This is a genomic window from Nodularia sp. LEGE 04288, assembly GCF_963896525.1.
Lineage (GTDB): Bacteria > Cyanobacteriota > Cyanobacteriia > Cyanobacteriales > Nostocaceae > Nodularia.
On the sequence record NZ_CAWQOY010000112.1, the window covers coordinates 1 to 56,020 of the forward strand.

The 56,020-nt window shown below is 42.0% G+C and carries 48 protein-coding genes and 1 tRNA gene; 20 read left to right on the forward strand and 29 right to left on the reverse strand.

Annotated features, from left to right (window positions below; translation table 11 throughout):
* Window positions 1-347 precede the first annotated feature (347 nt).
* Together AACX33_RS13030 and AACX33_RS13035 are read left to right on the forward strand one after the other, a co-directional pair.
* Window positions 348-2,006: a Ppx/GppA phosphatase family protein gene (locus tag AACX33_RS13030; RefSeq protein ID WP_193998610.1), complete on the forward strand. Its 1,659-nt coding sequence runs from the start codon at window positions 348-350 to the stop codon at window positions 2,004-2,006.
* A 494-nt stretch (window positions 2,007-2,500) separates the two neighbouring features.
* Window positions 2,501-2,704: a hypothetical protein gene (locus AACX33_RS13035; RefSeq protein ID WP_193998609.1), complete on the forward strand. Its 204-nt coding sequence runs from the start codon at window positions 2,501-2,503 to the stop codon at window positions 2,702-2,704.
* A gap of 190 nt (window positions 2,705-2,894) precedes the next feature.
* Here the strand turns inward: AACX33_RS13035 and AACX33_RS13040 are convergent, their stop codons facing one another.
* The gene (locus AACX33_RS13040; RefSeq protein ID WP_193998608.1) at window positions 2,895-4,109 is read right to left on the reverse strand and encodes an RNA-guided endonuclease TnpB family protein; all 1,215 of its coding nucleotides are present in this window, start codon (window positions 4,107-4,109) and stop codon (window positions 2,895-2,897) included.
* A 178-nt stretch (window positions 4,110-4,287) separates the two neighbouring features.
* On the opposite strand from AACX33_RS13040, the gene AACX33_RS13045 reads away from it, so the two are divergent.
* Both AACX33_RS13045 and AACX33_RS13050 read left to right on the forward strand, forming a co-directional pair.
* Window positions 4,288-5,304: a DMT family transporter gene (locus AACX33_RS13045; protein WP_193998607.1), complete on the forward strand. Its 1,017-nt coding sequence runs from the start codon at window positions 4,288-4,290 to the stop codon at window positions 5,302-5,304.
* Window positions 5,305-5,414: 110 nt separating this feature from the next.
* Window positions 5,415-6,614: a peptidoglycan-binding protein gene (locus AACX33_RS13050; protein ID WP_193998606.1), complete on the forward strand. Its 1,200-nt coding sequence runs from the start codon at window positions 5,415-5,417 to the stop codon at window positions 6,612-6,614.
* Here the strand turns inward: AACX33_RS13050 and AACX33_RS13055 are convergent.
* Together AACX33_RS13055 and AACX33_RS13060 are read right to left on the reverse strand one after the other, a co-directional pair.
* A complete protein-coding gene (locus tag AACX33_RS13055; protein WP_193998605.1) occupies window positions 6,609-7,064 on the reverse strand; it encodes a DUF2141 domain-containing protein in 456 nt (151 codons plus the stop codon). The genes AACX33_RS13050 and AACX33_RS13055 overlap by 6 nt on opposite strands.
* 221 nt (window positions 7,065-7,285) lie before the next feature.
* On the reverse strand, window positions 7,286-8,647 hold the full coding sequence (locus AACX33_RS13060; protein ID WP_193998604.1) for a sensor histidine kinase: 1,362 nt from the start codon (window positions 8,645-8,647) through the stop codon (window positions 7,286-7,288).
* Window positions 8,648-9,026: 379 nt separating this feature from the next.
* Here AACX33_RS13060 and AACX33_RS13065 point away from each other — a divergent pair, with 379 nt between their 5' ends.
* On the forward strand, window positions 9,027-9,926 hold the full coding sequence (locus tag AACX33_RS13065; protein ID WP_193998603.1) for a S66 peptidase family protein: 900 nt from the start codon (window positions 9,027-9,029) through the stop codon (window positions 9,924-9,926).
* A gap of 76 nt (window positions 9,927-10,002) precedes the next feature.
* Here the strand turns inward: AACX33_RS13065 and AACX33_RS13070 are convergent, their stop codons facing one another.
* The 5 genes from AACX33_RS13070 to AACX33_RS13090 form a co-directional block, all read right to left on the reverse strand.
* Complete coding sequence (locus AACX33_RS13070; RefSeq protein ID WP_193998602.1) at window positions 10,003-11,598, reverse strand: Hsp70 family protein; 1,596 nt, start codon at window positions 11,596-11,598, stop codon at window positions 10,003-10,005.
* 57 nt (window positions 11,599-11,655) lie between these two features.
* The gene (gene uvsE / locus AACX33_RS13075) at window positions 11,656-12,603 is read right to left on the reverse strand and encodes a UV DNA damage repair endonuclease UvsE (protein ID WP_193998601.1); all 948 of its coding nucleotides are present in this window, start codon (window positions 12,601-12,603) and stop codon (window positions 11,656-11,658) included.
* 223 nt (window positions 12,604-12,826) lie between these two features.
* Window positions 12,827-13,552, reverse strand: coding sequence for a Uma2 family endonuclease (locus AACX33_RS13080; protein ID WP_193998600.1), 726 nt, complete (start codon window positions 13,550-13,552; stop codon window positions 12,827-12,829).
* A gap of 86 nt (window positions 13,553-13,638) precedes the next feature.
* Window positions 13,639-13,893: a FitA-like ribbon-helix-helix domain-containing protein gene (locus tag AACX33_RS13085; protein ID WP_193998599.1), complete on the reverse strand. Its 255-nt coding sequence runs from the start codon at window positions 13,891-13,893 to the stop codon at window positions 13,639-13,641.
* Window positions 13,894-14,151: 258 nt separating this feature from the next.
* Window positions 14,152-16,920 (reverse strand): GUN4 domain-containing protein, encoded by a 2,769-nt coding sequence (locus AACX33_RS13090; RefSeq protein WP_193998598.1) that lies wholly within the window; start codon window positions 16,918-16,920, stop codon window positions 14,152-14,154.
* 375 nt (window positions 16,921-17,295) lie between these two features.
* Between AACX33_RS13090 and AACX33_RS13095 the strand changes: the two genes are divergently transcribed.
* From AACX33_RS13095 to glf, 3 genes are all read left to right on the forward strand, one after another.
* Window positions 17,296-17,511 (forward strand): hypothetical protein, encoded by a 216-nt coding sequence (locus AACX33_RS13095; RefSeq protein ID WP_193998597.1) that lies wholly within the window; start codon window positions 17,296-17,298, stop codon window positions 17,509-17,511.
* A 641-nt stretch (window positions 17,512-18,152) separates the two neighbouring features.
* Entirely contained in the window at window positions 18,153-18,983 is an 831-nt protein-coding gene (locus tag AACX33_RS13100; RefSeq protein WP_193998596.1) for a glycosyltransferase, read from the forward strand.
* Between the two features lie 210 nt (window positions 18,984-19,193).
* Entirely contained in the window at window positions 19,194-21,008 is a 1,815-nt protein-coding gene (glf, locus tag AACX33_RS13105) for a UDP-galactopyranose mutase (protein WP_193998595.1), read from the forward strand.
* Between the two features lie 272 nt (window positions 21,009-21,280).
* On the opposite strand, the gene AACX33_RS13110 is transcribed toward glf, so the two are convergent.
* Both AACX33_RS13110 and AACX33_RS13115 read right to left on the reverse strand, forming a co-directional pair.
* Complete coding sequence (locus AACX33_RS13110) at window positions 21,281-22,123, reverse strand: Rpn family recombination-promoting nuclease/putative transposase (protein WP_193998594.1); 843 nt, start codon at window positions 22,121-22,123, stop codon at window positions 21,281-21,283.
* Window positions 22,124-22,148: 25 nt separating this feature from the next.
* Complete coding sequence (locus AACX33_RS13115) at window positions 22,149-23,777, reverse strand: adenylate/guanylate cyclase domain-containing protein (protein WP_193998593.1); 1,629 nt, start codon at window positions 23,775-23,777, stop codon at window positions 22,149-22,151.
* 445 nt (window positions 23,778-24,222) lie between these two features.
* Between AACX33_RS13115 and AACX33_RS13120 the strand changes: the two genes are divergently transcribed.
* Window positions 24,223-24,483, forward strand: a complete 261-nt coding sequence (locus AACX33_RS13120) for an AbrB/MazE/SpoVT family DNA-binding domain-containing protein (protein ID WP_193998592.1) — start codon at window positions 24,223-24,225, stop codon at window positions 24,481-24,483.
* Window positions 24,477-24,800 carry a type II toxin-antitoxin system PemK/MazF family toxin gene (locus AACX33_RS13125; RefSeq protein WP_227789077.1) on the forward strand — a complete coding sequence of 108 codons (324 nt, stop codon included), beginning with the start codon at window positions 24,477-24,479 and terminating at the stop codon, window positions 24,798-24,800. The genes AACX33_RS13120 and AACX33_RS13125 overlap by 7 nt, the downstream gene beginning before the upstream one ends.
* A gap of 80 nt (window positions 24,801-24,880) precedes the next feature.
* Here AACX33_RS13125 and secA read toward each other — a convergent pair whose 3' ends face one another.
* The 7 genes from secA to surE form a co-directional block, all read right to left on the reverse strand.
* Entirely contained in the window at window positions 24,881-27,673 is a 2,793-nt protein-coding gene (secA, locus tag AACX33_RS13130) for a preprotein translocase subunit SecA (RefSeq protein WP_193998590.1), read from the reverse strand.
* 340 nt (window positions 27,674-28,013) lie between these two features.
* Window positions 28,014-28,583, reverse strand: coding sequence for a diheme cytochrome c (locus tag AACX33_RS13135; RefSeq protein WP_193998589.1), 570 nt, complete (start codon window positions 28,581-28,583; stop codon window positions 28,014-28,016).
* Window positions 28,584-29,057: 474 nt separating this feature from the next.
* A complete protein-coding gene (locus AACX33_RS13145) occupies window positions 29,058-29,315 on the reverse strand; it encodes a type II toxin-antitoxin system RelN family antitoxin (RefSeq protein ID WP_193998588.1) in 258 nt (85 codons plus the stop codon).
* Window positions 29,316-29,376: 61 nt separating this feature from the next.
* On the reverse strand, window positions 29,377-30,285 hold the full coding sequence (locus AACX33_RS13150) for an AAA family ATPase (RefSeq protein ID WP_193998587.1): 909 nt from the start codon (window positions 30,283-30,285) through the stop codon (window positions 29,377-29,379).
* Window positions 30,286-30,394: 109 nt separating this feature from the next.
* Window positions 30,395-31,453 carry a bifunctional riboflavin kinase/FAD synthetase gene (locus AACX33_RS13155; RefSeq protein ID WP_193998586.1) on the reverse strand — a complete coding sequence of 353 codons (1,059 nt, stop codon included), beginning with the start codon at window positions 31,451-31,453 and terminating at the stop codon, window positions 30,395-30,397.
* Between the two features lie 436 nt (window positions 31,454-31,889).
* Window positions 31,890-32,786, reverse strand: a complete 897-nt coding sequence (locus AACX33_RS13160; RefSeq protein WP_193998585.1) for an MBL fold metallo-hydrolase — start codon at window positions 32,784-32,786, stop codon at window positions 31,890-31,892.
* A gap of 394 nt (window positions 32,787-33,180) precedes the next feature.
* On the reverse strand, window positions 33,181-33,978 hold the full coding sequence (surE, locus tag AACX33_RS13165; protein ID WP_193998584.1) for a 5'/3'-nucleotidase SurE: 798 nt from the start codon (window positions 33,976-33,978) through the stop codon (window positions 33,181-33,183).
* A gap of 233 nt (window positions 33,979-34,211) precedes the next feature.
* Here surE and pheS point away from each other — a divergent pair, with 233 nt between their 5' ends.
* A complete protein-coding gene (gene pheS / locus AACX33_RS13170) occupies window positions 34,212-35,204 on the forward strand; it encodes a phenylalanine--tRNA ligase subunit alpha (protein ID WP_193998583.1) in 993 nt (330 codons plus the stop codon).
* A 41-nt stretch (window positions 35,205-35,245) separates the two neighbouring features.
* Window positions 35,246-35,719, forward strand: a complete 474-nt coding sequence (locus AACX33_RS13175) for a shikimate kinase (RefSeq protein WP_193998582.1) — start codon at window positions 35,246-35,248, stop codon at window positions 35,717-35,719.
* A gap of 233 nt (window positions 35,720-35,952) precedes the next feature.
* Here AACX33_RS13175 and AACX33_RS13180 read toward each other — a convergent pair whose 3' ends face one another.
* The 4 genes from AACX33_RS13180 to AACX33_RS13195 all read right to left on the reverse strand — a co-directional run bounded on the left by AACX33_RS13180 (window position 35,953) and on the right by AACX33_RS13195 (window position 42,035).
* Window positions 35,953-37,404: a RecQ family ATP-dependent DNA helicase gene (locus AACX33_RS13180; protein WP_193998581.1), complete on the reverse strand. Its 1,452-nt coding sequence runs from the start codon at window positions 37,402-37,404 to the stop codon at window positions 35,953-35,955.
* Window positions 37,405-37,584: 180 nt separating this feature from the next.
* The gene (locus AACX33_RS13185) at window positions 37,585-40,776 is read right to left on the reverse strand and encodes a GAF domain-containing sensor histidine kinase (protein WP_193998580.1); all 3,192 of its coding nucleotides are present in this window, start codon (window positions 40,774-40,776) and stop codon (window positions 37,585-37,587) included.
* A 102-nt stretch (window positions 40,777-40,878) separates the two neighbouring features.
* Window positions 40,879-41,544, reverse strand: a complete 666-nt coding sequence (locus AACX33_RS13190) for a pyridoxamine 5'-phosphate oxidase family protein (protein WP_193998579.1) — start codon at window positions 41,542-41,544, stop codon at window positions 40,879-40,881.
* Entirely contained in the window at window positions 41,541-42,035 is a 495-nt protein-coding gene (locus AACX33_RS13195) for a GNAT family N-acetyltransferase (RefSeq protein WP_416209812.1), read from the reverse strand. Before AACX33_RS13195 ends, AACX33_RS13190 begins: the two co-directional genes overlap by 4 nt.
* Window positions 42,036-42,136: 101 nt before the next feature.
* On the opposite strand from AACX33_RS13195, the gene pdxR reads away from it, so the two are divergent.
* From pdxR to AACX33_RS13210, 3 genes are all read left to right on the forward strand, one after another.
* Window positions 42,137-43,603: a MocR-like pyridoxine biosynthesis transcription factor PdxR gene (gene pdxR, locus AACX33_RS13200; protein WP_193998578.1), complete on the forward strand. Its 1,467-nt coding sequence runs from the start codon at window positions 42,137-42,139 to the stop codon at window positions 43,601-43,603.
* 113 nt (window positions 43,604-43,716) lie between these two features.
* Window positions 43,717-43,944, forward strand: coding sequence for a DUF2281 domain-containing protein (locus AACX33_RS13205; protein ID WP_193998577.1), 228 nt, complete (start codon window positions 43,717-43,719; stop codon window positions 43,942-43,944).
* Window positions 43,941-44,345, forward strand: a complete 405-nt coding sequence (locus AACX33_RS13210; protein WP_193998576.1) for a type II toxin-antitoxin system VapC family toxin — start codon at window positions 43,941-43,943, stop codon at window positions 44,343-44,345. Before AACX33_RS13205 ends, AACX33_RS13210 begins: the two co-directional genes overlap by 4 nt.
* Window positions 44,346-44,487: 142 nt before the next feature.
* Here AACX33_RS13210 and AACX33_RS13215 read toward each other — a convergent pair whose 3' ends face one another.
* From AACX33_RS13215 to AACX33_RS13225, 3 genes are all read right to left on the reverse strand, one after another.
* The gene (locus AACX33_RS13215; protein ID WP_193998575.1) at window positions 44,488-44,844 is read right to left on the reverse strand and encodes a hypothetical protein; all 357 of its coding nucleotides are present in this window, start codon (window positions 44,842-44,844) and stop codon (window positions 44,488-44,490) included.
* An 85-nt stretch (window positions 44,845-44,929) separates the two neighbouring features.
* On the reverse strand, window positions 44,930-46,534 hold the full coding sequence (locus AACX33_RS13220) for a 2-isopropylmalate synthase (protein ID WP_193998574.1): 1,605 nt from the start codon (window positions 46,532-46,534) through the stop codon (window positions 44,930-44,932).
* 92 nt (window positions 46,535-46,626) lie between these two features.
* A complete protein-coding gene (locus AACX33_RS13225) occupies window positions 46,627-47,148 on the reverse strand; it encodes a LabA-like NYN domain-containing protein (protein WP_006196798.1) in 522 nt (173 codons plus the stop codon).
* Window positions 47,149-48,078: 930 nt separating this feature from the next.
* On the opposite strand from AACX33_RS13225, the gene AACX33_RS13230 reads away from it, so the two are divergent.
* The gene (locus AACX33_RS13230) at window positions 48,079-48,306 is read left to right on the forward strand and encodes a hypothetical protein (protein ID WP_193998573.1); all 228 of its coding nucleotides are present in this window, start codon (window positions 48,079-48,081) and stop codon (window positions 48,304-48,306) included.
* A gap of 76 nt (window positions 48,307-48,382) precedes the next feature.
* On the opposite strand, the gene gorA is transcribed toward AACX33_RS13230, so the two are convergent.
* Window positions 48,383-49,726, reverse strand: coding sequence for a glutathione-disulfide reductase (gene gorA, locus AACX33_RS13235; RefSeq protein WP_193998572.1), 1,344 nt, complete (start codon window positions 49,724-49,726; stop codon window positions 48,383-48,385).
* 408 nt (window positions 49,727-50,134) lie between these two features.
* On the opposite strand from gorA, the gene AACX33_RS13240 reads away from it, so the two are divergent.
* A complete protein-coding gene (locus AACX33_RS13240) occupies window positions 50,135-51,013 on the forward strand; it encodes a 2OG-Fe(II) oxygenase (RefSeq protein ID WP_193998571.1) in 879 nt (292 codons plus the stop codon).
* 171 nt (window positions 51,014-51,184) lie between these two features.
* On the opposite strand, the gene AACX33_RS13245 is transcribed toward AACX33_RS13240, so the two are convergent.
* Window positions 51,185-52,096, reverse strand: a complete 912-nt coding sequence (locus AACX33_RS13245) for an ABC transporter permease subunit (protein ID WP_193998743.1) — start codon at window positions 52,094-52,096, stop codon at window positions 51,185-51,187.
* A gap of 24 nt (window positions 52,097-52,120) precedes the next feature.
* Between AACX33_RS13245 and AACX33_RS13250 the strand changes: the two genes are divergently transcribed.
* Window positions 52,121-52,783: a GIY-YIG nuclease family protein gene (locus tag AACX33_RS13250; RefSeq protein WP_193998570.1), complete on the forward strand. Its 663-nt coding sequence runs from the start codon at window positions 52,121-52,123 to the stop codon at window positions 52,781-52,783.
* 198 nt (window positions 52,784-52,981) lie between these two features.
* On the opposite strand, the gene AACX33_RS13255 is transcribed toward AACX33_RS13250, so the two are convergent.
* From AACX33_RS13255 to AACX33_RS13265, 3 genes are all read right to left on the reverse strand, one after another.
* Window positions 52,982-53,758: an ABC transporter ATP-binding protein gene (locus tag AACX33_RS13255; RefSeq protein WP_193998569.1), complete on the reverse strand. Its 777-nt coding sequence runs from the start codon at window positions 53,756-53,758 to the stop codon at window positions 52,982-52,984.
* Between the two features lie 50 nt (window positions 53,759-53,808).
* Window positions 53,809-54,825 (reverse strand): FecCD family ABC transporter permease, encoded by a 1,017-nt coding sequence (locus AACX33_RS13260; protein ID WP_193998568.1) that lies wholly within the window; start codon window positions 54,823-54,825, stop codon window positions 53,809-53,811.
* A gap of 7 nt (window positions 54,826-54,832) precedes the next feature.
* Window positions 54,833-54,919, reverse strand: a tRNA-Ser gene (locus tag AACX33_RS13265).
* A gap of 106 nt (window positions 54,920-55,025) precedes the next feature.
* Between AACX33_RS13265 and AACX33_RS13270 the strand changes: the two genes are divergently transcribed.
* Together AACX33_RS13270 and AACX33_RS13275 are read left to right on the forward strand one after the other, a co-directional pair.
* Window positions 55,026-55,394, forward strand: coding sequence for a 2Fe-2S iron-sulfur cluster-binding protein (locus tag AACX33_RS13270; protein WP_193998567.1), 369 nt, complete (start codon window positions 55,026-55,028; stop codon window positions 55,392-55,394).
* Window positions 55,384-55,968 (forward strand): thermonuclease family protein, encoded by a 585-nt coding sequence (locus AACX33_RS13275; protein WP_193998566.1) that lies wholly within the window; start codon window positions 55,384-55,386, stop codon window positions 55,966-55,968. The genes AACX33_RS13270 and AACX33_RS13275 overlap by 11 nt, the downstream gene beginning before the upstream one ends.
* Window positions 55,969-56,020 lie beyond the last annotated feature (52 nt).

A 56,020-nucleotide genomic window follows, 5' to 3' on the forward strand; every position in this document is an offset into this window, starting at 1 on the left:
GGGGAGCAGGGGGGAAAAATTGTGACTTCCCAATGTGACTAATGACCATGATTTACCCTGAGCGTAGCCGAAGGGCTAAGGACAAATGACGACCCTAGCCAGTTAACTTTATTTACGCCAACCTACTTATCCGTTTGTGTCTGAATCTCCTTGGCGATCGCCCAAACACAATTTTTTAAGTCTTTTTGCAGTTATTCGCCGAATTGGTCGGTATTCAGGTATCTATTCTGAGATCACATAGCCTTTGCACATAGTCAGACTCAGAATACATTTATTGAATATCTACAGTCCTAAACACCCCGATGCACTACATTTTTAAAGTCCTTCCTTTATTGAGAGAACACTAGATGCTGAATTTAGTTTCAGCTAGCTGGGAAAGTGTTAGCACTCAACCAGTTAAGCAAAACCGGATTATTGCTGCCATTGACATGGGAACTAATTCCCTGCACATGGTAGTAGTAAAGATTGACCCGACGCTACCATCGTTTCGGATTATTGCCAAAGAAAAAGAAACCGTCAGACTGGGTAATCGTGATATCGCTACTGGAGAACTGAAACCAGAAATCATTGACAAGGCGATTACCGCCCTCAAACGCTTTCAAGAAGTTGCCAAAACAGCCAAAGCTGAAACAATCATCGCAGTAGCAACTAGCGCTGTGCGAGAAGCCCCCAATGGTAAAGATTTTCTGCACAGAGTAGAAGACGAATTAGGTTTAAGCGTTGACTTGATTTCTGGTCAAGAAGAAGCGCGACGCATCTACCTTGGTGTACTGTCGGGGATGGAATTTAACAACCAACCCCATATCGTGGTTGATATTGGCGGTGGTTCTACAGAATTAATTTTGGGGGACAGTCAAGAAGCCCGCAGTCTCACCAGTACAAAAGTGGGTGCAGTCAGACTCACCAGCGAGTACATCACTAAAGACCCCATCAGCGATGCCGAGTTTCAATACCTGCAAGCCTACACACGTGGGATGCTAGAACGTTCTGTGGAGGATGTGCTAGCAAATATCCAGTTAGGTGAATCTCCTCGTTTGGTGGGAACCTCCGGGACGATCGAAACCCTGGCCATGATTCACGCACGAGAAAATTTAGATACTGTACCTTCTACCCTTAATGGTTACGAGTTCAGCCTGAAGGACTTGCAGAATTGGGTATATCGCTTGCGGAAAATGACTAACTCGGAGATTGCTAATATACCCGGTATGCCAGATAAGCGATCGGAAGTGATCTTGGCTGGCGCTGTCATTTTACAGGAAGCCATGACTTTGTTAGGTGTGGATTCAGTGACGGTGTGCGGACGCGCTCTCCGGGAAGGCGTGATTGTGGACTGGATGCTAGCCCACGGTTTGATTGAAGATAGACTGCGCTATCAAGGTTCGGTGCGTCAACGGAGTGTTCTGAAACAGGCTGACAAGTATCATATCAATTTAGAACATAGCGATCGCGTGGCCTTATTTGCCATGAGTTTATTTGACCAAACCCAAGGGAAGTTACACAATTGGGGAGTCAACGAGCGACAAATGTTATGGGCTGCGGCCATCTTACATAATTGCGGGCATTATATTAGCCATTCGTCTCACCACAAGCATTCCTACTATCTAGTTCGCAATAGTGAATTACTCGGCTATACCGAAACCGAGATTGAAATCATTGCTAATTTAGCGCGTTATCACCGTAAATCACAGCCCAAGAAGAAACACGAAAATTACCGGAATTTGCTGAGTAAAGAACATCGACAAATAGTCAGCCAATTAAGTGCGCTGTTGAGATTGGCAGTTGCATTGGATAGGCGACAAATTGGGGCGATTGCCCGTGTCAACTGTGAATATCATCCTGATAGCCAGGAATTTAAAATGTTGATTTTTCCTTCAAAACCTGATGATGAATGCGCCTTAGAACTCTGGAGTTTAGATTATAAAAAACCAGTGTTTGAGGATGAGTTTAAAATTAAGCTCTTGGCAAATTTGACCAAGAATAACGGGATACAAGCCCCATCTTTTTAAGACGGCTTTCTGGTAAAATAAATCTAGTCGCCATAGGGCATTGGGAGACTTTAAATGAACGTCGAGGGATGGTAAGACTATTTCGGTAGCATCGACCCAATGAAGCGTTAAGGAATCCTCTCTCATTCAGGAAGCTACGGTGTACACACAAGTGATCGAATCGCCCCCTAACCCCCAATTCTGGGGGAACAAGAATTTTCAAAGTCCCCCAAACTTGGGGGATTTAGGGGGCTAAACAGGCTCAAACGCAGACAGGCAGGACTTGTATGTACACCGTAGCATTCAGGAAGAGGAGGTATGTCAAACAAATTCCTTTTGCTAGGATATAGTTTAAATTAGACGTTTGGGTGTGTTACATTTAGTTAACGCACCTACTTAGGCATCTATAATTTGACAGAAGTTAAGAGCAATTTCTCCAAAAGCAGTTGGAGAAAGCCACAATAGTTATTGGGGAGATTGAGCCTCTTGAACACTCTTGCATAAAATTTGCTGATATGTATAAAAACAAACCGAATACAGAAGAACTACTGTCTTATATAGAGACTGGAATTGAGGACTATAATCAGCAACTCCATGCAGACTTTGAGGCGAGTAACGAACTGCTGTCTACTATAAATATGGAATTTGTGGAACGTCGTGAACTTGGCACAGATGAGGAATATTCCCAGCAACTTGATGCAGAACTGGAAGCAAAATGACCGAAAAATTTTAGATTTTGGATTTTAGATTTTGGATTGGGAATTTTCGGTACAACCCCCGCTCCTTCAGGGCGGAATTAATCCAAAATACTCGCAGCGCTGTGTACGCTTCGCTAACAATTTTCTTCTCTTCTCCTTCCCAGATGCTAAGGCGAACACAAACACTCATAGTTCGTTGACACTCCTCGACCTAAAGGCACGAGGATTCTTGCTTCACGGGGATTCCAATGAATTTACCCTCAGCAAGCATCTTGACCGTATGCCCTACGGCTGCAAGTCCACGTATTGCGACTACTTGAGCGGCTGCAACATCTCTATCAGTCGTATAGCCGCAATTTGAGCAAACATGAGTACGTTGTGAAAGTTCTTTCTTTCCTGTCTTAATTCCGCAGTTGGGACAGATTTGGCTTGTTTTCCGCGCATCTACTTTTTGGAAATAGACATCACGTTTAAAACAAGTTTGTTCGAGGATATTAAAGAATTGACCGAATCCAGCATCCAAGCAATGTTTACCCAACATTCCACGGGACAAACCAACTAAATTTAAATCCTCAACAAACACCATGCCAACGCTGTCACAAATTTGATGAGACAGCTTTCTGTGCCAGTCTTTACGACAATTAGCAACGTACTCATGCAATGAAGCAACTTTCTTTTGTGCTTTTTTCCAATTGTTCGAGCCTAATCGCTTTTTGGAGACACGCTGTTGCAGCAATTTCAGCTGGCGTTCGGCATCTACAAAAAACCTCGGACGCTTGACTAAAAGACCATGAGAAGTGGCAATAAAATTTGTTAGTCCGACATCTATTCCTACTGCTTCCCCGTGTGGCATGGGTTGGGGTAGACTAACATCCCACTGGATAGTTAACATGACGTACCACCCAGAAACACGCTTGACTACACGTGCAAGTTTCATCACTCCCCCATCTGGGATTGAACGGGATTGTCGGAATTTAACCCAACCAATCACAGGTAGGTTAATTCTCCCACCACTTAATTTATCCCCCTTCATTTGCGGGAAGACAAAACTACGCATCTTTCCAGATTTTTTAAATCTAGGAAATCCATGATTTTGTTCCCACATACTTGTGAATGCGGTTTCAAGTCGTTTTAACGTTTGTTGCAAGACCTGAGATTGTACAGATTTTAGATCAGGATTAGTCCTTTTGGCTTCAGTTAATGATTTGCATTGACTAGCGTAGGTGGGACGGGGAGTATCGGACCGAATGATGTATTCACGACGGAGGGAACAAGCATTAACCTGACAACTGCGAGATTTATACCAATCTTTACGTTCGCGCAAAGCATAGTTATAGACTCGACGATTAATCTCAAGCCATTGCTCAAAAGTATTCGATTGTTTTTGAGTCGGCTTGAGTTTAAATTCGTAGGTTAGGTTAAACACTTTTATCACCTCCTGGGTACATCATACATTATTTTTAACTATCGCTACAATGAAAGATAAATTAATAAATGTCCAAATAAAAAGCCGTCCTAGAAGGACGAGGCTTTAAACCCACTATTTTCGGTAAAATTGGGTAAACTAATTTTGGCATTTGTTAAACAAAGGCATCAGCAAACCCATGCAACTGAAACTCAGTGCATCGAAATTTCCCTTAGCGCCCTTACTGTTAATCGCCCCGTTTTTCCTGTGGGGAACGGCAATGGTGGCGATGAAAGGAGTTATACCCCACACTACACCCCTATTTATGGCTGGTGTGCGATTGCTACCCGCTGGGGTGTTAATTTTGATAGCCGCAGCATATATGGATAAACCCCAACCCAAAGGTTGGTCAGCATGGCTGTGGATTATTTTATTTGCCTTGATCGATGGGGCTTTATTTCAAGGCTTTTTGGCGGAGGGATTAGTCAGAACGACTGCTGGTTTAGGTTCTGTGATGATTGACTCCCAACCGTTGGCGGTGGCTTTGTTGTCGTTGTGGCTATTCCAAGAACATATTGGTTTGTGGGGATGGCTGGGATTAGGATTGGGAATCCTCGGCATCAGTTTAATTGGTTTGCCCGATGAGTGGATTCTTCACTTTTTTGATGCCAACGTCAATTTCACTATGGGCGAATGGCAAGATTTGTTTGCTAGTGGTGAATGGTTAATGCTGTTAGCTGCCCTCTCAATGGCTGCGGGAACAGTGATGATTCGGTTTGTGTGTAAATATGCTGATCCGGTAACCGCTACGGGATGGCACATGATTTTGGGCGGATTGCCGTTGTGGGGAATTTCCGCAGTGACAGAATCGCACCAGTGGCAGAATCTGGCAACATCTGAGTGGATGGCTTTGGGTTATGCTACAGTTTTTGGGAGTGCGATCGCCTACGGATTATTTTTTTACTTTGCTTCTAGTGGTAGTTTGACCAGTCTCAGTTCTCTGACTTTTCTGACTCCCGTCTTTGCCCTCTTATTTGGCAATCTCTTCCTCTCGGAAGTTCTCAGTCCCTTGCAGTGGGTAGGAGTAGGACTGACTTTAATCAGTATATATCTCATTAACCAGCGCAATGAATTGGCGGGACAGGATCACAAAGTGAGTGAGAAAGAACAAACTACACAGCAATCACCAGTCTTAGAAGCATCCGCTCATAAATAAATTAGTAAGTTTAATGTTTTTTCTGTTACCTTAAAAGTTAACATTTGAACATCTTAAAGTTATTGTGGAATCGATAACTTCAATAGCACATTCAGGCTGAAACTGACAATATGAGGCCATGCCATTCCTCAATTCTGATTTTTACTTGTTTTACTTGCCTGGGTTTTTACCCACATCGCGCAAGTACGGCAACATCTAACTTAGCATCTCCAGAAATTGCCCAAGCAAGTTCAACAATCTCTGCCCTCCCGACTTTTCTTATACCCGGTAGTCAAGGGACAGAGGTGAAGGGATTGCAAACCAAATTAAAGGATTTAGGATACTACGATGATGCGATAGATGGACTGTATGGGAAAAATACCCAAAATGCTGTAGTTCAGTTTCAGAGATTCCGAAATTTAAAAAGAACAGATGGCTATGCTGATGTGACAACTAGGCAGAGTCTGAAAGCAGCTGCGGCAGAAAAAAATTTCTTTGCCGCCTCTTCTGTTGATACTCTGGCGCAAGCAGAACAGCCGCAAGCAGAACAGCCGCAAGCAGAACAGCCGCAACCGAGCCAGCGAGGGTTTCTTTGGTGGTCATTATTGGGTCTGGGAATTCTCGGAAGTATTGGCGCTCTACTGTTCTTGCTGAGATGGTATCGTCAAAGCAAAGTTGAGTCACAATCGACAACTACTGAATTTAAAGCTTCGAGTCCTGGTCACAAAAACCAGACCAAGCAACCGTCGCCAGAGTTGCAAAACAACTCAACCCCGCAGGAGAATCATGTATCTGTCATTAATCCACAAACAGGAAAAACATCAATTCCCACATCAGTATTACCACCTGAAACAACTTCCCGTCTGGCTAAACTGAGTATTATTGATGAACTGATTCAGGACTTACGTAGTAGCGATCGCACCAAGCGGCGCAAGGCTATTTGGAGTTTGGGTCAGCAAGGCGACTCACGGGCAATTCAGCCACTGGTAGACTTGATGATTGATGCTGATTCTCAACAACGCAGTTTAATTTTGGCATCTTTGGCAGAAATTAACGCTCGCGCACTCAAACCAATGAACCGTGCTTTGGCGATTTCATTACAAGATGAAAGTCCACAAGTGCGGCAAAATGCCATCCGTGACCTAACTCGCGTTTATGACATGATGACTCAAATGAGCCAGATGTTAGCCCACGCGCTGGAAGACCAGGATGCTGATGTGCAAACTACGGCCAAGTATGCGCTGAATCAGATGAATAAAATGCGGGTTTTACCCAATCAGCCGAGTCTACCTGAAGATCATCGCAAAAAGCCAGAACAGAAGAAGTTATAAATATTTCAACTGGATTTGGATAACTGTATTTGGGCCTGCTAACAAAAAAGCGGCATCCCTGAATTTAGGAGGACTGGTGCGAACTTCTGGGTTTCGGGAAAACCCAAAGCCTTCGATGGGCATACCAAGGTTATTACGATTGAGGATTTGGTCTTTATTCTGATCATGGATAACGGCAACAGCATAACTACCAGCTTGTAAGTTATCAAAAGTAACTTTTAAGGAGTTGTCGGCAATCTTCGTACACTGTTTTTTGAGTACGCGATCGCTATTGCTGGGGAATCCTTGACTATTACCAAATATGCTCACACAAACCTGTCCTTCTGTGTTTCTCAATCCATCAATTTCCACGGTAAGCTTTCCCTGGAAACTGGCCCTAGTACTCGATGTCCAGGCTAAATTTCCCATAACTGCCAGTAGCAGCACACTAAGTCCCAATTTTTTAAACATAATGTTTTGACTGTAATAAAACAAAATTCGTTCAAACTAAGTACAGTTTGGCATTTATTTGTGACTACATACATCTAAATATTCATTTAATATCTGGCGAGCATTTGAGTTTTGCCTTTTTACTGGCTTTACTAGTACAGCACGGCGTAAATAAACAGATTATTTAAAATCAATCAAAAGCCTATATAATCAACTTTTTGACTTTTGAATTCACGGCGGTACTAGTTCTTTGCGAGTGGTATTTTAATAATGAACTCAGTTCCTTTCCCAAAAATAGATACACAGTTTAGTTGCCCACCATGTTTTTCCACCACAATTTGATAACTGATAGATAGTCCCAAGCCAGTTCCTTTACCGACGGATTTAGTCGTAAAAAATGGGTCAAACAATCGCTTCTTTACATTCTCTGGTATGCCAGTCCCATTATCAGTGATATGAATTTCTATCCAGTTTCCGCCAATGACTTGAGTCGAAATTTTAATGACGAGAGGATGATGTTTTTTACCCTTGACTATCGACTCTTCTAAAGCATCTATGGCATTATTTAAGATATTCATAAATACCTGATTGAGTAGCCCAGGGTAGCAGTCCACCGCAGGCAGATTTCCGTATTCTTTGACCAGGGTAATGTTCTCACTGGTTTTTGGCTTTTTGAGGCGACTTTGTAAAATTAGCAGGGTACTATCAATACCTTCATGGATATCAACTGTTTTTTTGTCAGCTTCATCCAGGCGGGAAAAATTTTTTAACGAGCGCACGATCTGCTGGATGCGATCGCAGCCCATATCCATTGAATTAACGAGATTAGGCAGGTCTGTTGTTAAAAACTCCAGTTCAATTTCATCAATCTCAGTTTGAATTTCTGCTACTGGATCAGGATAGTACTGTTGGTACAGGCTGATGAGGTGAAGTAATTTCTGACTGTAGTCCTTAGCATGAACCAGATTACCACTAATAAAATTAACTGGGTTGTTGATTTCGTGGGCAATACCAGCAACTAATTGACCTAAAGCCGCCATTTTGTCATGCTGTAGTAATCGGGTATAGTTGTGCTGAAGATCATCAAAGCCTGCCTTGGCTACTCTGGATTGTTCCTCTACACGCTGTAACTGAGACAGGGTTAAGGTATGAATTTGGGTGTTAGCTAATAGTAGCTGATGAAAATCAAGTAATCCATGATTTTCCGATTCATTTGAAACTATTATTGGCTCATAAACAAGTTTCGCTGATCGCTCCAACGCTCTCTGAGTAGCTTCCACAATGGGTATCTTTCCCAGCAATATAAATATCTCTGGCCGGAGAAAGTTATAAAGATGTTCGATCCGGCGCTTAGAAAAAAGCCCAAAACTATAGGGACGGCTCATATGTTCAAAAAATGTCGAACGCGACATCATTCCCGCGTAAGAATTATTTCTAGTCAAAATAATTCCTGGGAGTAGAGGTTCTAGCTCAAAAAGTTTAGTCAATTCATTTACTGGGCGTTCTAGCTCAATCTGAATCTTCCACAGAGGTAATTCTTGCAAAGTTGACTCTAATCGCAGATTTAGCTCGTTGGCATTTGTAATGCTACGCGTAGCCAGCATAATTCAAATCCTTTGCCTTTTAGGTAATATTATTCTACTCCTCGTCGGTAACAACCATTTTCATAGTTGTCCTGCAAATTACTAGTTATAGCAATCTTGCCATATTTATTATTCCCTAAATTAGCTGAGAAATTGAGATATTTGCTAATTTTCTCATCTATGGCTGGTCAATTTTTGATGATAAGTCCTGACCACAAGGTTCTCAAATAAATAATATTTATTCGGGGTAATTGCACACCAAATTATCTAAAAAGTCAAGTATATATTATACTAACAGAAAATTTATATTAGTTATGAGTTAGAGTTATGATTTCTAGCTCCTAACAATTACTTTTTTGATTTTGGTTTATCTGTAGTTTTGAATCCTAGTAAATTATTTATGCAATCTAAGATATTACCCCCACCTCTACAACCTGGTGATTTATTAAGAGTAATTGCTCCTAGTGGTGCGTTGCGAGAATTTGAAGCATTTGGGCGGAGTGTAGAAATTTGGCGATCGCGTGGTTACCGAGTGGAAATTATGCCAAAACTGGCTGATAAATGGGGATATTTAGCTCAAAAAGACGAGTTTCGTCGCGAACAACTAAGCACAGCCTGGTCAGATCCAGATTGTCGGGGTATTCTCTGCACCAGGGGCGGATTTGGTAGCACCCGGATTTTAGAAAATTGGAATTGGGATCTCAATTCAGCACCACCAAAATGGCTGATTGGCTTTTCTGACATTACAGCTTTGTTATGGAGTCTTTACACAGCAGGTATTTCCAGTGTTCATGCTCCTGTAATGACGACTCTAGCAGATGAAACAGATTGGTCGATTGAGCGATTATTCGATTTTGTAGAAGGTCGCCCGATTCGTCCTCTGGTGGGTTGTGGTTGGGGCGGTGGAATTGCTAGTGGTCTGTTACTCCCAGGTAACCTTACGGTAACAACTCATCTTTTAGCTACATCTATACTACCACATCTGGATAATGTCATTTTGGCATGGGAGGATGTCACAGAAGCACCCTACCGCATTGACAGAATGCTGACTCAGTGGCGTTTAAGTGGTGTTTTGTCAAAAGTCCGTGGTATTGCATTAGGAAGCTTTACTCAATGCGAACCACCGCCAAATGTGCCTAGCTTCAGTGTTGAACAAGTCCTACGCGATCGCTTGGGTGATTTGGGCATTCCTATTGTATCAGATTTACCCTTTGGTCATGACAGTCCCAATGCAGCTTTACCAGTTGGTGTATTAGCCACATTGGATGCAGATCAGGGAGTATTAGTCATTGGTCATTAGTCATTGGGAAGTTACCGTCTTCTCTCCCCTGCACCCTGCACCCTGCACCCCTGCCTCTTCCTCCCCACTCCCACAGCTAACTCAACTGGGCGACAAGTTGATTTTCTAAAAGCGTGTCATTGGTTAATAAGTCCTCAACTGTGATGCGTAAAAAACGTTGTTCGTCCACTTGAAACAATATTTTAATGCGATCGCTTCCCGGAAATCCTGGCGGTGTCAGTTGAGCGATGGTTCTCGCACCGGCTTGATCATTCAGGGGTTTAACAGTGGTTGTACCTGTTTCTCGGCGACGAGTAATTAAGCGATCGCCATCAAAATAAACTTCGGTACTAGCTGTGTCAGTTCCCAGTTCCCCCATAATTAATTCAATGCTGGGTTGATTTTCTAAAGATGCGCCTAAAACTAATTCCACTGGCTCACTCATGGGGTAAGCCTGACCAGTTTTAATAATAGAATGCCAATTGTGGCGCTGGTTGCGGCGATCCCAATAGCGCACACCGTAACTATGATAGAGAAAGTCCTTGATTTCCATGCCTTGGGCTAACTGTAACGCACCTTGAGCGATCGCTTCAAAAGGACGTTCACAGCGAATTTTTTCCGGCTGAAAATACTGTTTTACCCATGTCTGCACTGCGGGTAATTGCACAGTCCCACCAACTAACAACACGGCGTTAATATCTGCAACTTCTATTCCCTGTCGTCGCGCTTGCTGTAATAGACTCGTCATCGACTCATCTAATTGGGTAAAAAATCCTTGTTCTTTGAGAATATTATCTAAAACTTCGCGGTTCAGTGACAATTCATAGCTTTCAAAATTCTCATCGTCAAAATAAACTTCACTCGCTTGGTTTTGGGTTGATAGCTGAATTTTGATTCGTTCGGCTAATCTTGTCGTCAAGGGAGTTACCGCTAGTCCTTGAGTTTTGGCAAAGTAATCTACTAACCAAGCATCAATATCAGTACCGCCGAGATTCTGCCCTGCTTTAGCTAGTACACGTGCTGTTTTAGCTTTTTGTCGTGAATTGTCGCCGAGAGATTTATTACCCCATTTGAGGAGAAATCCCACAGGCTTTTGATTCTGCACACTTTGATCCAAGCGTACCAGGGATAAGTCTAATGTCCCACCGCCAAAGTCAATTACCAAGAGAATTTCTTGGTCTGCTAAACCGTAACCCAAAGCGGCGGCTGTTGGTTCATCTACCATCTGCACTCTTTCCACGGGGAGGGCTTGACAAACTTTGCCTAACCAGTGACGATAAGCTTCAAAGCTGTCTACGGGTACTGTTAAGATTAGAGAATCTAACCCGCCTTGCATGGGTGCTAGTTTTTCAATTACCTGTGTGAGGAATAATTGCCCTACTTGCTCAAAGGTGATATTTTCGCCATCTATTTCTGGTAAGAAACCTTGTATATCCGCACCAATTCCCCGTTTGAAGCTGCGGAAAAATCGCGTGTCATTTTTGAGATCAAAACCGCGATCGCGTACTTCTTGCCCTACTAAAACTTTACTTTGTGTTGCATCTTCTATATACACTAGGCTGGGAATTAGTGGGGGGTTGAGACTTTGCTGAATTGATAAACCCGGTATAGTCAGGGTTTCCGGCTGTTGGGTGACGGGGTTCCAACGAGCAATTACGGTGTTACTTGTACCAAAATCAATAGCGATCGCCATATTTTTTAATTATCTCACGCAAAGGCGCAGAGGCGCAAAGTGTTTTTTTAAGTGAGATCATTGTCCCATAAGCCACCAAGAGCGCAAATGTGCGATCGCTTCTTCTTTGTGTTTAGCTTCCACTTCTATCCAGGGGGCTTGGTGGTAAACTTCGGGCATAGCGGTGATTAAATTACTATGCTTTCTGTCATTAAAAGCCGTTTCACCATTGGAAATATGAACTAATTGCCAATCTGGGTTAGCCCAAGTTTCTCGTGCTGCGTAGAACATAGCGGCTACACTGGGATGATCGTAACTATCTAATTTTTCATGACAAATTTGGTGATGAGCATCGAACACCATTGGTATACCAGTTTGCTCACACACGGCTAAAATTTCTTCAGAACTATAAGCGTATTCATCATTTTCTAGAGTTAAACGATTTTTAATTTCTGCTGGCAATTCTGAGATTACCTGAATCAGTTCTGCTGGGCGTTGAGATTTCCCACCGTGAATATTCATCAATGACCAAGGAGAACGAGGTAAGCCCAGCAAATCAAGTGTCCGCGCGTGTCGTGCTAAAATTTTGATACTTGTTTTCACAATTTCAGCAGAATCAGAACTCAGCACTACAAATTGATCTGGGTGAAGCACCATTCTAATATCCAATGCTTGCGCCTTTTGACCAATTTTACTCAAATCCGCCTTCATTTCCTCTAATATATTTGCGCCAATTTCGTCTTCCATGTCACTCATGGGAAATAAAGCCGAAGTCATGCGATACAGGCGAATATTATTTTGCTGACAAAAAGACAATGCTGTATCTAAGCGCTGCAAGTTATCTTGATAAAGTTCTCTTAAAACAGTTTCGCGTTCTTTGAGAGAGAGTTTTAAGTAACGCGTGCGTGTCATAGCCCGAAAGCGCACCTGCTTAGATATAGTAATACAAACCAGCCCTAAATATGGTGGAGATGGTTCTTGCACTTGTTCGAGATGCGGTTGATTTTGAATTTGGATTGCAGTCATTAACTAAAATTAATAAATTATCTATCTTGTGGGGTGGGCATACTTCTCTACGAGACGCTACGCGAACGACAAGCTCAGTACAAGTCTTGCCCTCCCTGATTGGCTACGGTGTACACACAAGTGATCTGATCCCCCTAAATCCCCCTTAAAAAGGGGGACTTCAAGAAATTTCCCCCCTGCTCCCTGCTCCCCTGCCTCTTCTCCCTGCTCCCTTGCCTCTTGCTCACGCTTCTGGTTCAATACCCAAAGCACGTAATTGTGCTGTTAAGCGTTCAGCCCTTTGGCGTTCCTGTTCGGCTCTTTCTTCACCAGTCAACAACAAATTACCTTGCAAATCCCAGCAGCGCAGCCAGGGTAATTCCATATTCTGATATGAGTCCTGCCATATACCTAACTCAACTCCCAAATGAGGTATGGCATAATGCCCACGCTCATTTGCTGGTAATGGCTGATACTGTCCTTCAATTAAGTGATAGACTTCTATACTGGCTTTTTTCACTTCATAAATGCCATAGAAGGGAGGACGAATCACCTGCTCATAAATCCAAAATTTCCCCTTCCAAGGAGTTTTGTCTCGCTCCTCGCTACCATCCCCAGAGACAAATTCTAAAACAATCAAAGGGGCAATAAATTCTCGCCACAGCACGTAAGAGCGTCGTGTTTGTCCATCCAGTAAAGGCGGTACATTCGGGACATAAAACCAGTCAGGAGCTTCTGCTCCTTTTTCTGGGGGGTCAGTCATGCGCCAGTAAATACCGCTATCTTGACCAATACAGTATTGCCCATCGGGGTGAAGTTTTTGCAGTATTGGTTTAATGGAGTCTGTGAGTAGAATGCTTTGGGGATGTTCCTGAAAGTTTTTCACAAATGTACCATCAGACTCAGGAAGTTGGGTATGGTCAGGAAAAGGGGTGAGTTCTTCAGTGGCTGGATTGCTTGCAGAGGTCATAAAGCTACCTTTGCTTAGGAGTGAGGGTTGTATTTAGTCTAGCAGTGAAAGGATGGGCTTGACGCTGGCATCTAAAACATACTTACTCACCGTTCTCTATCCTCACGGATGAGTTCTGTACTGTCACTGAAATTTTGTCCTGCATATCTTGCCTGCGCGCGTGCTACTGCTTCTCTAGCTTTTTCCATATCGCCGCCACTGTGGTAGTGTGTTGCTGTTTCACTCGCTTGTTGCAGGATGTGTTTTAATTCCTCTTGCAAAGACCTACCGTTTTGTTTGGCAAGATTTTCTAGCTTTTCGAGAATCAAGGGGTCTAAATTTTCAACTAAGATTTGAGCCATAATTTCAGGTTTTTTTAGTCGCCTCTATTTAATAGAGTAGGCTTTGCTGATTGAAAGTATGAATTAAGTTCGAGCATTATCGCACTAAATCGATATTAACGACCAAAGAAAAGCTAAAAAAATAAATTTTTGACTTTTGACTTCCCCAACGGGGTCGCCAGGTATGGGATTTATGAAATGTTGATTATTGCGTGGGAAACGAGGCTGTTATGTTATAAATGTTTACAAACTTCTGAAAGCTTTATATGTTATTACATTTTACAAGTCTCGACGCGAGAGAATAACACCACAAAATAAACCTGTCCTACTATCCTTTCCCACAAGTGTCATCACACTAGGTAAGTGTCCTGCCTCCACAGAGGTATGTGATGTGACATCAACGCTAGGTTTTAACCACTTCTTTTCCACTCTCCACCCCACGCGATCTCCAAAGCGACAAAAAGCTTTGTAAAAAACCTCATCATCTTCCTTAACTCTAACACCAAAAGATTTATATATCCATCTGAATCGGGCAAGAACCTTCTTAAAAGGCGAACTTGTTCGATTTCCTTCTAAGATTCCACCCTCTTCAAGATATATTTTTTTCTGAACACTAAATCCAAAGTATCCATTACTATAATCAACCCACAGTTTGTCAATAATTTTCAAGTCTTCACAGGGAAATTGCTCAATGTCTTCCAGTTCCAGATAACCTTGTTTTTCCCGTCCCGCTACTTCCAGCATCACTTTTAATGTTTCCTCATCAGCCTCTTTCCACATAACTGCTGCTAGATAGTAGGCGAGTTGTGCATAACGAGTAGGTACTTGAAATCGCAGGAGTTTGATTTGAATGTTAATTTTACCATGAGCATTTTGTTCATCTTTTTCTAGTGACGGCCTGTAGCAAATTCCCGGTTCACCTAATTCTTGGCGACTTCTTAAACTCAACCAAGCACAAAAACGATTAGCATCCCAAAAGCTAATATTAGTTACAGGCTGTTGAGCTTGTCTTTTATTAGTCAAGGTACTTGGGGAACTGGTTTCATTTAAAAACAGTTGATATTCTGTCCAAGTTATATAACTAGTATCAACTGCAAAGCTTTCTTGTTCAGAATTACTTTCTAAACTTACTAAATCATGATTTAACTGACTCATCCGGTCAGCAAGTTTTACTTCAGCCGCTAAGGTAAATTCATCTAAGTCATCAGACTCTAAACCTGTTTCTAACTTAGCTGTTAGCTGCTGTTTTATCTCTGGTGAAATTTGTTGGGCTTCTTTGCTACACTGGTAGGCTAGGGTTAATACAGATATATTTGCATACTTTAGAGCATTTTTAATTAATTGACTTGCATCTGTTTGGGCTGCATAAAATCTGATGGTTTCTCGCCACCAAGCCAACTTAGTTTCATCATTAAATGCGGCTATTAATAAATTCTCTTGTTGTTCTGGTTGTAAGTCTGTAATTTCAACGGCTGCAAGATATTCTTGAAAAGTTTTATGAGCAAATTCATAGATTCCCTCTTGCTGCTTTTCACTCATTAACTCTCGCACACCCAAATCATCTTTTTTAATAAAGTCTTCTGGCGTAATTGCTTGTTGGGGAAACCTATCTAATTTTTCTTTAATCAGAGATTTAGCTTGCTTGTATGTCTTGTCACGGCTAGAAAATTCATCTAAAGTAAATGCTTGGGTATTTTGTTGCATTAACTCTAGTGCAAGAGACTTTAAAACAACTTGCTTCTGTTCAGCAGAAAGAAGAGTGTTTAAACCTTTAGCTCGTTGCCTTCCTTCTAACAAGACCCGACAAATATCTTTATATAAATCTACTCTTTTATTAGATAAATTACCGTGTGTTTCGTGGGTGATGGCAATCATATTTAGCAATAAAGGATTCCTTGCCATCAATTTTAAAGATGAGGATGCTTCGATTTGCTCAATCAGATTATTAGCTTGTTTTTTGGCGCGATCGCGTACTCCCAAATCTATTTTATTGTTATACTCAAGCTTGACACGGTGCAAAGACCAATCTTGAATAAATTTATCCCGTTGTTCACGGGTAAATGGCTGTACTTCTAACTGGTAGACATTCGCTGTTAGCGGTGCTTTTTTATAACCTTCTGGACGGGAAGTGAGAATAAAGCAACTATTAGGATATTCTGTTTTAATTTGTCGGTCAACCCATGCACTTACATCTTGTCTTTGACTATCATCTGGAATTTCATCTAATCCATCCAGCATGACTAAACATTTATTTTGTCGGAGTTGTTTAGCAAACCAACCTGGGCGCGGTTGTAGGGGTTCACTAGCTTGGAGTTTCTTAACTGCGTTCTCAATGACTTCTGCTAAAGGTATCTCAGGATTGTTAATAATTTCTTGGTAAATATCTCGCAATTGCAGCAGCACTGGAATTAATTTAGGCGCTTGAGGATGTAAGCGTCGTTGTTTGCGTCTCGCATACATCAAAGTAATGTGTCTGAGAAGAGTTGACTTTCCACAACCAGGCGCACCTAAAATAGCCAACCGCTTAAAAGAGACATTGCTTTTCATCTGTACTAGCAAGTTGCCAATTTCTTGCTGTTGCAGTGGGTTAACTAGCGGCTGAATCATATCCTGTTTCGTCAGTTCGGCTGCTGTCTGCGCCATTTTTAGGGGAACAAACACATTTTCTAATTGCAACGCACCGCGATTAATTCCTCTAATTTCATATTCCCGACAGTCAAACTTTAATCTTTGATAATATTTGCCTTCAAAATCAGAGGTTATCTTTGCCCATAAATCTAAAGCTAGTCTTTCAGCGTTACCTAATATCCAGTCCAGTAGTTTGTCGATGCGTGGACTGAGTTTGCTACCAACTTTGATGAATAACCAGACACCAGCAGCAGCCAATATACACAAACTGGCCTTTTCCCATTCCCACTTGCGGGCAAAATCAATTGCAACCCCAATAAAAGCCCCAGGAATACCGAGGCTAATCAGCTTGGAATCAAGTAGTTTCCGAACCGTTTCCAGCGTTATGGGTACGTTCTGGTCTTGTGAGTCTTCTGCCATCGATCGCTTGTGTAGTAAAACCTGCTACTAGGAGTATAAGCGAATAATGCTACGTGAGGAGGTGCGATGGGCTACGCCCCACCAGATGCGATCACTCACCAAGGTAAAACACATCTACGTTTGTATAATCACATTGACTGAATATATTGTGGGATGGGCATCTTGCCCGTCCTCGTAGTCGGCATCAAAGATTACAGTCTTTCGGAAGCGAGAGAACCAAAGGAGGAATGTCAGGACAAGCAGATGTACCCATAGGTGGTTAAGTCAAGCAACTGAAATATTTATTAATATATATAAGTGTAACTTCAAAGTCAGGAGTCCCCATAAGTTTTGACTAATCAAGCACCAGATTCTTTATCCACGGAGCAAAAGATTATGAAAGACAAGCAACCATCACACTCTCAGCAATTTGTAGGTAATCTCAAGAACGGAATTTGGCTGTTTGGCCTTTCATCTTGGGTATTTGGAATCACAGACCGTAGTATCGCTTCCTTTGCTGATGGCTATCTATCTGCTTTGGATTTGACGCAACTATTTACTGCTGCTACTTTCTTTACAGCATGGTTATTTTTGAAACCTACAAGGGTTTAAGTAGTTAAAAGGTAATTTACAATTGGGAGTGCGCCGAAGAGTGCGTCTATGCTTTCTCACAAACAAAAGTCGGGGTAATTCTGAAACAACCGATGAATTACGCCGATTTTTAATTCACGAGGTTTTCAGAGTGCTTTTTGAGACATCTCAGACAAAGATATAGCGATAATCCTTTGGGAAGCTTATGGCTACACCACGCAAACTGTCGGCTAGTGAATTTTCTCTACAAGGGTTTTGGAGACAGCATATTTAAATTTGCTCAATTTATCATCAGTGAAAAGTTATCAGATGTATGGTAAAGGATTTAAACCCTACAAATGAAACTGATAATTGTTGAAATATTTTTCTCACAAAAACTGAGTCAAGATTAGTGCTGTAATGCTTGTGTCGTCGGCAATTTGACAGCAAATTTACGATCCAAATTATCCCCAAAAACTGCTTAAGTGTAGCTTATTTTACATTTTACCCGTTAATTGCTGGCAACTGATCACCCTTTAGGCAGACGAGTAAAAAAAACCAACAGGTTACATTTTTGAGCTATGTGTGCTTTTATTATGCATTTTTTTTAATGCAGATTTTAAGTTCATTAGTCGATTGAGAATTATCGAAAATCAACATAGGCGTTTTGGAGATTTGCAAAAGTGAAATCTTATTTCTCAGGATTTTTAACTCAACCAGAGGTACAAACCCATATCTCTCATAGGCAGATCACGAAAGTTGCAATTATTATTGAGACTGATCATAACTTCAATTCTCTATGTTCTGTGCTAGAAGATATTGGCAGACTGAAATTATATCAGACAAAAATTGATATATATATTGTGGATAAGGTTTCAGATAATAGGATTCAAGCTTATTTAGAACAATTTAATTTTGATCATATTAAGGTTATTCACACAGATGAAAAATTAGATAAATCTGGTGGATTTTATTATGGGTTAAAATATGTGAGTCAACTTAAATATGATTACATCTGGCTGCTTGATGATGATGTGCGTGTAGACCCTTTGGCTCTCAGTACACTAATTACAACCTTACAAAATCATGATGAAGTCGGCTTAGTAGCTTCTCAACTTTATCAGCGAAAAGAACCTCAAACTATTCAAGAATTTGGGAGATTGATTAATGGTGAGCAACCACTATCAAAAACCAAATATGGCAAGTACCACAATATCTTAAATGAGGAATTATTACCAAATCAACCTTATATTAAGGTAGATAATTGTGCGGCTAAATCACTTCTATTACGCCATTGTGTTGTGCAGCATATTGGATTCTTTAAAGATTCTTGGCTTGAGTTTGATGATTTAGATTTGTGCTTACGAGTTAAAGTAGCTGGTTGGATTATTGCTGTGAATCCTAGTTCAATTATTTGGCAAAATTCACCTGATTTGGAATTCAACACCAGGATTGATTCTGACAATGAATGCAATCTTTACTATTGGCAAAAGTACAGACCAGACCTTTTATAACTAGAGGCTGTTTTGCCACCAGGGAAATTCGTTAGTTATCACACCAAGATTGGACTCGTCAGGGCTTTATGGGAAGCCGCGCTGGGCGCGTATAGGTTCCTGAATTCAACTTACTTAAATTATCAGTGATTATCCGAACATGAGATAAAATCTGCATTTACCTTTAGGTGACTTTACGTTTAAAAACATACCAAGTATTTTCAGGAAAATATGGCAATAGATTGTAGTTTTACTACCTTGACTTCGGAGACTCCTGAGATAGTTTGCCTGTCTAATTTGCGTTGTAATTCTGTTCACCCCAGATTAAAACACATTTTAAGTCGCTGTACTTCACAAAGGCGAGTATTTTTTATCGAGCAGGTAATTTTTACTGACCAACTAATGGGGCGGTTAGATGTCAGACAAGACAAGAGTGGTTTAGTGGTGGTGATTCCATCTCTGCCAAAAGGATTGAGTGAGGAGAAGATCAACGCAGAGTTACAGAAATTGCTCAATGCTTTTTTTCGAGAGAATCATATTGACAATTACATTTTTTGGTATTGTACATCAAAAGCGATCGCCTTTACCCGCAACCTGCAACCCCAGGCGGTTATATACGATTGCATGGATGAGTTACCCACAATTAAAAGCATCCCGCCGACACTCCAGGAATACGAGAGTGAAATGTTCTCTCTTGCAGACTTGGTGTTTATTATCGGTGAAAAAAGTAGCCAAGCAATTCAGGTACATCAGCATCCGAATATTTATGCGTTTCCCAGTAGCGGGGATTGCGATCGCACTTGGAATACAATGATGAAGCTGATAGACTTTGCCATTGCAGCGCGTCAGAATGAAGACACAAGCCATTCCCAGAAGGCAATACAGGGTTACAAAGCACCAGAAACCTGCAAAACAGATTGGCAATTTGATTACTTAATTGTGGGTGCGGGATTTGCTGGAAGCGTGATGGCGGAACGTTTGGCGAGTCAGTGTGGTAAAAAAGTGTTAGTTGTGGACAAGCGCAATCACATTGGTGGTAATGCTTACGATTATTATAATCATGATGGCATTCTCGTACATAAATACGGCCCCCACATCTTTCACACCAACTCCCAGGAAGTCTTTAAATACCTTTCACAATTCACTCAGTGGCGACCTTACCAACATCGCGTCTTGAGTAGCGTCGATGGTCAAATGTTGCCTCTCCCCATTAATTTGGACACTATTAACCAACTCTATGGGATGAACCTAAATTCATTTGAGGTGGATGAGTTCTTCAAATGTATTGCGGAACCGAAAGAATACATCCGCACATCAGAAGATGTTATAGTCAGCAAAGTTGGAAAGGAACTGTATAAAAAATTCTTCCAAGGCTACACCCGCAAGCAATGGGGACTCGACCCTTCAGAGTTAGATAAATCAGTCATTACTAGGGTTCCCACCCGTACCAACCGCGACAACCGCTATTTTACCGACACCTATCAAGCAATGCCTCTACACGGTTATACTCGGATGTTCGAGAAGATGTTAGACCATCCCAATATTAAGGTGATGCTGAACACCGATTACCGAGAAATTGAGCAGGTAATCCCTTGGCGTGAGATGGTTTATACCGGAGCGATTGATGAATTTTTCGATTATCGCTATGGCAAATTACCTTATAGATCAATGCATTTCCAGCACGAGACACATAATACCCCTGTATTTCAACCAGCGCCAGTGATTAACTATCCCAATGAACACCTGTATACCCGTGTCACAGAGTTTAAGTATTTAACTGGACAGGAACACAATAAAACGACCATCGTTTATGAGTTTCCCCAGGCGGAAGGTGAACCGTATTATCCTGTACCTCGTCCTGAGAATTATGAAATTTATACAAAATACAAAGCGTTGGCAGATTCTATGTCAGGGGTGTATTTTGTGGGACGGTTAGCCACTTATAAATATTACAATATGGATCAATGTGTGGCTCAGGCTCTTTCGGTGTATCAACAAATCAAGTTTGTGGAAATTGGGAAAAGTACCGCTACACGAAATTTGTAATTAGTGATTTTCATTTAAATAAACACAATAATTAACAGATACAGTTTTAAGACAACGCGATCGCGCATATTTATAGTAAGCAAATTTAATTAGTTTAGTGTTTATTATAATATTTAATGTAAATTATTAGGCGTGCTGTTTTAATAAAGTAAAGAACCTCACCCCCAACCCTTCTCCTTATCAAGGAGAAGGGAGAATTTGACGCTGATTTTGTCAACCCAAAATATTGCGCGGCTTCGTTTTTTCGGTTGCCTTAATAACTGTTCACTGATTTAATTTTCCAGCGCTTCTAACCAGGATTGTAAATCAGTTAAACTCGTAAAATCTAAAAATGCTTCGCTCAAATCTTCGAGAATAGGCAAAGGTAAACCAGAAATCAAAGAGCGCATTTCCTCCGACAGTTCTCCAAATCGCTTAGTCAATTGTCTGCTAATTAAGTTAGCAGCCTCTTCCTGTCGTCCTTCGTCTTTAATTTCTCGGTAAACTCTCGTTTCCTTGAGTGTTATTCCCAGCATAGTTTCAACCTCCCTTCTGTTTAATCGTTCAAATTTATACACCATAATCGTCGTGATTATTTCTATTATGGCGCGACTTGATGGCGATGTTACATTTTCACGGGTTTTGGTTAACAAATACCTTGCTGCTTCTGGTGCTTGTTCTTCCTCTACAGTAGTTAATACCATCAATGCTACCCATAAGGGTAATTCTCGAATATCCCCCAATTCATCCAAATAAACCCGATGTACTTGGTTTCCACTGAGTAGGGTTCGATGAGGATAAATATCGCTTTGTTCAATACTGCGAGAAGGATAAATAATCACTGCTTGCCAATCGCTAAATCTAGCACGGTTGCGATAGAAATATAGTGAAGATTCGGCAAATACTCGTTCATAAAGCTGTTCGTCCTTTTTAAATTGCACTTCACAGAAATATACAATTCCTGCACCTGCATTTTCTGGCGGGAGAAATACCCCATCAATTTCAAATTTTGGTTCTTTGACAGCTACTGAATCAAATCGATAAGCATCTGCATTTTCCGGGGGATTTGCTAACAATTCAAATAATAGGGTAGGAGCTTGTTGAAATAGTTTGTAAAAAATCGAATCACGACGCATATTTTCAAAAATATTTTGCTACAAATTAAAGAATTTGAGTTACTGTTTTTGTCTGATAAACCTTCACCAATCGATCAATACCTTTGAAACGATAATGTCCCATTTCGTGAAAGTCTGAGGTTTGCGAAAGCATGAAATAAGTGGTTTCACTGATCACACATTCACTGGGAGGACAGACTGCTTCCATACGCGCTGCCAGATTAATTGCTGCCCCTAATGCGGTATAATCTACCCTTTGAAAACTACCAACATCCCCCACCACAGCTTTACCACTGTTAATGGCAATGCGTAACTGTAGCGGTTCCTGCCAAAAACCACTAGCATTGAGACGTTCCAGACGAGCCAACATTCCCTTAGCCGCAGCAGTGGCGCGATCTGCATGATCTGGTTGGGGTTCTGGTGCGCCAAAAAATGCCATAATACAGTCGCCTATATATTTATCCAAAGTGCCACCATAGGCAAATACTTCTTGTAGCATCTCTTCAAATAAATTATTCAATAATTGTGCGATCGCAGTTGGTGTTAACCGTTCCGAAATTGCCGTGAACCCAACTAAATCTGCAAACACAATGCTGATTTCGCTTTCTGTGGGAGCTAAACGACCATCAGGTAAACCACCTACAGCGATTAATTGCTGCACAACGGCTGGAGAATGATAACGCTCTAATCGGTGCCGAATCACTTCTTCAGCTTTTAATTTATCTGCCAACAGCCAACGTTGTACACTAGAAGCTACAAGGTTTGCTAAAGCCGAAAAAAAACTGAGTTCTTCCTCCCCTTCATTTGCCCAATGGGAAGATGAAAGATGAGCATCGGCATAAAGAACGCCGACAACTTTATTTTCATCCCACAAAGGTACAGCCATCGCGCTACGGATGCCTTTCACCAAAATACTGTGTTCTCCCGAAAAGCGTTCATCCTTATGGGTATCAGCAGTTTGAAGTGCAATTTTTTCCTCAAACACTCTCTGACAAATACTGCGACTAATCCAGTCGCCATCACCTTCGAGATATTTCTGTTGGTCAATGTCTCTAGTAGCAGCATTCACTAACTCCAGATGACCGCAGCCATTGACATCAATTAATAGCGCCAAGCGGTCAATACTATCGAGGTAACGAAAAACAACTTGTTGCACTTGAGAGAAAATTTCTTCTATGGATGCTGCTGCACAGAGATTTTTGGCTATATCTACCAAGTCTTTGAGGCGGGCAATAGTTTTGTCTTTATTACTGGTTTCCCCATCTTGGCTATCAGCTTCTATCCATTGCTGTTGTAGTTGCTTGACGTTGTGAAAAATCGTTCTTGGCTGAGAATCTATTGACCCTATAGTCTGCTGATTCATACAATGTGCCGCACCATTGCCAAACAGCACTTCCAAATTCACATTTCCCAGCCAAATCATATCACCATGATGTAATTCGTGGATTTGACTAATGAGATTTTGGTTCACCTGTGTCCCGTTTTTGCTACCCAAATCTTCAATAGTCCATACACCATTAACAGTTTTTACCAGCCGGGCGTGTTTACGGGAAACTCCGCCAAAAGGTAAGTATAAGTCACATTCCGGCAAACGCCCAATGATGAATTCATCTTGATTCACTGTCAACGTTTTTTCCGTATCTTCCTGTTGTAGGCGTAATGTGATTTCAGTCATAAGTGTGATGTATCTATCCTGGAAGCTGGGAACGCAAGCATCTTGGAGGTGAACGATATCCAAGCTGAATCTTTACCTTTTCTTTATGACACTGTTAATGTCATTATTGCAACTGTCTGTATGAAATTTTACAAGTATAAATTAGATATAACTGGAGTTTCCCTGTATAGTCTTGGGGTTGAAACTGCGCTGCGATCGCTTACGTAATACTGAGATAAGAAGTTTGCTGAAAGTTCAACAGTAAAAACCGCAAACTATGATAAATTACGTGTTTGCCTCTTAACCCATTCGCGTGTTATGTCCAAGCAACTGTTCGCAAATTTTCAGGTGACGGACGACTTTTTCAACGTCCAGATTTTCTAGCATCGTAGGCAGAGCTTTCGACTTGACTATTTATATTTGTGTAATTACAATGTAGATACAATCCTATTCTCAATAAAATAAAATGGGTACAGCTATTAAAACCCGAATAGTAAAAATCGGCAATTCCCAAGGACTTCGTATACCTAAAACCCTATTAGAACAAAGCGGTATTAACTCAGAAGTAGAAATTGAAGTTCATGATAATCATCTGATTATTCGCCCAGTTGAACAAGCACGGATTGGTTGGAACAAAGCATTTGCAGCGATGGCGGAAAAACACGATGATGTCCTATTAGATGAGATCAATACAACAAAATGGGATCAGGTTGAATGGGAATGGTAGTCAACCGATTTGATGTTTTCCTAGTTAATCTTCACCCTACTATTGGCAGTGAAATTCAAAAACTACGCCCCTGTTTAGTGATTTCACCAAACGAAATAAATCACAATATTGCCACCGTCATTGTTGCACCAATGACAAAAAAAGGACAAACATATCCAACAAGGGTAAAGTGTCAATTTCAAGGACAAGATGGACAAGTTGTACTTGACCAAATTCGGACAGTAGATAAAACTCGATTAGTCAAATTTCTTGGTCAAATTAGTGCAGATGAACAAAAAACAGTTCTTGATATCTTAGCTGAAATGTTTGCTGAATAATGAACCTAATTAACCATAAAACAAAGACGCAGAAAACTCTCTGCGCCTCTGCGTCTGGTGCGTGAAAAAATATTCCTTCCTTACACCATCTCAGATGATGGCTGCACCACAGGTTGAGCTTGTGGCTGGAACATGAACAACGAATAAACGACATCTCGGCGGATGTTGACCATCATATCCAAGAACAGTTCATAACCCTCGCTCTTGTACTCAATCAACGGGTCTTTCTGCCCATAACCACGCAAACCTACAGATTCGCGCAAAGCATCCATTTGTTGCAGGTGTTCCCGCCACAGGGTATCAATGCGTTGTAAGATAAAGAACCTTTCCGCTTCTCGCATTAATCCCGGTTTAATTTGGTCAATCTGCGCTTCTTTGAGGTCGTAGGCAATTCGCACTTGTTCGTGGAGAAAAGCCTTAATCTCGCTAACGGTCATATCCTCTAATTGACTTGGTTCCATATCCGCTAGCAGATAGACAAATTCCTTGACTTTTTCTACCAACTTTTGTAACTCCCACTCTTCCGAGGGTAAGTCTGGGTTGATGTAGAAATCAACGATTTCATCCATCGTTTTTTCGGCGTATTTGATCACCTGTTCTTTCAAGTCCTGACCTTCTAATACCCGGCGGCGTTCGGCGTAGATGGCGCGACGTTGGTTATTCATTACCTCGTCGTACTCAAACACCTGTTTACGGATGTCGTAGTAGTAGGTTTCAACTTTTTTCTGTGCGCCTTCCAAACTGCGGGTCAGCATCCCGGATTCAATGGGCATATCTTCCTCTACTTGGAAAGCATTCATTAATCCAGCGACGCGATCGCCTCCAAAAATTCGCAGCAAGTTATCCTCTAAACTGAGGAAGAATCTTGTCGAACCTGGGTCACCTTGTCGTCCCGCACGTCCCCGCAATTGGTTATCAATTCGTCGTGATTCGTGGCGTTCTGTACCAATGACGTGCAAACCGCCTAACTCAATCACTTCATTGTGTTCTGTTTCAGTGAATTGTTCGTATTCTTGCTTCACACGGTTGTAAGCTTCCCGCAACCTCAGAATCACAGGGTCATCAATGGGAGCTTTTTCAGCGGCTACAGCTACCTTGTCTTCTGCTTCCAGTTCCGGTAAACTGCGTTCCCCATACTCCCGCACCGCCACTTCCACAGCATCTTTTAACAACTGTTCAGTTTCTTTGGTCAGTTGAGTCGGGAAAATTTCTGGTGAAGCTCTCCAAGTTTTGATTTTTTTACCAGGAACAAAACCTTGACCACCACCGTGTCCTGCGGGCAAACCAGCCACTCTTTGCACACCAAAGACATCTTCATCTTCTGGCATGACAATTCGCGGCATAAAGTATTCCCGCAGCTTCAGACGTGCCATGTATTCGGAGTTACCACCAAGGATAATATCTGTACCTCTACCAGCCATGTTTGTGGCAATGGTTAAAGCACCTCTGCGTCCGGCTTGGGCGACAATTTCTGCTTCCCGTTCCACGTTCTCTGGTCGCGCGTTGAGCAGTTCATGGGGAATTTCCATTTGCTTCAGCAGCTGACTGAGATATTCCGATTTTTCTACACTGGTGGTTCCTACCAAGACTGGTCTGCCGAGTTCGTGCATCTCAGCACATTCTCCCGCGATCGCGCGCCATTTTCCCGGCTCAGTTTTAAACACCATATCCGGCCAGTCTTGCCGTCTTCTAATTCTATTGGTAGGAATGACTGCAACTTCTAATTTGTAGATTTTTTCAAATTCTGGCTCTTCAGTTTTTGCCGTTCCGGTCATCCCACCTAATTTGGGATAAAGCAAGAACAAATTTTGATAGGTAATTGTCGCCAGAGTTTGAGTTTCCGGTTGAATATCTACGTGTTCTTTGGCTTCAATTGCTTGGTGCAGACCATCACTCCAACGCCTTCCCGGTAAAACGCGCCCGGTAAATTCATCAACAATGACTACTTCCTTGTTCCCAACGATGTAGTGTTTATCCTTGAGGAAAAGTTCCTTAGCTTTAATAGCATTGAACATGAAATGCGCCCAAGGATCTTCCGGGTCAAATAAATCAGTAACTCCCAAAAGATTTTCCGATTCCGCGAAGCCTTCATCACTTAACAGCACGTTACGAGCTTTTTCATCTACCTCGTAATGCTCATCTATTTGCAGTCTGGAAGCGATTTCAGCAGCTTGTAAGTATTTTTCTGTAGGTCTTTCTATCTGCCCAGAAATAATTAGTGGTGTCCGCGCCTCATCAACTAAAATCGAGTCTACCTCGTCAATCACACAATAGTTAAACGGGCGTTGTACCACATCAGCCATTGATGTAGCCATATTGTCCCGCAGGTAGTCAAAACCGATCTCACTGTTGGTGACATAAGTGATATCGCACTCATAGTTTTTTTTGCGTTCACTGGGAATCATGCTCGACTGAATTAGCCCCACACTCAATCCCAGAAACCGATGTACCTGTCCCATCCATTCAGCATCCCGACGAGCCAGGTAATCGTTAACTGTAATTACGTGTACACCTTTACCACTCAGAGCATTTAAATAACTCGGTAAGGTAGCAACTAAAGTTTTACCTTCCCCGGTTTTCATTTCGGCAATTTGCCCAGAGTGGAGGATGACACCGCCCAACATTTGGACATCAAAATGCCGCAACCCCAAGACTCGCCGTCCGGCTTCTCTGACCACAGCAAAGGCTTCCGGCAGAATATCATCCAGCGTTTCGCCTTTGGCAAGGCGCTGTTTAAATTCTCCTGTTTTGCCTTTTAAATCCTCATCAGAAAGGGCTTCAATGTCTTCCTCTAAGAGGTTAATTTCACTAATGTAAGGTTGGTATTTTTTAAGCTTACGAGCGTTGGGATCGCCCAACAAGAGTTTTAGCATGGCAAATTATGGAACTAAATCGAGGGGTACGGGGAATAAAGTTTTTGTATTGATTATAAGAATTTAACCCAGTCCAGCCATTGTGGTTGTAGATGGGTAGAAAATCAGAATTAACTCAAAAACAGCAAAAGGTAGATCCAATCATTGAGTAAACCGATTGGTTTTATTTTTCAGTTTAAATTTCAAACTAATCTAATAGTATCATTTCGCCCACAACTGAGTCAGACCGTCTGGTCATTGGTCATTAGTCATTAGTCATTGGTCATTGGTCATTGGTCATTGGTCATTGGGAAGTTACCGTCTTCTCCCCCCGGCTCCCTGCTCCCTGCTCCCCTACCTCCTACTCCTCCCATTCCGCAGTCAGGAGGCGGAAATTAAAATCCCTCGCGCTGGGATGACAACTCACACAACTGCTAATCTCAACAGGACGGGGTAAATCGACTTGGGGATGTAAAGCCTTAAAATAACGTGAAGAATTGACGCGATAGGGTATGGCTTCGTCTTTTAGCTGTGTGCGAGAGAAAGTAGAAAGATATCTCCAAACAAGCATTCGGGGAGGATCGATTAAAGGTGTAAGTTGTGCGCCGTAGTGCTGTGAGTCTTGTAAAAGATTTCTCCAGGTTTGGGAGGGTAAAACTTCTGGTGGGACTGCTAGATGACAAGTAGAGCAGTTATCTAGATATAATTGTTTCCCTAATTGATATTGTGCAGGTACTACGTCAACTGTGCCAATTTCTGATGTGGGAGTGGCACTGTAAGCGCTAGTTGCAACGGAAAGCAGCCAGCCCATAGCCAGACTCCAAGCTAAAATTACCACAATTAAGCCCAAGGGACGGCGTTTGAGTTGACGTTTGGTGCTTCGCTGTATCACTTGGCGATCGCGATCGCTACGCTTGACAAAATTTGACATTCCTCACATCCCCAAATACTTATATGTAGCCCTTTTAAGCAATCATAGAGCTTACACAGACTTACTAGATTAATCAAGCATATTTAGTTTTCACCTGATTCACTAGAAAAATCAGTTACAATATCTCGAATTTCATTTATATTAATATCTTCTCGGTCAGACTTGGAATAAATTGTCAGTAATAAAATACTTGTAGGCGATTCAACTTGATAAATTAAGCGGTATCCAGCACTTTTACCTTTTTGAATATTACTGTTGCTTGTAAGTCAGAACGAACATTGCGAAATCTTTTGGAAAGTTTACGTAAGTTTTGTTGGCATTGCTGAATTTAAATATGAAATGCCAAAATTACATTTCTTTAACTCTTCCTCTCTGCGACTCTGCGCCTCTGCGTGACACGAAATTCATAATATTCCATCAGCAAAGCCGTTTTGTTTATATTCAGGAGTTAAATCGATTAATACCATTGGCTCTTCATTCGGCATCAATACCCTCCCACATCTCGCTAATTGGTCGAGTTTGCCCTGCTTTCGCTTGTTGTAAAGCTCTCCTCAAGCTAGCTTTAATTTCGTCAACGGGTGTATCGTCAGGATCAACTGCTTCTACTTCTACTGGTTCTGGAACTAAGACAATCACCCGCACCTGATGAGGGTAACTTGTTCCCTGAATCGGCTGATCTAGAACCAAATTGCCCTCAGCGTCAATCTTGCCAGTAACTTCGATAGCTTTCATGTTTTATCTACCTGTTTTGGAGAAGATCCTAACACGCCCAAATCTAAGCAGGACAAGGACATTAAGGAATAGGAACTGACCTTAATAATCGGTCAACTACAGTTCTAGGATTGCGCCCTCCCCTGGGAATGAGGCGGTGACAGAGAACGTGAGGGACGAGAAATTTCACATCATCGGGAATAGCGTAATCACGCCCTAAAAGAAAAGCTAGCGCTTGGGTAGCCTTTTGTAATGCCACAGTACCACGCGGACTTACACCCAAAGTAATTTCTTCATCTTGCCTTGTGGAGCGGACTAATTCGAGAATGTATTGTTGCAGAGAAGTTTCTACTCTTACCTGGGAACAAATTTTACGCAATTCAGCTACCTCGTCTAAGGTCAGACAAGGCTGCAAATCAGTAAAACTGAGACCTTTTTGCAGGTTTTGTAGCATCTCTAGTTCTTCTGTAGCGCCAGGATAGCCCAAACTTAAGGACAACATGAAGCGATCCATCTGGGCTTCTGGTAAGGGAAAAGTGCCTTGATATTCTATGGGGTTCTGGGTAGCTATCACAAAGAAAGGCTGAGGAACTGCACGAGAGATGCCATCAATTGTGACTTGATTCTCTTCCATGACTTCCAGCAAAGCCGACTGGGTGCGGGGTGTGGCACGGTTGATTTCGTCGGCTAGGAGGATATTGGCAAATACTGGCCCTGGGAGAAAGGTAAATTCGCCGTTTTTAGGGTTCCAAATATTAGTACCAGTGATGTCAGTTGGTAGTAAGTCGGGGGTACATTGTAGCCGTTGAAATTTGCCATCCAGTGAACGGGCTAGAGATTTAGCGAGGAGAGTTTTGCCAACGCCAGGAACATCTTCTAGCAAAGCATGACCACCACCTAACAGGGCGACTAGGACTAAGCGGATGGCTTCGTTTTTGCCGACGATGGTACGAGCAAGATTTTGTGTTAGGGTGTCAATTTTTTCTCTCATGCACCACAGAATAAAAGGTTGGTAATGGGGTCAGGAATTGGAATGAAGAATTACCTATGCTAAATTCTCCATTCCCTTATTTAGAGTATTCCCATTCACTGATGAAAATTCAGCATTCAGCACTCAAAAGTTCTCTAGCAACAGTACAGTCAAGTTGAATTTGTGTTTTTAGGTGTTCTAGAGAAGGAAATTTCGCTTCGGGGCGCAAAAATTCCACTAGCTGCACAGCCAGTTGTTTGCCATATAAATCACTAGACCAATCGAACAGATGCACTTCTACAGATAAGTTGCTACCATTCACTGTTGGGCGGTTACCTATGTTCATCACACCCAAGCTCTCATGTGCAGTTGTTGCATCTGGTGTCCCATTCAAAATAGCCGCACGAACAGCATACACACCTTGACAGGGGACAAATTTGTCTTTTGGTAATTGCAGGTTAGCGGTAGGAAAACCAATGGTTCGTCCCATTTTTTGACCGGGGACAACAGTACCAATGAGGTTGTAAGGTCTTCCCAGTAGGAGGTTGGCGTTTTTGATGTCGCCGCTTTCTAAGTAGTGACGAATCAGTGAAGTGCTAATGGGAGCCTCCTGGGTGGGAGCTTTGTCTGTATAAGTTTGTAAGGAAACGATGGTGACGGGGATGTGGTGCTGGGCGGCGAGTAATTGCAAATCTTTGGCAGTACCACGACGCTGTTTGCCAAAACAAAAATCTTGCCCCACACTAATTCGCCGACATTGGAGTTGTTTGACTAATATCTGCTCGACAAAATCTTTGGGAGATAAAGCAGATAATTCTTGGTCAAAGGGTAGCAGTACAAGTTGTTCTACTCCTAGCGATCGCAATTGTTGAATTTTTTCATCCAGTGGTGTTAATAAAGGCCTGGGTTGACCTGTAAAAAATTCCAGTGGATGGGGATCAAAGGTGACAACTGTCGAGTATGTCTGTTCTTGTGCTTGGGTTGGTGAGGTGGGAGAGTTGTTTGCTAAATTTTCCCTCTCGTCTCGTCTCGTCTCATCCCATGCTGGGGGCAAAATTGGTTGAATAACTCGGTGATGACCAAGATGCACACCATCAAATTTGCCAAGAGCCACAGCAGTTGGCTTGAGAGCCAATTCTGTTGAAGAAGCAACCCACATAGAACGTCCATTTTTAGACAAATTGAGCATCCGGATTCTGGGATTTTAGGTTTATTTAGCCATCAGCCACAAGCTACCTTACGTTTAGCCGCCTAGAGTCAAAGCTTTGCCGCTATTAGCCAAAAGTACCTGACACTCACTTGTCAAATAGGGTATTTTGTGCTATCAGCACTAGTTGCTGAGTCCAGATGACCCGACAGATAAAAGCTCAGGAGTAAAAGAAAATTTAATGCTTTTAATCCTCTCCCTTGCCCCTTGACCCTAGTTCTGCCAGCAGGAGACTCTAATTTGTCCTTTGGCTGGTGTCCAGCCGCTAGAGAAGGGGTATACAAGGTTCTATGTTTGGCTAACAAACCACATTGCTGATCCTCCAGTGGTCGCGGCGGACTTGTAAAGTACGCGATCGCGCTAATAGCTCTTGATCACCAATCTAATCTAAAATCTACAATTGCTTCGAGTGGAACTTTCACCCAGATAACTTGCTCGCAGGAAAAGATTCTGATAAGGGCATTGAGGTGGGAACCTGAAGAACCATTCCTTCTCGTGCCATGATTGCACCGGGAAATTCCTGAGAAGCTTCTTCCCCTATCCGATCCAAAAAATCATCGTTGTGGGCAGGATCGTGATGGTATATTACCAAATTTTTCACGTTGGCGGCTTTGGCTACTTTCACAGCTTCTTGCCAAGTAGAATGTCCCCAACCAATTTTTGGTGATTTGGGTGAAATGTATTCCTCGTTGGTATAAGTGCAATCATAAATTATGATATCCGCATCCCGTGATAGCCACAGGACATTTTGATCCAGTTTGTCAGGATAATGTTCAGTATCAGTTAAGTAAACAGCAGCACCACCACGCCAGTTAACTCGGTATCCTACAGCCTCACCTGGATGGTTAAGGGGTGCTGTTTCTACGGTAATGTCATTAATCTGTAATGATTCCCCGGCTTTAATGTTGTGGAATGTCAGATTTGACCGCATGATCTGTAAGGGTACAGGAAAATTGGGATGCAGCATCTGGTCATTCAGACGCTGTTCTATAGTGGAACCATCAGGAGCGATCGCGCCGTAAATATGAAATTTATTTCCGTCAACAAACCCAGGAACAAAAAAGGGAAAGCCTTGAATATGATCCCAGTGGGAGTGGGTGAAAAATATATGACCTTCTGTTGGCATTTGGCACAATAAAGATTGCCCCAAAACGTGTAGTCCTGTACCACAATCAAAAATCAAGCGTCTACCGCCCACTTGCATCTCAACGCAAGGGGTATTACCGCCATAACGAACAGTTTGTGGACCCGGACAGGGGATGCTCCCGCGAACGCCCCAAAATTTTACGGTAAATTGGTTCTCTATCCTGGACATGATTATTGCTTGCTGGATTTCGCGGGGGATCAATAAAATGATACTTCTTTTATTCAGTCTATCTGTCTTAATCTCTTTGCATCAAGGGTATTACTTAGTAAAACTGCATACCCTGTTTCCGATTGGTTGTGTCAAGGTAGGCTATGTATTGCAAGGCATTCACCCCTATGTAGATGTTTGTGTATGTATCGTTGATATCAAGATATTTCCTAATTTATAACCTAAAATTTGCTGTGATGCATTTAACTATGTTCGCCAGTTTACCTGTAATCATCTCCAAATTTAATATTATTTGGTGAGTGTGGGTAATGGGGAAGGCATTGTTCCAGTTTCACAAATTTTGTGCCAGTAAGTCAAAGTTGCTGTCATCGGCGACTAAGTTACCCCAAAGAATTTAAGGAAGCTGGAATTCCCAGTTAGACAAGTTATCTAGTCCTTTAGCATAAGTAAGATTATATTGTAAAGGCGTAATGCTGATGTAGTTGTTACGGGTAACATGGACATCAATCGGCACGTTGTCAGATATATTCAAACCTGGCGGCGGTTCCACCTCTTCCAAAATTTCTCCAGTTAACCAATAGTAGATTTTGCCACGAGGGTCAACTCGTTTGTCAAAAACATCAACGTAGCGCCGCACTCCTTGACGGGTAAAAGTGACTCCGGCAATTTTTTCCCAGTTGACGGCGGGAACGTTAACATTCAGCAACATCAATTCTGGTAGGGGTTGTACCGCTAGTTTTTCCACGAGAATTTGGGCAAACTTCGCCGCAGGTCGAAAGTCTTTGGATGTGTGGCTGGTCAGACTGAAGGCGATGCTGGGAATTCCTTCTATTATACCTTCCATCGCCGCTGAAACAGTACCAGAATAAAGAATTTCCGTTCCCAAATTTGCACCTTGATTAATGCCAGATAGCACCAAGTCCGGGGGAGAATCTAGCAAAGCCCACAGTGCTAATTTTACGCAGTCGGAGGGAGTGCCATCACAAGCCCAAGCATTGACAGCAGGATGAAAAACTGATTCGATCACTTCGGCGCGAATGGGTTGGTGCATGGTGAGTCCATGTCCAGTTGCTGAACGCTCCCGATCCGGGCAAACTACAGTCACATCATGGCCTGCTGCTGCCAAAGTGTCTGCTAGGGTACGAATACCCAAGGCAGAAATTCCGTCATCATTACTAATGAGTAATTTCATCGCTCTCATAGTTAATTGTCATTGGTCATGAGTTATTTGTGATTTTTTATGAGTCATTTGTCAATATCAGATGTCTCCAGTATGAGGCAAAAAAACACTCACACACACCCAATCGCCTTTAAACTAGTAAACAGAGGTGGGGTTTTGAACTGTGCCTCTGATTAAAGTGTTTGGTTAACAGTTGAAAGTCGTAGACTAATAACCAATGATTCATGACCAATGACTAATAACTAATGACTACCAATTTAGAGGCTCAACTTTTAGCACTGCGCCAGGAAGGAGAACAAGCGATCGCTGCCACTGATACCCTAGAACGCCTAGAGGAACTCAGAATTAGCTATTTGGGCAAAAAAGGGCAACTGGGGGCGTTATTGCGAAGTATGGGACAAATGAGTGCGGAGGAAAGACCAAAAATTGGGGCGATCGCCAATACAGTCAAAGAATCCCTACAAAATAGTCTAGACCAACAACGCGCAGCCCTGGAATCCGCCAAAATTCAAGCCCAGCTAGAAGCGGAAACTCTCGATGTGACTATGCCGGGAATCTACAGCCCCCAAGGTCGGATTCATCCACTCAATGGTATTATTGACCGGGCGCTGGATATTTTTGTGGGCATGGGCTACACGGTAGCTGAAGGGCCAGAGATGGAAACAGATTATTATAATTTTGAAGCCTTAAATACTCCACCTGATCACCCCGCCCGTGATATGCAGGATACCTTTTACCTCCCAGATGGTAATCTTCTCCGGACTCATACCTCATCAGTACAAATTCGCTACATGGAAAAAGAGGAACCACCCATCCGGGTTGTGGCCCCAGGGCGAGTTTATCGGCGAGATAATGTCGATGCTACTCACTCGGCGGTTTTCCATCAAATCGAACTTTTAGCGATCGATGAAGGTTTGACTTTTACAGACCTCAAAGGTACTGTCAAGGTGTTTTTGCAAGCCATATTTGGTGATTTACCAATTCGTTTCCGTGCTAGTTATTTCCCCTTTACAGAACCTTCGGCTGAAGTTGATTTGCAGTGGAATGGTCGCTGGTTAGAGGTAATGGGCTGTGGAATGGTCGATCCAAATGTGATGAAATCTGTAGGTTATGACCCAGAAGTTTACACTGGGTTTGCTGCTGGTTTTGGTGTGGAACGTTTTGCGATGGTTTTACATCAAATTGATGATATCCGCCGTTTGTACTCTAGCGATTTAAGATTTTTGCGGCAGTTTTAAATATTGGGCGGGGAAACCCCGCCCCTACGAATTTTATTAAAATGTATCGTTTTTTAATATTTGGTAATTCTGGTTCTGGAAAAAGCACTCTGGCTAATAAACTTAGCCAAGATTTGAGCATTCCTGCTCTTGACCTCGATAGTATTGTATGGGAACCAAATAAAATCGCCATCCGCCGTCCTCACGAAGATTCAGAAAATGATCTCCGAAATTTTATTAAAAATAACCCTTCTTGGGTAATTGAAGGTTGTTATAGTACGCTAATTAAAATTGCTCTTGAATTCGCAACTGAAATCTTTTTTCTCAATCCCGGCATTGATCAGTGTCTAAAAAATAATAGTAATCGTCCTTGGGAGCCTCATAAATTCAAATCACCAGAGGAGCAAGCCGAAACTTTTGAATTTCTCCAAAGTTGGATTCGAGAATATGTAAAACGCGATGATGAATTTGGTTATTCATCCCATCGCTCAATATTTCAGGAATTTAAGGGCAAAAAGCAGGAAATTATCGCCTAGTTCTACGAATGCAGCTTCTCTAGTTTACGTACGTTGGGTTGTTCGCGTCAGCGTTGCGGAGCAAGGAACGTTAACGTAGTTTGCCGTAGGCGTAACCCAACATTTGGGCGACGAAAGTTGGGTTTTACTTCGTTCTACCCAACCTACAATTTTCTTAATACCAAGCTACAAGGGTTCTGAAAGAGACATATTTAATTTATGAAGATGTCTAATTCTTTGCTAATGACCAATGACTAATGACTATTTCGGCAATTATCACAATGTCCACAACGCCAGTTAGCAGCTTCTTTTTCAAAACCAAAAGCATTTAGTAAAAATTGCCAACGACATTTTTTAGTATGCAAATATTGCTGCATTTGTTTAGCAGCTTGTGATTGTGTCATTGGCTGATTTTTCACCCCTGACTCAATCGTGTAATGAAAAGGGTCAACCCATTTTAATTGACCACTGCTGTGGAGTAAAGCCAAGGCGATAGCAGCATCCCGAAATTCACGGGTGACTGCATTCACTTCTCCCTGTTTAGGTAATTGTTTCACCAATTGCTGCGCTGTTTGTTGTTGCGATCGCATTTGTTGATCAAAGAACTCCTGTCTTCGCTTATCCTCTGGATCTAACCAGCCTGTAGGTTCACTGATTAAAGTTAATGCTTCTGCTGGTTGTCCATCTCGTCCAGCCCGACCAATTTCTTGCACATATTCAGACATCAGGAAAGGGGCTTGAAAATGGACTACGAAGCGCACATCTGATTTATTTATCCCCATCCCAAAGGCACTGGTACAAATAACAAAGGGCATTTTACCACTTAGCCATTGAGCTTCTACATCACGGCGTTCTGTTGCACCCAATCCGGCATGATAACTAGCGGTATTGTAACCCATTTCTGCTAACCATACAGCTAAATTTTCGCTATCTTTTCTAGTCCGAACATAAATTAATCCCGATTGTTTGGGGCGATTTTGAATAAACTTTAATAATTGGTGTTTTCGGCTGCGTGGTGTCCAAGCTATGCGAACAATGGGATGCAAATTCGGGCGGTAGGGATTTAATCGAAAAATTTCTGGTTGCTGTAATTGTAAAACTGTTTGAATAGTTTTTTGGGCTGCGGGATCAGCAGTAGCGGTAAAAGCAGCAATACTGATTTTTGTTCCTGGTGGTTTTGATTTGAGTAATGCAGGTCTGACTGCGCCTAATCTCCGATACGCTGGGCGAAATGTATCTCCCCACTGGACTAAACAATGGGCTTCATCTAATATCAAACCGTTAATTTGTAAGTTGGGATGACATAATTTTTCCCATACTGGCGCACTTAATAAAGTCTCTGGGGATAAATACAGTAATCTAAGTTGTTGTCTTTCTAAAGCTTGTAATGTGCTACGACGTTGGAATGAAGGCAATTCACTATGCAAAAGTGCTGCTTTTTGTTGGCGCTGAAGTAATTCCTGAACTTGGTTTTCCATCAGTGCTACCAAGGGCGAAACTACTAAAGTTAATCCTGTTTGTAGCAGTGCGGGAAGTTGAAAACAAATTGATTTTCCGCCACCTGTAGGCATAATAATCAACGCATCTTTTTTGGCTAATAAACTGCTGATTATTTCGCCTTGTGGCGGTCGGAAATCATCATAACCCCAAATTTTTTGAAAGGCATTACGGACGGCTTGCCAAGACGTTGCTACAGGTGGATTCATGAGTTTTAAGGTTTTGAGAGGTTAATACTAATTAAATATAAAGCTGCATAACATGGGCGGGCATCTTTGCCCTCCCCCACAGGAGTTTAATCTAATTTAAATATGCAAACTAGATGTGTCTTCTCTTCCCAAAAAGTGATCAGCCATGATGATTTTCGGCTTGAGCTTCATACAAAAACTTTACACCTGCACTGAAGTTACTGGTTTTGTAATTGTCGTTTGATGAATTGGTAACTCAACTACAAACTCTGTACCTTTACCGAGTTCTGATTGGCAGTAAATTTTGCCGTTGTGTTTATCTGTGACAATCTGATAACTAATGGAAAGGCCTAATCCTGTGCCTTTACCAACAACTTTGGTTGTAAAAAATGGATCGAATAGCCGCGAGAGGTATTTTTCATCTATGCCTAGCCCATTATCGGCAATGCGAATGGAAATCCAATCTTTATTGAGTACGGAAGTAGAAATTCTGATTTGGCCTGGGTTTGCAGCTATTTCTTGAAATGATAGCTGGACGTTGCGCTGTTCTATTGCGTCAATGGCATTGGAGAGCAAATTCATCAATACCTGATTCAACTGACCGGGATAGCATTCGATGGGAGGTAACGTATTATAAACTTTGCTGACATGAATGGTAGGGTTATCGGCTGAAGGCTTCAAGCGATGTTGCAAAATCATCAAAGTACTGTCGATGCCTTCATGAATATTTGCTGTTTTAAAGTCGGCTTCATCTAGGCGAGAAAAGTTCCGCAAAGAGGTAACAATTTCACGAATCCGCTCAGTGCCGACCTGCATAGACTGAAATAATTTAGGTAGATCATCGAATAAAAACTCTATTTCGGCTTGTTTGAAAAACTCTTCTAGCTCTGGTGCAACATGGGGATGATAATGCTGATAAAGCTCTATACAGCGCAGCAATTCCTGGGTGTATTGGTGGGCGTGTACTAAGTTGCCGTGGATGAAATTAATCGGGTTATTAATTTCGTGGGCAACCCCCGCTACCAGTTGCCCTAAACTGGCCATTTTTTCAGCATGGATAATTTGCATTTGGGCAGTCCGGAGTTCTTTGAGTGCCTGGGCGAGTTGATTGGCTTCTTGTCGAGTTTCTCCTAGTAAGCTGGATTGTTGGAATAAGTTGGCTTGATACAGCGCTACGCTGATTTGAGCAGCCACTTGGGTGACAAATTCCAACTCCGGTTCTTCCCACTGACGGGGATGGGTGCATTGGTGAATACACAACAACCCCCACAACTCATCACCTTCTTTTAGTGGCACAACAATCTGGGCTTTGACTTGGAATCGCTCAATCACATCGAGATGAGGTACTTTCGAGCCAACGCTATTGACATCAGATATTACTTGCACTTGCCCCTGGTGATATTGTGGTGCGTACTGGTCACCGAAGCAATAATCCTGGACTTTGACAGCGAGGGTAGAATCAAATTTAGGTAAGACATCTTCAGCGATAAATTCACCACTACAAAAACCGACATCAGGGTCAAAACGAAAGATGCCGACTCGATCTGCTGTTAGCGATCGCCTGATTTCCTGTACTGTAGTTTTTAAGATTGTCTCCAAATCCAAGGATTCCCGAATTTTGACGACTAAATCAAATAAAATCCGCCTCTGTTCAGCCGATTGATGCATTTCATCTGCACGATTTTGGATTTGGGTCATCATTTCGGAACTTTGCAGGGCTACTCCTAGTTGACTGGCAACTTGTCCCAAAAATTCCACTTCCACACTATCCCACTGACGCGGTGCCGAATGTTGATAAGCTGCCAGCAGTCCCCAGAGGTTGCGTCCGACAAAAATTGGTGTCAAGGCATAGGCACGAATCTTGAATTGCTCCAGAATATCTAGGTGACAGCGTGAATGTCCAACTTGGTAGATATCGTTAACAGCAAAGTTTTCATTATTGCGATAGCGCCCGCCTTTGGTTTCTTGCAGGTGGGTGTCTTCCCAAACCAGATTTTTGCCAAAGGGATTGATACTATCCCATTGTGCTTCCACCATGCCGAAATTACTGACGAATTCGCCACTCCAGTCTGGATTAAAACGATAAACGCCAACCCGCTCGACTCGCAGCATTTTACACACTTCTTGGCAAGTGGTTTTGAGAATTAAATCAATATTTAGGGAAGAACGAATTTTTCCCACCACTTCTGTCAAGGCTCGTTGTCTGGCGATCGCATCTTGGAGGGCAGTTGCCTGTTGTTTGGATTGAGTTAAATTCTCGGCTTGCTGAATCGCTACTCCTAATTGCGCCCCTACTTGTGCCAAAAACTCAACTTCGTAATTTGCCCATTGGCGTGGCCCAGAATGTTGATACGCTGCTATCAGTCCCCAAAGTTTTGGCCCGATGAAGATAGGGGCTAAGGCATAAGCCCGAATTTTGAATTGCTCCAAAATATCTAGGTGACAGCGAGAGTGTCCCACTTGGTAAATGTCGTTGACAGCAAAACTTTCGTTATTGCGGTAACGCCCACCTTTTGTTTCTTGGAGGTGGGTATCTTCCCAAACCAAATTTCTGCCGAAGGTATTGGTTCTCTCCCACTGTCCCTGTGACATACCAGATTGGCTCATAAATTCGCCGCTCCAGTCTTCATTGAAGCGATAAACCGCTGCCCGTTCTAGCTTCAGGAGTTTGCAGATTTCTTGACAGGCGGTGTGTAAAATAATTTCGGTGTTCACCGATGAGCGAATATTCCCCACCACTTCTGTCAAAGCACGTTGCCGCGCAATGGCATCTTGCAGTTCTGCTGTACGTTGTTTAGTTTGTTCTAGAATATCTGCCTGTTGCATAGCTACGCCAAGATGGGCTGCGGCTTGGGCAACAAATTCAACTTCGTGAGGATGCCATTGCCGAGGCGCAGAATGTTGATAGGCAGCCAGTATTCCCCAAAGTTTAGTACCTATGAAAATAGGCGCGAGCGCATAGGCCCGAATCTGAAATTGTTCTAACACCTCAATATGACAACGCGCGTGTCCAGCATTGTAAATATCAGATACGGCAAACGGCTCATTTTGGCGATATCGCCCTCCCTGGGTTTCTTGCAAATGCGAATCTTCCCAAACCAAGTCCTGCCCAAAGGCAGCTAATGTATTCCAAGGTGATTCTGCAAAGCCAAAACGATTCATGAAACTACCACTCCAATCAGCGTTGAAGCGGTAGATTGTCACTCGTTCAATCTTCAATTGCCGACAAATATCTTGACAAGAAGTGGAACACAGAGATTCTAGGTTGACAAAGGCGCGAACTTTAGCCAAAATCCTCGCTAAGATTTTTTGGTTCTGAAGCGCCATCTGTAGCTGTTGTTGACACTCTTGCAGGTCTAAGCGGTTGGACGTTTCATAATCGTTGGTGGTCATGGAGTGTAGGGAGAATGGAATACATATTCTCAGTATTCCCTTTTTTTTGGTTTATTTTCCCAATGGCGAGTCAAAACGAAACCAAATCTCAAATTGGCGCGGTCAACGAGTATATTTTTGTACTTCTACAGGTATGTTAATAATGGACGGCACACGAGAATCAGCGATCGCTTCCCCAGTCACTAATTTTAATGGCAAAACACCTGCCCACACTGGTAAAGCATAGTCGGCTTCATCATCTAGGGGTGGCCCTGTCCGCACTTTGGCAGATGCTTCGGTTAGAGGTAAGGAAAGCACCAGAGTTCCCTGCATTTCCTGGCGGTTAGGTAGGCGCACATTTGACCACCGTTGGGGCATTACATGATTAGTAAAGGCTTTGAGGGCTGCTAATTTTTCTTCAGCATCTTTAACTATAGTTGCTGTCCCAAATACTACTACTGAACGGTAGTTCATGGAATGATGGAAGGCAGAACGCGCCAGGACTAGCCCATCTAATAGAGTCACAGTCAGGCAAACTTCGATACCAGTTTGCAGCGATCGCAACATTCGACTAGCTGGTGAACCATGAATATATAATTGGTCTTCTACCCGACCATAAGCAGTAGGAATCACAAAAGGCTGATTATCTACAGTAAATCCCACATGACAAATTAACCCTTCATCTAAAATGTCATAGATTACCTGACGCTCATAATTTCCCCTTTGAGGTACGCGCTTGATTTGACTGCGTTGTGTAGGGCTTAACTGTTCCTGATTAATTTCATTCATGATTGTATTTCCACTAAATCAAGTTGCATGGCATTACTTTCTAAAAAACCCAGACTGGAGTAAACTGGTTTCCCCGATGGCGACGCATTCAGAACTACTCGCGTACAACCAATAGCTTTTAAATGAGCAACTGCACTATTAGTTAATTTCTTCGCAATGCCTTGTTTGCGATAAACTGGTTCAACATAAACGCCCCAGATATATCCGAATTTTCGGTACTCGGCTGTCATTACATTCGGGTATAAACCAGAAAATAATTGACAACTTGCAGAACCCACAATTACATCATCTACTTGTGCCACAAAAGCTTGATAAAATAAGTCTTGACGAGCTTGGGTGATAAACTCAAGGGTAATATCCAAATAATTAGAATTCATCGCTTCATCAGGAACGCCAATATCTTGCCACATTTGGTAAAAGTGCTGTGCAATCAGTGCGTCTTCTGGGGGAATTGCTTCTCTAATAGTGATTTGTTGTTCTGTCAGCATCATTAGGGGTGTTGATTTCAACTACTGTTAGCGTAATTTCTCAAGTGGTCTGAGACAAGAGCCACTTTTGTGATTTAATAGCAGTCCACTTTCATTGCTGGATTATGGATTTAGCGATCGCTCTCAATAGTAATTCCCCTCTACCTCTGCATCAGCAGCTATATCAAGAACTGCGTCAAGCCATACTCAACGGGCGATTGTCGCCAGGAGTCCGTATTCCGTCAACGCGATCGCTAGCCAAATCTTTGAATATTTCTCGTACTACTGTGACTCAAAGCTATGAACAACTTTTGAGTGAGGGTTATTTAACCACAATTTCGGGTTCTGGAACCTTTGTCTGCGCTCAACTTCCGGATGATTTGCTGCATTCCACACCGATAGAATCGAGCCAAACCATTAGGCGATCGCCAGTGAAATTAAATCGGTATGGGATGATTTTATCTCAAACAGAAGATTTCCCTAGAATCGCCGCACCTGATACCGAGATTAACTTTCGCTACGGACAACCAGCCATAGACCAATTTCCCCTGAAGCTGTGGCGCAGATTACTATCGCGTTACTTTTACACTAATTTGAGTTGGCTGGACTATTCTATCGAACCCTTGGGTTACAGACCTTTGCGAGAGGCGATCGCTTGTTATCTCTCCCGTTCCCGTGCTGTTAAATGTGAAACAGATCAAATCCTGATTGTCAATGGGACTCAACAAGCACTCGATTTAATTATGCGGCTATTAATTGAGCCTGGGGATATGATTGCACTGGAAGATCCTGGCTATATGAGCGCACGCCTGATTTTTCAGACTCAAGGTGCTGAACTTTTACCGATTCCTGTGGATGATTCCGGCTTAATTGTCAAAGAACTGGTCAACTATACCAGCAAACCGATTCCGCTTGTATATGTCACACCTTCCCACCAATTCCCCACAGGAGCAATTTTGTCCTTACCTCGCCGTTTAGAACTGCTAGCTTGGGCGCAGCAAACCGGGGGATTGATTATTGAGGATGACTATGATAGTGAATATCGCTATGGTGACAGACCAATTCCAGCTTTACAAGGTTTGGATCGTAGTGATTCAGTCCTGTACATTGGGACTTTCTCAAAAGTGCTGTTTCCGGGATTGCGAATTGGTTATTTAGTATTACCGAAGAATTTAGTTGCTATATTCGCCCGTGCTAAGTGGTTAAGCGATCGCCATTTACCAATCCTAGAACAGCAAGCACTTGCAGACTTTATTACTGAAGGACATTTAGAACGTCATATTAGAAAGATGCGATCGCTTTATGAACACCGTTGTCAAGTCCTGGTTAAGGCGTTAAATGTTCACCTGGGGGAAAAAGTCACTATTTTAGGAGAAAAAGCCGGAATCCATTTAATGGTCAAAATAGACAGCCATCTGAGCGATGAAGAAATCATCCATCGTGCTGCTCAAATGGGAGTGGGAATCATGTCTGCTAAATCCCAGTATCTTCAACCCCACCATACAGGTCAGTTTATTTTCGGCTACGGTGAATTGACAGAACAACAGCTAGCCGAGGGTATTCGGAGATTCGCTCAAATCTTTGCTAGTTAAGCTAGTAGGGCAAGTTTTTTTATCAGCTGATATCTTAGAGAAAGATAGACGAGTAGCTGAAATTATCACAGAGATTAAAGCCATTTTGGGAAGTTAAATCAGGAGAAAGTTAGATGAATCTTGAGGAAGCAGTGTTAGAAAGATTACGCCATTTACCTGTGGATAAACAGCAGCAACTATTAGATTTTGCCGATTTTTTGGCTCAAAAAGCTACTATTAAGAAACCTTTACGAACTATTAGAGGATTATGTGCTGATTTAAAAGTAGATATTACTGAAGAGGAGCTTGCTCAAGCACGTCAAGAAATGTGGGGTAATTTCCCCAGGGATATCGTTTCATGACATCAGTAGTAGCAGATACACACACTTTAATTTGGTACGTTTTTGACTTGCAGAGGTTGTCAGCAGAAGCATTAACAGCGTTGGAACAAGCAGTTAATACAGGTAATCCTATTTACGTCTCAGCTATTACAATCATAGAAATTGCTTATTTAGTTGAGAAAGGACGCTTTGCAGAAGAAGTATTAACACGAATTTTAAACGCTTTGGATGACCCCAACATAGGTATTTTACTTGTACCTCTAGATAGGAATGTTTCAGGAGCAATTCGACAAATTGACCGGGTAACTGTTCCTGATATGCCTGATAGAATTATTGCCGCTACAGCTTTCTCTTTGAGTATTCCTTTAGTTACTCGTGATTTGCGAATTCAAGCTTTAACAACTATCAAAACTATTTGGTAAAAAAGCCTGATATAGCAATCCTAAATGATTTATGAGAAAAATATAGCGGTATCCACTTCAATGAAGTACATCATAGCCCCCTCCTCGCTTGCGGGGAGGGGGTTGGGGGTGGGGTTCTTGTATCTCACTTAACTGATAACCGCTATAAGTATTGTAGTTGATATGTTATGCGGGTATCATTGCGGTTTTTTAAACTCAATATAACTTCTTGTTTTAAACGTTCTAAATTTTGTTCTTTAGATTTGTTAGACTTTTTTTCTTTATTACTTTTATCAGAATTATTTTCTACTCTGAGAGGACATTTTTTTTGAAAATCATTTTCGGCTTCCCGATGCTTAAAAAAAGCAGATACAATTTTCCCATATTTTGTTTTATATTCTTGTGTTAATATCAAATCAGTTTTACAATATGGACACTGAAAGATACCAAAATAATCTCCAGATTCCATTGTAGATGCTAAAACAATCCTACCAGTTCTTATATGACGAGCCTTATGCATAAATATGTAATTTTATTGAATAGCTGTTCGGAATTTTAAACAAAAAAATAGGGCGGGAAAAACCCACCCCAAACAAAATATCTGACTAGATTTTATGTGCCGTTATTTCCTCTTCCTGCTCTTGAGGTTGCAAAGATGCATAAAGACGGTTCAACGCATTCACATAAGCTTGCGCGGAAGCAACGATAATATCTGTATTCGCCGCATGACCAGAAAACACTCTAGAATCATGTCGGAGTCGAATAGTTACTTCCCCTAAAGCATCAATTCCTTCTGTCACTGACTGTACAGAAAACTCAATTAACTCATTAGGTACATTCACGACACGGTTGATGGCTTTGTAAACAGCGTCTACTGGTCCCGTACCAATGGCCGCATCAGTCAATTCTTCACCGTCTGGGGTGCGGAGGGTGACAGTAGCTGTGGGACAAGCATTATTACCGCAGGAAATTTGCACCAACTCGACGCGGAACAAATCAGGAGTTTGTTGAATTTCATCATTAACAATAGCTTCCAAATCCCGATCAGAAATTTCTTTCTTTTTGTCGGCTACGTCTTTGAATCTGACGAATGCTTTATTTAATTCGGTTTCTGATAGTTCAAAGCCCAATTCTGTCAACCGGCTACGGAAAGCATTTCTACCGGAATGTTTGCCCAATACGATTTGATTGTCTGTTAAACCAATCAATTGAGCATCCATAATTTCGTAGGTGAGCTTGTTTTTCAACACCCCATCTTGGTGAATACCAGACTCATGAGCAAAGGCGTTTGCTCCTACGATAGCTTTATTGGGTTGCACTAACATTCCCGTCAAATTAGAAACCAAGCGGGAGGTTTTATAAATTTGACGCGTGTCAATATTAGTCAGCGGTTCTTCAGAATCTTCTGGTCTTCCTAAGAAGGGATTGAAATATTGTCGCCGGACGTGCAAAGCCATGACCAATTCTTCTAAGGAGGCATTTCCGGCTCGTTCACCAATGCCGTTGATGGTACATTCTAATTGAGTTGCACCATTTTTGACAGCTTCGAGGAAGTTGGCAACTGCTAAACCTAAATCGTTATGTCCGTGTACGGAAATAATTGCTTGATCAATATTCGGGACATGATCTTTAATCCCCTTAATCATTGCCCCAAATTCACTGGGGGTCATGTAACCTACAGTGTCAGGAATATTAACTGTTGTTGCGCCAGATGCGATCGCACGCTCTAATACTTGATAAAGAAAATCTGGGTCAGAACGCGCCGCATCCATTGGCGAAAATTCCACATCTGCCATGAACGACTTAGCATAAGCTACCATTTCTTCGGCGATCGCTAAAACTTCCGCCCGTGACTTCCGCAGCTGATACTCTAAATGAATATCAGAGGTCGAAATAAATGTATGAATCCGGCCGTGAACTGCTGGTTTTAAAGCCTCTGCTGCCGCTTCAATATCTGCTTTAATCGCTCTAGCTAAACTACAAATTACCGGGCCATCTTCTGTCCCCACAAGTTGAGCAATTTTCTGCACAGCTTGGAAGTCTCCCGGACTCGCAAAGGCAAAACCTGCCTCAATTACATCTACGCCTAAGCGGGATAGTTGTTTAGCGATCGCTAACTTTTCATCTATATTTAGAGTTGCCCCAGGACATTGTTCTCCATCTCTGAGAGTCGTATCAAAAATGATAATTTTCTCGGCTTTGCTAGTCATTTTTCCTCGTTGTTAAGTTTTTACTGTTTCCTTAAAATATTTTGAACCTTAGTTTTTTTACTTTTAAGATTTGTAAATATTTGCTAAGATTACTAACCTTCTACTTTTTCTATACTGTCTCTGATATCGTTTAAATCAATATATCTATCAGTAGCATTACGTAGCTCTCTGGCTATCATCCCTTCCGTCGATACTACAGTGATATGCGTATTTTTTGAGCGTAAAAGTTCTATAGCTCTTTCAAAATCTCCATCACCACTGAATAAAACTACTCGATCATATTGATCTACTGTATTAAACATATCTACGACAATTTCAATATCTAAATTAGCTTTTTGGGAATAGCGCCCGGAAGAGTCATCATAATATTCTTTGAGAATTTTAGTTCTAACTGTATATCCTAAGCTAATGAGAGCATCTCTGAAACCTCGCTGATCTTGCGGGTCTTTTAAGCCAGTGTACCAGAAAGCATTGATTAATGTTGTATCTGACTGCTCGTGTTTGAAATAGTCTAAGACTCGTCTTGGGTCAAAAAACCAGCCATTTTTTTGTTGAGCATAGAACATATTGTTTCCGTCTACAAAAATAGACAGACGATTCATTGGGGAACCCATAGAAAAATACACCTAATAAATAGAAAAGTAATTAGATTGGACAATAGATTATAGCAATTCTCAAATGATAAATTTGCTAAAATCCCTATAACAGGGTTTTATGCATAGCTTTTATATTACCTCTTCCACCGCATAGAATTGGCTAAAATATTGGACTTAAGATGCTGGGACTCGAACCTTTTCATGTTTAACAGTTTAAGAGACACCTCGTGATCAAAATCTATCAATAAAATTGACTGATTAACATGACTAATAGCATTCTTGACCATATAACTGTCAAGTTTACTTCTAAAGACGTAAGACATAGGTCTTGGGGTAGGATACGGGATAATCACCATCTATAAGTTGTTAAGTACATAAAAGTATCAACTTGATGGTAAATCCTCAGTCTTGTACAAGATTTGCCAGTAGCACCACAATAAACTCCCCATAGATCAATTCTAGGAGGCTTACCCATTGGGTTGAGAAAATAAAATCTCACCCTAACTAAGTCCTGAAGCGGCGAATTTCCCACTCCAGTCTGTGGAAAAATCACACCTTTGATCTCAATTAGAGAATAACTTGGGCAGAATTGGGGTTAAAGCTCTACTAAGTCGAAATTTATTAACCCAACTTTGGTCAAAAATAGAAAACACATTACAAAAGTATAAGTTTCTCATTTAAGTCTTATTTCAATGTATTTGTCGTCAAACCAGCCCTGAATAAATAAATAAAGTAGTAGTACGCAAATTAACTATTAACATGATATGGCAGAAGAACCTACATCTACCTTAACCAAAAAATATGTTTCTGCTGCCAATATCACCTCAAGCAACAAAAGGGACTGAGACAACATCACCCCCGTCCCAGCAAATGGCGCGTTGAGGTCATTTGCTCACTAAAATTTCCGCAGTCGGTGCAGCATGGCTGAGTGTCTTTGGTGGGGGTTGAGTGGAATTACGGCAAAATCATCAAGCGCTTTCCGCATTTTTGCAACTGCGTGAGTCAATCATACCTCCAGAAAATAGCGTAATTTTGGCAATTGCTGATCATTCGAGATCAATTCCCGAAGAATACTATAAAACAGATCCGCCACAGTATGCTTACTTAGAACCACCGAAGTCTTTTCCTCTGAAGCGATCGCATCCGCTCAGACCATCGAAAAGGCTAGTATCATAACTATGGCAACTGTATTGAGCTTTATCCAACTCCGGCGACCTCACAAAGAGCTTCACACAGGTGCAGTGTCAATCTACTATAAAGAGAAAAAATCTTCTGCTGTCGTGGGATGAATGCCTATTGTTTCATTCAATTCTTGCTTGGTAATTCCTTGACAAATTGCCACTCCTAACGTTTGAATAATTTCGGCGGCATTTTCACCCAGCATATGAGCGCCCAAAACTTGTTGAGAATTGCCATCAACTACTAACTTGATCATAGCTGGCTCCTCTGCTTCTAGTAGCTGATACAAAAGGGGTTGTAACTCGCTAGAGTAACACTTTACCGACTCCCCAAATTTTTCCCGTGCTTTAGCCTCCGTCATCCCCACACCAGCCCCTTCTGGACGAGAAAAAACAGCAGAAGGCACATAATCGTAATTCACTGTTTGCGGGTTATTACCAAAAACTGTATTGGCAAAAGCAATACCTTCTGCCTTGGCTACTGGAGTTAATTGCATACGGTTGATGCAGTCACCCACAGCAAAAATATTTTCTTGGGTGGTGCAGTAGTATTCGTCCACCTTAATTTCACCTTGTTGACCAACTTCGACTTTAGCCTTTTCTAAACCCAGATTTTTGATATTAGGACTCGAACCTGTAGCCACAAGGATAGTATCTGCGGCCATGGTTTCTGCACAGTCGCCAGTAGTCTTCAATAGCCAACCGTCATCTAAGTGAGTGATTTCTTCAACCCTGCTGTGAGTCAAAATTCTAATTCCGCGCTTGCTTAAACCCTGTTGTACGCCAGAGCGAATATCGTCATCAAACCCTGACAACATCATCTCATCTGCTTCAATCAGTGTGACTTCGCACCCTAAAGCCTGCATCATGCTGGAAAATTCAGCACCAATATAACCACCACCAATAATTGCTAACCGTTTTGGTAAATAAGGCAAATGAAACATTTCACGGGATGTAATGGCGTATTCTATCCCGGGAATATTAGGCTTAGTGGGTTTTCCACCCACAGCAATTAAAATTTTATCGGCTGTAACTTTATGCCCATGCAAATCTAGAGTATGGGCATCAATAAAAGTAGCACGTTCTTTAATGATTTCAATTTCCGCTTTTCGCAACTGTTGACAATAGGAATAGTTAATGTGTTCGATATGACGGTGTACGGATTTCATCAATAGTGTCCAGTCAAAGTACCGTTTACACTGACTCCACCCGTAGCTCTGTGCCATTTGGTTTTCCTTGGCAAAGTCAGCTGCGTAGACAATCAGTTTTTTAGGAACACAACCCCGATTTACACAAGTACCACCAATGGTTTCTTGTTCAGCCATAGCAACACGGACACCATAGCTCGCGGCTTTTTTTGCTGCTGCTAATCCCCCAGGCCCAGTACCGATGACAAACAAGTCATAATCAAACGTCATAAAAATCTGTTCCTTTGTCACTGTTTGCAAAGCAGAGCTATTGCATCTCTTATAGTTATTTAGGTAATGTTTTATCTACTGCCTTTGGGTGGATCAAAAATGCGGAAATCTCACGATGTATAAACTGTCGTTCACATCCTCTAATTAAAAATAATCTGCAAATTTATAACTTAAGTAGGATAGTTAATCTGACTAGCGACAGGTATCTTGAGATATGCTCGGCCAAAACCTAGCTATGCGAATAAACACAAATATAAATTTAAGTATAAAAAACAACTTTCTTAATAATTCCATTGAGAAATATTAAGGTTAGTAGTAGTGTTTAGCCTGGCTGTATTACTAGCCTTCGCAGATAATTTTCAATCTAAGTTATTTCACTCAAATGAAAGCAGTGCGAGGATCACAGGGATGTATACATTTTTGCAAAAAACACGGAATAAAATTTTAAAAAAAATTGATGCCATACCATTTATAAGATATCAAGAGGATCTGGCTTATCAAGCAGCAGTAAAAAATCACATTATAAATCTACCTATTCTGGCAAAGGCTGATCTCGATCTAGTAGACAAGATAAATTATGAAGGTGTTGTAATTACTTCATTAGAAGAATTGGGAATTCCATCTACACCTGACATCCTCGCAGCAGCAAAAAACCTTATACCAAAAATACCTGACAATACTTTTGGACAAAAAAATGAGTTTGTTGTTCACGCTAGTTCCCAGCAAATAATGGAATATCCAGAAATCTTTTTCTGGGGACTTGAACAACGTTTACTCAATATTGTGGAGAATTATTTGGGTTTACCAGTAGCCTACAATGGGGTATATTTTCGCAGAGATGTAGCTAATAAAATCGAGCAAGGTTCCAGGTTATGGCATATAGATAGAGAAGATAGAAAAATCCTAAAAATTATAATTTATTTAAATGATATGAATGAGTATACAGGGCCACTTCAATATATTCCCCAAGATTTATCCTTAGAAATAGTCAAGGATTTAAAATATACATCTGGCTACATTCAAGAGCAAACCATGAGAAAGTTTGTATCCCCAGCCAATTATAAATCATGTACGGGTTCAATTGGGACGGTAATTTTTGCAGCTACTGGTAGCATTTTTCATCGGGGAAAGTTACCTGTAAAATCTGATAGGTTTGCTATATTTTTTGATTATAGTTCTAGACGGCAGAAAAAAAGATATTATATGGCAAAGTCTCTGCCGCATCAAGATTTATTCCTGCTGTCACAAAATCTCCCAGAACACAAAAAAAAGTGTATTTTTTATTAATGAATTTACGACATATCCCTGAATTAAAAATATCAATTAATTAACATCTTCATCTGGCTTTGAGTTGTGTGAAATTTTCCACTGTCCTTCGTAAACAAAGGGGCTTTTATTAACTCCGCATTTCTGATTTAAAAAGCCAGAGGTCTTATTCTCTCTACTGTTTAGCTTCTCTTAAATTGTGATATCTTCCTGTTGATTAATCGCCAATCGTAAAACTGATAATCCTAAAATAATCAAAAATAATACTAAGCCAATGGTGCAAGCATAGCTAATTTCTAAGTTACTAAAAGCTTCTTCATATAAATAGTAAACAATCGTTTTGGAGCTATTTAATGGCCCGCCTTGGGTCATAATAAATACTTCTTCAAATACTTTAGTGGCAGAAATCGCAGAAATCACCGCCACTAGTGCTAAATACGGCTTCATTAACGGTACGGTAATATCCCAGTGTTTGCGGATACCATCTGAACCATCGATAGCTGCGGCTTCATACACATCAGCCGGAATTGATTGTAACCCGGCTAAATAAATTACCATATAATAGCCGAGTCCCTTCCAGATGGTGACAGCCATCACACTGGCTAGAGAAATTGGTACAATGCCAAACAGCTTCTCTGGACTAGTTAGCCAGGGAATTCCTTGAGGAAAAATATTCACAGTTTTGAGTAACTGATTGAGTAAGCCGTTTTCTGCATACAGCCATTTCCAAGCTATACCCGCAACTACCATTGATATCACTACCGGGGTGTAGTAAGCTGCTCTGAACCAATTCATCCCTCGCAGTTTCTGATTTACCAAAATTGCCAGTCCCAAGGGAGCTATGACTAAAATTGGTACGACACCGACAAGATAGAGAAAAGTATTTTCTAAGGTTTTCCAAAAAACTGCATCCTTCCACAAGCGGAGAAAATTGCCAAAACCTATCCATTGGGGTGGCTGGGAAAGGTCTTCGTAGCTGGTAAAGCTGAGGTAAAACGCTTGTATTGCTGGCCAAAAAACTGTTAAAACCAAGAGAATTAAAGCCGGGAGTAAAAATAAGTAAGGAGTGAGTGATTTGAGCTTCAATGTTTTAAGGGTATCTATTGAATAACACGGAGATTAACTGTGATGGAATCTGAGAATAATGTGCCAATTGAGCATCAAAATGTACCAGTCAATCACCGTGGGTTACATGAATTTTTGTATAGTTCCGACGATGAACACGATACCACTGAGGTGGCTATAACGCCTACATTGGTAAATAATGGGCTGGACATTATGCCTCTGGAGACTTGGCGCACGGCTGACCAGAATGCCAAAATTGCCGGAGTTTACGCGGTGTTGGATGCAGAAGGACAAACCCAGTACATTGGCTATTCCCGGAATGTGTTGCTTTCCCTCAATGGTCATGTTAGCCAATATGGTGAGGAAAAGTGTGCTTTTGTGCGTGTGCAGACTTTTAAGTTTCCCAAGCGTCAAGAAATGGAAGATTTGCGAGATGCTTGGATTGGAGAACTCGAATGTACACCACCTGGGAATGCTGCGGAAGGCGGAATGTGGGCTAGTACGGTAGGTGAGGCTGCTAAGGCGGTAATGTCAGAAGCGGAACGTCACGCTTATGAGGAGAAAAAGTTAAAGTTGCGGAAAGCAATGGCTGATTCAAGTTTGTCTAAAGAAATAGAAGCGGTGGATGCGAGTGCAGAGGAACGTCAGCGTCAACTGGAAGCTGCTGTGAAGAATGATGACTGGAGTTCAGTGATTGACGCGCAGACGAAGGAAACTAAGTCTTAATACTCTTTCTTTCTTCTTTCTTTTCTTCCTTCTCCCAAAGGCAGAGGCTAGCGCCAACGTGTACTTTGCGTACTTTGCGGTTCGTTCCTCATACAGAAGATTTCAACTTAGTGAAGCAAAGAAACACCCCAACCCAACCCCTCCCCGCAAGCGAGGAGGGGCTTTGAAATTATATATTTATATTAATTAAACAAAGATTTAGATGGCAGAAATGGCACAAACTTGTAACCCAACAGGTGTGTGAATAATCACAGATTCTACACCAAAAACTTCGGCGATGGAGTTGGGTGTGAGAACGGCTTTTGGTATGCCAACCTCGCACAGACGACCTTGTTTTAATAAGGCGATGCGGGAACTATAGCGGGCTGCTAAATTTAATTCGTGTAAAACGGTGACAATGGTTAAATTCTGCTGCTGATTCAGGTTTTTGAGCAGTTCTAAGAGTTGTAATTGATAGTTAATATCTAAATAAGTGGTGGGTTCATCTAAGAGTAATATTTTCGGTTCTTGTGCTAATGCTAATGCTAAAAAGGCGCGTTGTCTTTCACCACCTGAAAGTTGCTCAACGAGGCGATCGCTCAATTTTTCTAGTTGCGTTTCTTGAATTGCGGCTTCAACTTTTCGCCGGTCTTCAATGTTTAATTCCCATTGCCACCAAGGTTGATGTGGGGTGCGTCCTAAACTGACTAATTGGCGCACTGTTAAGCCCACAGGAACCGTTTGCTGTTGCGGCAACAAAGCTAATTTCTGTGCCACTATATGAGGAGGCTGCGAATGAATGGCTTTACCATCAAGTAATACTGTGCCTTGTTGTGGGGAAAGAATCCGACTGAGTAATTTCAGGACTGTAGATTTACCAGAACCATTCGCACCCACTAAACTTAACCATTCTCCTGTTTTTAGGGTTAGGTTAATATCCTGGATAATGGGTAATGCTGTGTAACCACCAGTGAGATTTTGCAGTTCTAGGGGCATTTTCAGGGATTAAAAATTAAGAATTAGCTATATCTAAATAATGCAACCCATTACAGTTTACTTGACCCAGCAGAACGACGATATAGCAACCAGATAAACAAAGGTGAACCCAATAAGGCGGTGACAGCACCAACTGGTAATTCTACTGATCCTAGTCGAGAAAGTAAATCGGCAAAGGTGAGTAGCCAAGCACCTGCAAGGGCTGAAAGTGGTAAGACAAAACGGTGGTCTGTACCGACGATTAAGCGGACACCGTGAGGAACCACAAGACCAACAAACCCAATTAAACCACAGATACTAACTGCACCTGCGGCTAATAAGGTGGCTACACCGCCAATTAATATTCGCGATCGCGTTAATGATACTCCTAAACCTACAGCCAGATCATCTCCTAAAGCCAAAACGTTGACAGACCGCGCCAGCAAGCATCCCCCCAGCAAGGCGACAATGATATAAGGGCCAGCCGTGGAAATTTCTCGCCAGCCTCGTCCATTCAGGCTACCAACTAGCCAACTCAGGGCGATTTGAATTTGACCGTCTTCAGCTAGTAAAAGTAATGTAGTTTGTACTGAGCCTAATAAGGAACTTACCGCGACTCCGCCCAAAATTAACCTTTCCACCGAAATCCCGGAACCGACACGACCAAGCAAAATCACAATAATTGAAGTTAAAATTGCTCCTATCCATGCGGCTAGCGGAATCGCAATGGGGAAGACTTGCAAAACTATCATCAGAATTACCACAAGTCCTGCACCGGCGGAAATCCCTAAAATAAATGGATCAGCCAAGCTATTACGTAACATTCCTTGTAGCAGTGCGCCTGACATCCCCAGGGCTGCACCCACAATCACCGCGGCGACAATCCGGGGGAGACGCAAATCCCAAACAATGGTCTGTTTGATGGGATCGCCTTTGTGAAGAATTGCTTGCCAAAATTCCGAAACTGTTAAGGGGACTGCACCTTGAGACAGAGAAAGTATTAGAGTTACTAATAGTCCCGTCACCAGGAACAGTACCGCCCAGAGTATACGTTGTTTACTCAAAGCAGCTAGCGATGGTATTTTCATTTTAAAACGGAGAGGGAGGGATTCGAACCCTCGTATACGTTCCCGCATAACAGACTTTCCAGGTCTGCGCCTTCAACCACTCGGCCACCTCTCCAGGTGCAACGATTTATAAGCATACTATGAAATCCGAGAAAATGCAAATATACAAGTAAACAGATTAAATTAAAGTTGAAAGTTCACATTGAAAGTCCTCAATCAAGATGTCCCATAAATATACGATTAAAGTCCGCGATCGCGCTACAGGCAAAGAATACAGTCAACAAGTTCCAGACGATCGCTATATTCTCCACAGCATTGAACAAGAAGGGGAGGAACTGCCGTTTTCTTGTCGGAATGGCGCTTGTACCACTTGTGCGGTGCGGGTGGTGTCTGGAGAAATTTACCAACCAGAGGCGATTGGATTATCGCCAGCATTGCGCCGCCAAGGTTACGCTTTGTTATGCGTGAGTTACGCCCGTTCTGATTTGGAGGTGGAAACTCAAGATGAGGATGAGGTTTATGAGTTACAGTTTGGGCGCTATTTTGCTAGGGGTAAAGTGAAGGCGGGTTTACCGTTAGATGAGGATTAAGATTTTGTTCACCCATAGGCGCAGAGGCGCAAAGGTTTTTTTTGGGGTCTTGGTGGGGAAGATTGTCCTTTTGGGTTGCTTGTTGTTGCTGGTGAGTTGTCAAGGGAATAATCAGACTGCAAGTAATCAGGTTCAGGTGAAGGTGGCGCGGGTAGTCAGTGGGCAAAGTTTGGAAGTTTTAGGTATGGCTGAACAACCAAACTTGATTTCTCGCGTCCGGTTAGTTGGGATTGATGCACCAGATTTTCAACAACGCCCTTGGGGAGATGAATCCAGACAAGTTTTAGCGACGTTGATTGGTGATCAAGAAAAATCCGTAATTCTGGAATTTGATGTGTCAGCCAAAGATCAAATTGGTCGGACTTTGGCTTATGTGTGGAAAGATCAGCAGTTATTGAATGAACAAGTCCTTAAACAAGGATATGCGATATTTGTAGGGCGATCGCCTAACCACAAATATGACCAGCGCTTGGAACGCGCCCAACAATGGGCTAGACTCATGGGAAAAGGCATTTGGAACCCAGAAAAACCCATGCGTGTCCCTCCTGCTGAGTTTCGCCGCCGGAATCTTTAAGGAGTGGGGAGAAGAGGCAGGGGAGCAGGGAGCAGGGAGCAGGGGGGAGAAG

Excerpts from the sequence above, each read along its gene's own strand:
- AACX33_RS13030 (WP_193998610.1), top strand. The coding sequence starts at position 348 with ATGCTGAATTTAGTTTCAGCTAGCTGGGAAAGTGTTAGCACTCAACCA.
- AACX33_RS13035 (WP_193998609.1), top strand. The coding sequence starts at position 2,501 with ATGTATAAAAACAAACCGAATACAGAAGAACTACTGTCTTATATAGAG.
- AACX33_RS13045 (WP_193998607.1), top strand. The coding sequence starts at position 4,288 with ATGCAACTGAAACTCAGTGCATCGAAATTTCCCTTAGCGCCCTTACTG.
- AACX33_RS13050 (WP_193998606.1), top strand. The coding sequence starts at position 5,415 with ATGAGGCCATGCCATTCCTCAATTCTGATTTTTACTTGTTTTACTTGC.
- AACX33_RS13055 (WP_193998605.1), bottom strand. The coding sequence starts at position 7,064 with ATGTTTAAAAAATTGGGACTTAGTGTGCTGCTACTGGCAGTTATGGGA.
- AACX33_RS13060 (WP_193998604.1), bottom strand. The coding sequence starts at position 8,647 with ATGCTGGCTACGCGTAGCATTACAAATGCCAACGAGCTAAATCTGCGA.
- AACX33_RS13065 (WP_193998603.1), top strand. The coding sequence starts at position 9,027 with ATGCAATCTAAGATATTACCCCCACCTCTACAACCTGGTGATTTATTA.
- AACX33_RS13070 (WP_193998602.1), bottom strand. The coding sequence starts at position 11,598 with ATGGCGATCGCTATTGATTTTGGTACAAGTAACACCGTAATTGCTCGT.
- uvsE (WP_193998601.1), bottom strand. The coding sequence starts at position 12,603 with ATGACTGCAATCCAAATTCAAAATCAACCGCATCTCGAACAAGTGCAA.
- AACX33_RS13080 (WP_193998600.1), bottom strand. The coding sequence starts at position 13,552 with ATGACCTCTGCAAGCAATCCAGCCACTGAAGAACTCACCCCTTTTCCT.
- AACX33_RS13085 (WP_193998599.1), bottom strand. The coding sequence starts at position 13,893 with ATGGCTCAAATCTTAGTTGAAAATTTAGACCCCTTGATTCTCGAAAAG.
- AACX33_RS13090 (WP_193998598.1), bottom strand. The coding sequence starts at position 16,920 with ATGGCAGAAGACTCACAAGACCAGAACGTACCCATAACGCTGGAAACG.
- AACX33_RS13095 (WP_193998597.1), top strand. The coding sequence starts at position 17,296 with ATGAAAGACAAGCAACCATCACACTCTCAGCAATTTGTAGGTAATCTC.
- glf (WP_193998595.1), top strand. The coding sequence starts at position 19,194 with ATGGCAATAGATTGTAGTTTTACTACCTTGACTTCGGAGACTCCTGAG.
- AACX33_RS13110 (WP_193998594.1), bottom strand. The coding sequence starts at position 22,123 with ATGCGTCGTGATTCGATTTTTTACAAACTATTTCAACAAGCTCCTACC.
- AACX33_RS13115 (WP_193998593.1), bottom strand. The coding sequence starts at position 23,777 with ATGACTGAAATCACATTACGCCTACAACAGGAAGATACGGAAAAAACG.
- AACX33_RS13120 (WP_193998592.1), top strand. The coding sequence starts at position 24,223 with ATGGGTACAGCTATTAAAACCCGAATAGTAAAAATCGGCAATTCCCAA.
- AACX33_RS13125 (WP_227789077.1), top strand. The coding sequence starts at position 24,477 with ATGGTAGTCAACCGATTTGATGTTTTCCTAGTTAATCTTCACCCTACT.
- secA (WP_193998590.1), bottom strand. The coding sequence starts at position 27,673 with ATGCTAAAACTCTTGTTGGGCGATCCCAACGCTCGTAAGCTTAAAAAA.
- AACX33_RS13135 (WP_193998589.1), bottom strand. The coding sequence starts at position 28,583 with ATGTCAAATTTTGTCAAGCGTAGCGATCGCGATCGCCAAGTGATACAG.
- AACX33_RS13145 (WP_193998588.1), bottom strand. The coding sequence starts at position 29,315 with ATGAAAGCTATCGAAGTTACTGGCAAGATTGACGCTGAGGGCAATTTG.
- AACX33_RS13150 (WP_193998587.1), bottom strand. The coding sequence starts at position 30,285 with ATGAGAGAAAAAATTGACACCCTAACACAAAATCTTGCTCGTACCATC.
- AACX33_RS13155 (WP_193998586.1), bottom strand. The coding sequence starts at position 31,453 with ATGCTCAATTTGTCTAAAAATGGACGTTCTATGTGGGTTGCTTCTTCA.
- AACX33_RS13160 (WP_193998585.1), bottom strand. The coding sequence starts at position 32,786 with ATGTCCAGGATAGAGAACCAATTTACCGTAAAATTTTGGGGCGTTCGC.
- surE (WP_193998584.1), bottom strand. The coding sequence starts at position 33,978 with ATGAAATTACTCATTAGTAATGATGACGGAATTTCTGCCTTGGGTATT.
- pheS (WP_193998583.1), top strand. The coding sequence starts at position 34,212 with ATGACTACCAATTTAGAGGCTCAACTTTTAGCACTGCGCCAGGAAGGA.
- AACX33_RS13175 (WP_193998582.1), top strand. The coding sequence starts at position 35,246 with ATGTATCGTTTTTTAATATTTGGTAATTCTGGTTCTGGAAAAAGCACT.
- AACX33_RS13180 (WP_193998581.1), bottom strand. The coding sequence starts at position 37,404 with ATGAATCCACCTGTAGCAACGTCTTGGCAAGCCGTCCGTAATGCCTTT.
- AACX33_RS13185 (WP_193998580.1), bottom strand. The coding sequence starts at position 40,776 with ATGACCACCAACGATTATGAAACGTCCAACCGCTTAGACCTGCAAGAG.
- AACX33_RS13190 (WP_193998579.1), bottom strand. The coding sequence starts at position 41,544 with ATGAATGAAATTAATCAGGAACAGTTAAGCCCTACACAACGCAGTCAA.
- AACX33_RS13195 (WP_416209812.1), bottom strand. The coding sequence starts at position 42,035 with ATGATGCTGACAGAACAACAAATCACTATTAGAGAAGCAATTCCCCCA.
- pdxR (WP_193998578.1), top strand. The coding sequence starts at position 42,137 with ATGGATTTAGCGATCGCTCTCAATAGTAATTCCCCTCTACCTCTGCAT.
- AACX33_RS13205 (WP_193998577.1), top strand. The coding sequence starts at position 43,717 with ATGAATCTTGAGGAAGCAGTGTTAGAAAGATTACGCCATTTACCTGTG.
- AACX33_RS13210 (WP_193998576.1), top strand. The coding sequence starts at position 43,941 with ATGACATCAGTAGTAGCAGATACACACACTTTAATTTGGTACGTTTTT.
- AACX33_RS13215 (WP_193998575.1), bottom strand. The coding sequence starts at position 44,844 with ATGCATAAGGCTCGTCATATAAGAACTGGTAGGATTGTTTTAGCATCT.
- AACX33_RS13220 (WP_193998574.1), bottom strand. The coding sequence starts at position 46,534 with ATGACTAGCAAAGCCGAGAAAATTATCATTTTTGATACGACTCTCAGA.
- AACX33_RS13225 (WP_006196798.1), bottom strand. The coding sequence starts at position 47,148 with ATGGGTTCCCCAATGAATCGTCTGTCTATTTTTGTAGACGGAAACAAT.
- gorA (WP_193998572.1), bottom strand. The coding sequence starts at position 49,726 with ATGACGTTTGATTATGACTTGTTTGTCATCGGTACTGGGCCTGGGGGA.
- AACX33_RS13240 (WP_193998571.1), top strand. The coding sequence starts at position 50,135 with ATGTATACATTTTTGCAAAAAACACGGAATAAAATTTTAAAAAAAATT.
- AACX33_RS13250 (WP_193998570.1), top strand. The coding sequence starts at position 52,121 with ATGGAATCTGAGAATAATGTGCCAATTGAGCATCAAAATGTACCAGTC.
- AACX33_RS13255 (WP_193998569.1), bottom strand. The coding sequence starts at position 53,758 with ATGCCCCTAGAACTGCAAAATCTCACTGGTGGTTACACAGCATTACCC.
- AACX33_RS13260 (WP_193998568.1), bottom strand. The coding sequence starts at position 54,825 with ATGAAAATACCATCGCTAGCTGCTTTGAGTAAACAACGTATACTCTGG.
- AACX33_RS13270 (WP_193998567.1), top strand. The coding sequence starts at position 55,026 with ATGTCCCATAAATATACGATTAAAGTCCGCGATCGCGCTACAGGCAAA.
- AACX33_RS13275 (WP_193998566.1), top strand. The coding sequence starts at position 55,384 with ATGAGGATTAAGATTTTGTTCACCCATAGGCGCAGAGGCGCAAAGGTT.